Genomic DNA, 57671 nt, shown 5'->3' with positions numbered 1-57671 from the left:
TCCGCGACTCCCACGACTTTGCCCCCGACGAGCTCCGGCAGGTGACGCAGTGCCGTCCAAGGAACCGCCGCGCCGCCGTGTGCCAGGCCCCGCGCGCCCCCGTAACGCGGCAGGCGGGAGCGGCCGTCCCCGGCCCGGCGCCCGTCCCGGGGGAGGGCGCCCGCGTCCGCCGTCGCGGCGCCCGCGGGCAGCGGCGTCTCGCGGTGGCTCCCCGCAGTCCATCCGACTGGGCAGCCCGCGCCCGCGACTGCGCCTGATCAGCCTCTGCCTGACGCTCGTCATGCTGGCGTTCGTCGTCCGGCTGCTCCAGGTGCAGGCGGTCGACGCCGACACGTACTCGGCCAAGGCGGAGAAGAACCGCTATCTCGAGTACACGATCGCCGCCGAGCGCGGTGAGATCACCGACCGCAGCGGCATCGCGCTGGCGACCAGCGTCGACGCGCACGACATCACGGCGGATCCCAAGTTGTTCACCCCCGAGGACAGCAAGGCCCCGGACGCGCCGCAGCAGGCGGCGGCCCTGCTCGCCCCGATCCTCGGCAAGGACGCCACGGAGCTGACGAAGAAGCTCTCGGCCCCCAAGAGCCGCTACACCGTGCTGGCCCGCAGGCAGACCCCGCAGGTCTGGAAACAGATCAAGGACCTCAAGTCCGTGTTCGCCGACAAGGCGGCGAAGGACAAGGCCGACGGCGGCACGGGAGCGAACGTACTCGCCGGAGTCCTCCAGGAGCCCACCACCAGGCGGGTCTACCCGAACGGCGATCTCGCCGCCGGGATACTGGGATTCGTCAACGCCGAGGGCAAGGGCGGCGGCGGTCTGGAAGCCCAGCTGAACGGACAGCTCGAGGGCGAGAACGGCAAGATCCGGTACGCCCAGGCCGGCGGCCGCCCCGTACCGACCGCGGGCACCAAGGAGATTCCGGCCGTCGCGGGCACCGACATCGAGCTGACGATCGACCGCGACATCCAGTGGGCCGCCCAGCGCGCCATCGCCGACCAGGTGAAGAAGTCCAGGGCGGACCGCGGTTACGTGATCGTCCAGAACACGAGGACCGGCGAGGTGCTGGCCATGGCCAACGCCCCCGGCTACGACCCGAACGACCTCTCGCAGGTCAACTCGGCGGCCCTCGGGAACGCGGCGCTCCAGGACGTGTACGAGCCCGGCTCCACCAGCAAGGTCATGTCCATGGCCGCGGTGCTGGAGGAGGAGGCGGCGACACCCGGTACCCATGTCACCGTCCCCAACCGGCTGCACCGGGGGGACCGGCTGTTCAGGGACGACATCGACCACCCCACCTGGTACCTCACGCTCAACGGCGTACTCGCCAAGTCGAGCAACATCGGCACGATCCTGGCCACCGGGCAGCTCGGCAGGACGCAGACCGAGGCCAACAAGGTCCTCCACTCGTACCTGCGCAAGTTCGGCATCGGCAGCACCACGGGACTGGACTACCCGGGCGAGTCGCCCGGCATCCTCGCCAAGCCGCAGGACTGGTCCACCTCGCAGCAGTACACGATCCCGTTCGGCCAGGGCCTCTCGCTCAACGCCATGCAGGCGGCGTCGGTGTACCAGACCATCGCCAACGGCGGGGTCAGGATCGAGCCGACCCTCGTCCGCGGGACCAAGGGCGCGGACGGCCGCTACACCGCGGGAACCGCGCCCGAACGGACCCGGGTGGTCAGCGAGAAGACGGCGAAGAGCCTGGCGAACATGCTCGAGTCGGTGGTCGACGACCGTGAGGGCACCGGGACCAGGGCCCACATCCCGGGCTACCGGGTCGCGGGCAAGACTGGTACGGCCAACCGTGTGGATCCCGTGCGCGGCATCTACAAGGGCTACACGGCGTCCTTCGCGGGCTTCGCCCCCGCCGACGACCCGCAGATCACCGTCTACTGCGCCATCCAGAACCCCACCAAGGGCAGCTACTTCGGCGGCCAGATCTGCGGTCCGATCTACAAGAAGGTCATGGAGTTCGCGCTGAAGACGCTCCAGACCGCACCGTCCGGCAGCGATCCCGCCAGGCTGCCGGTGTCCTTCAAGCCCGGCGAGTGACTCGGAAACGCCTCAGTGACGACCATCACCCCGGATCCCCGGAACCGGAACGAGAAGTACCGCAAACCCGGGCCCTCGCTTCGCGAGAGGCCGGGTCCGCCCGGTACGCTCACCGCCGTGCCCCACGCCGATCAGTTCCAAACCACTCAGAAGGACGCGCCTGTGAACTATCCGGGAGCGCCCCGACCGGACCGGCTCCGGCCGACTTCCCTCGGAGAGCTGGCAGCCCGGCTCGGCGCCGGACCCCAGGAAGCCGGTGAGGTCACCGGTATCACCCACGACTCGCGTGCCGTGCGCCCCGGGGACGTGTACGCGGCTCTGCCCGGCGCCCGCTTCCACGGCGCCGACTTCGCAGCCCAGGCCGCAGGCCTCGGCGCGGCCGCGATCCTCACCGACCCGGCAGGTGCCGAGCGCGCCGCCGCCACCGGAGTCCCGGTCCTGGTCACCGAGGACCCACGCGGCCGGATGGGCGACATCGCCGCCGAGATCTACGGCCGCCCCGGCGTCGGTCTCCTCCAGATCGGCATCACCGGAACATCCGGCAAGACCACCACGGCCTACCTGGTCGAGGGGGGTCTGCGCGGCGCCGGACGCAGTACGGGCCTCATCGGCACGGTCGAGATGCGGATCGGCGACGAGCGCATCAAGTCGGAACGCACCACCCCGGAAGCCACCGACCTCCAGGCGCTGTTCGCCGTCATGCGCGAACGCGGTGTCGACGCGGTCGCCATGGAGGTCTCCAGCCACGCCCTGGTGCTCGGGCGGGTCGACGGCTGTGTCTTCGACGTCGCCGTGTTCAACAACCTCAGCCCGGAGCACATGGAGTTCCACTCCGGGATGGAGGACTACTTCCAGGCCAAGGCGAGGCTGTTCACACCGCAGCGCAGCAAGCTCGGCGTGGTCAACTTCGACGACGAGTACGGCCGCAGGCTGGTCACGGAGGCGACCGTCCCCGTCGTCACCTTCTCCGCCGAGGGCCACCCGGACGCGGACTGGCGCGCCAAGGACGTCGAAGTCGGCCCGCAGAGCAGCACCTTCACCGTGATCGGCCCCAAGGGCGAGCAGATCACCGCGAAGGCCCCGCTGCCCGGCCCGTTCAACGTCGCCAACTCCCTCGCCGCGATCGTCACCCTGGCCGTCGCGGGCGTCGACCCGCAGATCGCCGCCGACGGTGTCGCGGCGGTCCCCGGTGTCCCCGGGCGGCTGGAACGCGTCGACGCCGGACAGCCGTACCTCGCGGTCGTCGACTACGCGCACAAGACCGACGCCGTCGAATCCGTCCTGCGCTCCCTGCAGAAGGTCACCGAGGGCAGGGTGCACATCGTGCTCGGCTGCGGCGGCGACCGGGACACGACGAAACGCGGTCCGATGGGTGCCGCGGCGGCCAGGCTCGCCGACACCGCCGTGCTGACCTCCGACAACCCGCGATCCGAGGACCCCCTCGCCATCCTCGCCGCGATGCTCTCCGGCGCCGCCGAGGTGCCCGTCCACGAGCGCGGCGACGTCCTCGTCGACGCGGACCGCGCCGCCGCCATCGCCGCGGCGGTAGCCCGCGCCGAGCCCGGCGACACCGTCCTGGTGGCCGGAAAGGGACACGAGCAGGGACAGGACATCCACGGAGTGGTACGCCCCTTCGACGACCGCCAGGTCCTGCGCGAGGCCATCGAGCGCTCCCTGGGACACGCGGGCGCCGCACCCACCCACGAGAACAACAGTCAGGGATGACCAAGTGATCGCCCTTTCACTCGCCGAGATCGCCGAAATCGTCGGCGGGCAGCCGCACGACATACCGGATAAGACCCTCACCGTCACCGGCTCCGTCGTCATCGACTCCCGAGAGGTGGAGGAGGGCTCCCTGTTCGCCGCGTTCGCCGGCGAGCGGGTCGACGGGCACGACTACGCGCAGCGCGCCGTCGAGGCGGGCGCGGTAGCCGTGCTCGCCGCCCGCCCCGTCGGTGTCCCGGCGATCGTCGTCGACGACGTCGTGTCGGCGCTGGGCACGCTCGCCCGCGTGGCCGTCGAGCGCCTCGGGACGACCGTCGTGGCGCTCACCGGCTCGGCCGGAAAGACCTCCACCAAGGATCTGATCGCCCAGCTCCTCGAGCGCAAGGCACCCACCGTCTGGACCCTGGGCTCGTTCAACAACGAGATCGGACTGCCGCTCACCGCGCTGCGCTCCACTGCCGAGACCCGTCACCTCGTCCTGGAGATGGGCGCCCGCGGCATCGGCCACATCCGCTATCTCGCCGGCCTCACCCCGCCGAAGATCGGCCTGGTCCTCAACGTGGGAACCGCGCACCTCGGCGAGTTCGGCAGCCGGGAGGCGATCGCCCAGGCCAAGGGCGAGCTCGTGGAGGTCCTCCCCGAGGACGGCGTCGCCGTTCTCAACGCCGACGATCCGCTCGTGCGGGCCATGTCCGCCCGCACAAAAGCGCGGGTGATTCTCTTCGGAGAGGCCCCGGATGCGGACGTACGGGGAGAGAACGTCCGGCTCACGGACGACGGCCGCCCCGCTTTCTCGCTCCACACACCCACCGGGTGCAGCGACGTGACCTTGCGCCTGTACGGTGAGCACCACGTGTCGAACGCGCTCGCCGCGGCCGCCGTCGCCCATGAGTTGGGCATGTCCGTGACTGAGATCGCCGAGGCGCTCTCCGGGGCGGGCACCCTCTCCCGCTGGCGCATGGAGGTCACCGAGCGTCCGGACGGTGTGACGGTCGTCAATGACGCCTACAACGCGAACCCCGAATCCATGAGAGCCGCACTGCGTGCGCTGGCTGCCATGGGCAGAGCCTCACGGGCAGGAGGGGGACGTACGTGGGCGGTGCTCGGTCAGATGGCCGAGCTCGGCGACGCGTCGCTCGCCGAGCACGACGCTGTCGGACGGCTTGCCGTCCGGCTCAACGTCAGCAAGCTCGTCGCTGTCGGAGGAAGAGAAGCCTCCTGGCTGCAACTGGGCGCATATAACGAGGGTTCGTGGGGTGAGGAGTCGGTGCACGTGTCCGACGCACAGGCGGCCGTCGACCTGTTGCGCAGTGAACTGCGCCCGGGAGACGTCGTGCTGGTGAAGGCGTCCCGGTCGGTCGGCCTGGAGAAGGTCGCCCTGGCACTGCTGGAGAACGCGACCGAGGGCGAGGTCTCCGTCCGATGAGGCAGATCCTCTTCGCAGGGGCCATAGGGCTCTTCCTGACCCTGGTCGGCACTCCGCTGCTGATCAAACTCCTGGCCCGCAAGGGCTACGGGCAGTTCATCCGGGACGACGGCCCGCGGTCCCACGGCAGCAAGCAGGGCACGCCCACCATGGGTGGTATCGCCTTCATCCTGGCGACGATCATCGCGTACGTCCTGGCGAAGGTGATCACCGGCGAGGAGATGCGCTTCTCCGGCGTCCTCGTCCTGTTCCTGATGGCGGGAATGGGTCTGGTCGGTTTCCTCGACGACTACATCAAGATCGTCAAGCAGCGTTCGCTGGGTCTGCGGGCCAAGGCGAAGATGGCCGGCCAGCTGATCGTCGGCATCTCCTTCGCGGTGCTCTCCCTCCAGTTCGCGGACATCCGGGGCAACACCCCGGCATCCACGAAGCTCTCGTTCGTCGAGGACTTCGGCTGGTCCATCGGACCGGTGCTGTTCTGCGTCTGGGCCCTGTTCATGATTCTCGCCATGTCCAACGGCGTGAACCTGACGGACGGCCTGGACGGTCTGGCCACCGGCGCCTCGGTGATGGTCTTCGGTGCCTACACCTTCATCGGGCTGTGGCAGTTCCAGGAGTCCTGCGCCAACGCGACCACCCTGACCAACCCCCAGGCGTGTTTCGAGGTGCGCGACCCGCTCGACCTCGCGGTCGTGGCCTCGGCACTGATGGGCGCCTGCTTCGGCTTCCTGTGGTGGAACACCTCGCCCGCGAAGATCTTCATGGGCGACACCGGTTCGCTCGCCCTCGGCGGCGCGCTCGCGGGCCTCGCGATCTGCTCCCGCACCGAGTTCCTGCTCGCCATCCTCGGCGGCCTCTTCGTGATGATCACGATGTCCGTGGTCATCCAGGTCGGCTCGTTCAAGATGACGGGCAAGCGGGTCTTCCGGATGGCACCGCTCCAGCACCACTTCGAACTCAAGGGGTGGTCCGAAGTCCTTGTCGTGGTCCGCTTCTGGATCATCCAGGGCATGTGCGTGATCGTCGGACTCGGCCTCTTCTACGCAGGATGGGCAGCCAAGAAGTGAGCAACGCGGACTGGCAGGGCAAACACGTCACCGTCGCAGGACTCGGCGTCAGCGGTATCCCCGCCGCCCGCGCCCTGCACGAGCGCGGGGCGCTGGTCACCGTCGTCAACGACGGCGACGACGAGCGCTCCCGCGCCCAGGCCGCGGAACTGGAGGCGCTCGGCATCACCGTGCGCCTCGGCGACGGGGCGACCCTGCCCGAGTCCACCGAGCTCATCGTCACGGCCCCCGGCTGGAAGCCCGACAAACCGCTCTTCCTGGCGGCCGCCGAGGCGGACGTCCCCGTCTGGGGCGACGTCGAACTCGCCTGGCGGCTGCGGGGGCCCGATGCCGCACCCTGGCTCGCGGTCACCGGAACCAACGGCAAGACCACGACCGTGCGGATGCTCGCCTCGATCCTGGAGGCGGCCGGGCTGCGTACCGCCGCGGTCGGCAACATCGGCGTCTCGCTCCTGGACGCGGTCCTCGGCGAGGAGACGTACGACGTGCTCGCCGTCGAACTCTCCAGCTACCAGCTGCACTGGTCGCCCTCGCTGCGCGCCCACTCCGCGGCCGTGCTGAACCTGGCCCCGGACCACCTCGACTGGCACGGCTCCATGTCCGGCTACGCCGCCGACAAGGGCCGGATCTACGAGGGCAACAGCGTCGCCTGCGTCTACAACGCACAGGACGGCGCCACCGAGGACCTGGTGCGCGAGGCCGACGTGGAGGAGGGCTGCCGGGCGATCGGCTTCACCCTCGGCACGCCGGGTCCCTCGCAGCTCGGCGTGGTGGACGGCATCCTCGTCGACCGGGCCTTCGTGGCCAACCGCCAGAAGCAGGCGCAGGAGCTCGCCGAGGTCTCCGACGTCAACCCGCCCGCCCCGCACAACATCGCCAACGCCCTGGCCGCCGCGGCCCTCGCCCGCGCCTTCGGCGTGGAGCCCGCCGCGGTACGCGACGGCCTGCGGGCCTTCCGCCCCGACGCCCACCGCATCGAGCACATCGCGGATGTCGACGAGGTCACGTACATCGACGACTCCAAGGCGACCAACACGCACGCCGCGGAAGCCTCGCTCGCCGCCTACGACCCGATCGTCTGGATCGCCGGCGGCCTCGCCAAGGGCGCCACTTTCGACGAGCTCGTGACCGGGGCGGCCGAGCGCCTGAGGGGCGTCGTACTGATGGGTGCCGACCGGGCGCTGATCCGCGAAGCCCTGGCGCGACACGCCCCCGAGGTACCGGTCGTCGACCTCGACCGGACCGACACTGGGGCGATGTCCGAAGCGGTCCGGGAAGCGGCACGTCTCGCCCGGCCGGGCGACACCGTACTGCTGGCACCGGCCTGCGCCTCGATGGACATGTTCGTCAACTACAACAAGCGGGGCGAGGCGTTCGCGGACGCGGTTCGCCAACTCGTCGCCGAGAGCGCCTGACAGGCCCGGCCTCCGCGTCGTACCGTCCCGGAGTCCCGGGTCACGAGCGGCACCGCCGCGGGCCCCGGCGCCCCGGTGACAGCCCCGGGCACGAGCAGCGGAGGGGACAGCGACAATGCCGGCCGACGAGAGCCCAGCCCGGTGCGGAGCGGACCGCTCACGGGTGACCGCCGCGATCAGCCGGGCGTTCAGCCCGCCCCTGCTCGCCCGGCCGGCCGTCGGTGGCCCCGGGCTGCCCTCCGGACCCGCCTCGCCCCCCGGACTCGCGCTGCGCAGCCGGCCCGCTGTCGGCTCCCGGCGGCCCGCCGTGCCCCGCAGCGGCGGCACCGGATCGGGCGCGGGGTCCCGGCCGCCCCGCTTCGCAGGCGTGCGGCGGATGTACGAGCAGGCGAGGCGGGCCTGGGACCGCCCTCTGACCGCGTACTACCTGATCCTCGGCTCCAGCCTGCTGATCACGGTTCTCGGGCTCGTCATGGTCTATTCCGCCTCGATGATCAAGGCTCTCGAGCTCGCCAAACCCGGCACGTACTTCTTCCGCAAGCAGTTCCTCGCCGCCGTCATCGGGGCCGGGCTGCTGCTGATGGCGTCCAGGATGCCCGTCAAACTGCACAGGGCACTGGCCTATCCGCTCCTCATGGGATCCGTCTTCCTGATGGTGCTCGTGCAGGTTCCGGGGATAGGGATGTCGGTCAACGGCAACCAGAACTGGCTCTACCTGGGCGGTCCCTTCCAGCTCCAGCCCAGCGAGTTCGGCAAACTCGCCCTCGTTCTGTGGGGCGCCGACCTGATCGCCCGCAAACAGGACAAACGGCTCCTGACGCAGTGGAAGCACATGCTGGTTCCACTCGTTCCCGTCGCCTTCATGCTGCTCGGCCTGATCATGCTCGGCGGCGACATGGGAACTGCGATCATTCTCACCGCGATCCTGTTCGGCCTGCTCTGGCTGGCGGGTGCTCCGACCCGGCTCTTCGCCGGGGTGCTCGCCTTCGCCGGGCTCATCGGCTTCGTCCTGATCAAGACCAGCCCCAACCGGATGTCACGGCTCGGCTGCATCGGTGCCTCCGAACCGGGTCCCGGCGACTCCTGCTGGCAGGCGGTGCACGGAATCTATGCCCTGGCCTCCGGCGGATGGTTCGGTTCCGGGCTGGGTGCGAGTGTGGAAAAATGGGGTCAACTCCCCGAACCGCACACGGACTTCATCTTCGCCATCACGGGGGAGGAACTGGGTCTGGCGGGGACGCTGTCGGTGCTCGCCCTGTTCGCGGCCCTAGGCTATGCGGGTATCCGCGTGGCCGGACGCACGGAGGACCCCTTCGTGAGGTACGCAGCGGGAGGCGTGACCACCTGGATCACGGCGCAGGCCGTGATCAATATCGGTGCGGTGCTCGGCCTGTTGCCGATCGCCGGTGTCCCGCTGCCGCTGTTCTCCTACGGAGGTTCGGCCCTGCTGCCGACCATGTTCGCTGTCGGGCTGCTGATCGCGTTCGCGCGAGAGGAACCCGCCGCGAAAGCGGCCCTGGCCATGCGGAGGCCCGGGGTGAGATGGAAGACGATGAGACGGCGCGTCACGAAGCGTCCGTCCGGAGAGCGGTGAATTTCGGTGCATGTCGTACTCGCCGGCGGGGGGACCGCCGGCCACATCGAGCCCGCGCTTGCCCTCGCAGACGCCCTGCGCAGGCAGGACCCGACCGTGGGAATCACTGCCCTCGGCACGGAACGCGGACTCGAGACCAGGCTCGTACCCGAGCGGGGGTACGAGCTGGCACTGATCCCTGCTGTGCCGCTGCCGCGCAAGCCCACACCTGAGCTGATCACCGTCCCGGGCCGGCTGCGCGGCACCATCAAGGCCGCCGAGCAGATCCTGGAACGCACCAAGGCGGACTGCGTGGTCGGCTTCGGCGGCTATGTCGCCCTGCCCGGCTACCTGGCCGCCAAGCGGGCAGGGGTGCCGATCGTCGTCCACGAGGCCAACGCCCGGCCGGGCCTGGCCAACAAGATCGGTTCGCGCTACGCGCACGGGGTCGCCGTCTCCACCCCCGACAGCAAGCTGCGTGGTGCCCGCTACATCGGCATCCCGCTGCGGCGCACCATCGCCACCCTCGACCGGGCCCGGGTCCGCCCGGAGGCACGTGCGGCCTTCGGGCTCGACCCCAACCTGCCGACGCTGCTGGTCTCCGGCGGCTCGCAGGGCGCGCGCCACCTCAACGAGGTGGTCCAGCGGGTCGCGCCGCTGCTCCAGCGGTCCGGAATCCAGATCCTGCATGTGGTCGGCCCGAAGAACGAATTGCCGCGCATCGACAACATGCCCGGGATGCCGCCCTACATCCCGGTACCGTACGTGGACCGGATGGACCTCGCGTACGCGGCGGCCGACATGATGCTCTGCCGCGCGGGCGCGATGACCGTCGCCGAACTCACCGCCGTCGGGCTGCCCGCCGCCTACGTCCCGCTGCCCATCGGCAACGGCGAACAGCGGCTCAACGCCCAGCCGGTGGTCAACGCGGGCGGCGGCCTTCTGGTGGACGACGCGGCGCTCACCCCGGAGTGGGTGCAGGGCAACGTCCTTCCGGTGCTGTCGGATCCGCACCGGTTGTACGAGATGTCCCGTGCCGCCGCGGAGTTCGGGCGAAGGGACGCCGACGACCTGCTCGTCGGCATGGTGTACGAGGCGATTGCCGCACGCCGGAAGGCGTGAGGCGGTGCGGACCCGGGGCGCGTGCCCCGGGTCCGGTGAAGGAGCGAGCGTGGCCGGACCGACGACCGCCCAGCGCGGCGCAGCCAAGCGTGCCGACACTCCGGCCCGCCCGCCGCACATCCGCCCCGAGGGGCGGCGGCTGACCGGCCGTACGCGACTGGTCCTGGCCGCAGTTGTCGTGGCGCTGATCGCGGCAGGCGGAATCTGGGTGCTCTACGGCTCGTCCTGGCTGCGGTTGGAGCAGGTGACGACCACCGGTACGGACGTCCTGACGCGGGCCGAGGTGGAGACGGCCGCGGCGGCTCCGGTCGGCGCCCCGTTGGTTTCCGTGGACACCGAAGCCATGGCGGACAGGTTGCGCCAGAAGTTGCCTCGTATCGACTCGGTGGATGTCGTACGGTCATGGCCACACGGCATCGGACTTAAAGTGACCGAACGGAAGCCGGTTCTGTTGGTGAAAAAGGGCGCAAAGTTCATTGAAGTGGACGCGAAAGGCGTGCGCTTCGCCACCGTGGACAAGGCCCCACGGCACGTGCCCTTGCTGGAACTGGAATCCGACCGGTCGCCGAGCCTGCGCCGTTTCGGCAGTGACCGTCTGTTGCGGGAGGCGGTCCGGGTCGCGGGTGACCTTCCGGCGCATCTGGCCGGGGAGACGAAGGCCGTACGGATCGCGTCGTACGACTCCGTCGTCCTGGAGCTGACCCGGGGGCGCACGGTGATGTGGGGCAGCGGCGAAGAAGGGCCCGTGAAGGCGCGAGTCCTCGCCGCACTCATGAAAGCGGCGCCCAAAGCGGGGCACTTCGACGTGAGTGCACCCACCGCCCCGGCGGTATCGAAGAGTTGACGCACATTTGGCCTGGCCAGCACCCTGGTTGGTCAGCGCTACGGGTGATCACATAGGGTGAAAAGAAAAACGGGAGGTTCGGCGTGTTCGTTGAACGTGCGCCACTTGTCGACTTAGTGTCCTGTTCGGAAGAGTCCAAGAAGCAGACACACTGGTAACCCTAAACTTCAACGTTAGGGTTTGGGTCGGCGTTCGGACCGTCCCAATCGGCATCCGTCGTCGCGGCGGGACTACCGCGAAGCGACGACACGTAACTCGAGGCGAGAGGCCTTCGACGTGGCAGCACCGCAGAACTACCTCGCAGTCATCAAGGTCATCGGTGTCGGCGGCGGTGGTGTCAATGCCATCAACCGAATGATCGAGGTCGGTCTCAAGGGCGTCGAGTTCATCGCGATCAACACCGATGCGCAAGCACTGTTGATGAGCGACGCCGACGTCAAGCTCGACGTCGGCCGTGAACTCACCCGTGGCCTCGGCGCCGGGGCGAACCCGGCCGTCGGTCGCAAGGCGGCAGAGGACCACCGTGAGGAGATCGAGGAGGTCCTCAAGGGGGCCGACATGGTCTTCGTCACCGCCGGAGAAGGCGGCGGCACCGGCACCGGCGGCGCACCCGTCGTGGCCAACATCGCCCGCTCGCTGGGCGCCCTGACGATCGGTGTGGTCACCCGCCCGTTCACGTTCGAGGGCCGGCGGCGCGCGAACCAGGCGGAGGACGGCATCGCCGAGCTCCGCGAAGAGGTCGACACCCTCATCGTCATTCCCAACGACCGACTGCTGTCCATCTCGGACCGCCAGGTCAGCGTGCTCGACGCGTTCAAGTCGGCCGACCAGGTACTGCTCTCCGGCGTCCAGGGCATCACCGACCTCATCACCACCCCGGGCCTGATCAACCTCGACTTCGCCGACGTCAAGTCGGTCATGTCCGAGGCCGGATCGGCGCTCATGGGCATCGGATCGGCCCGCGGCGACGACCGTGCGGTGGCCGCCGCGGAGATGGCGATCTCCTCGCCGCTCCTGGAGGCGTCCATCGACGGTGCGCGCGGTGTCCTGCTCTCCATCTCCGGCGGCAGCGACCTCGGTCTCTTCGAGATCAACGAGGCCGCGCAGCTGGTGAGCGAGGCGGCCCACCCGGAGGCGAACATCATCTTCGGCGCGGTCATCGACGACGCGCTGGGCGACGAGGTGCGGGTCACCGTGATCGCCGCGGGCTTCGACGGCGGACAGCCGCCGACCCGTCGCGAGACGGTCCTCGGAGCGGGTGCCGGAAAGCGTGAGGAGTCGGCGCCGCCGGCCAGGGCCACCGAACCGGTGCGCCAGACGGGCGGGCTGGGCTCGGTTCCCTCGCGTGAGGAGACCCAGGCACCGGTCGAGCCGGTTCCGGTGGCGAACGAGAGCTCGCTGCCGGTCTCCCCGCCGCACGTCCCGACGGCCCGTCCGTACCAGGACACCCAGGCCGAAGAGCTGGATGTACCGGACTTCCTGAAGTGATAGGTCCGCACCACGCGCCGAAGACCGCGGTGTCTTCGACGGGCGGCGCCCACTTCGCCTTCACCGACAGGTGGGGCGGAGTGAGCGCCGCTCCGTACGATGAGCTCAACCTCGGCGGTGCGGTCGGCGACGACCCCGCCGCCGTCGGCGCGAACCGCGAACGTGCCGCCCGTTCGCTCGGTCTGGACCCGGCGCAGGTGGTCTGGATGAACCAGGTGCACGGTCGCGAGGTGGCCGTCGTCGACGGGCCCTGGGGCGACAACACCGCGATTCCCGCGGTGGACGCGGTGGTGACGGCCCGGCGCGGACTTCCGCTCGCGGTGCTCACCGCCGACTGCACACCCGTACTGCTCGCCGATCCGGCCGCCGGTGTCATCGCCGCGGTCCACGCGGGCAGGCCGGGTCTGGTCGCGGGTGTCGTGCCGGCCGCCGTCGAGGCGATGGCCGCCCTCGGTGCAGAACCGTCCCGGATCCTCGCCCGCACCGGCCCGGCCGTCTGCGGGCGGTGCTACGAGGTCCCGGCGCAGATGCGCACCGAGGTCGCGCAGGCCGTTCCCGCTTCCTGGTCGGAGACCGGCTGGGGGACGCCGGCGGTGGACGTCACCGCGGGAGTCCACGCCCAGCTCGACGCCCTCGGCGTGAGCGACCGCCACAGTTCGCCGCACTGCACCCTGGAATCCGGCGACCACTTCTCGTACCGCCGCGACCGCATCACCGGGCGGCTCGCCGGATATGTCTGGTTGGACTGATAGGACATGACGGATCGCAGGTCTCAACTCGCGGCAAACCTGGCGCAGGTGGAGGAACGCATTGTTTCCGCCTGCGCCGCGGCAGGGCGCAAGCGGGAGGAGGTGACCCTGATCGTGGTCACCAAGACCTACCCCGCGAGCGATGTGCGGATCCTGCACGAGCTGGGTGTGCGCCAGGTCGCCGAGAACCGTGATCAGGACGCGGCACCGAAAGCTGCCGCTTGTGCGGATCTGTCGCTCACCTGGCACTTTGTCGGGCAGTTGCAGACGAACAAGGTTCGTTCCGTGGCGGGTTATGCCGACGTGGTGCAGTCGGTGGACCGGGTCAAACTGGTCACCGCGCTCTCGGCGGCGGCGGTGAAGGGCGGCCGCGAGCTCGGCTGCCTCATCCAGGTCGCCCTGGACGCGGAGAGCGGCGAACGCGGTGACCGGGGAGGTGTCGCACCCGACGCGGTCGAGGAGTTGGCCGCCGCCGTGGACGCGGCACCGGGGCTCCGGCTGGGAGGTCTGATGACCGTCGCCCCGCTCGCAGGGCCCTACGCGGGCCGCCGGCGGGCCGCGTTCGACCGGCTGATGGAATTCTCATCCCGCCTGCGCGGGAACCATCCGGCTGCGAACATGGTCTCTGCAGGGATGAGTGCGGATCTCGAGGACGCGGTGGCGGCCGGAGCGACACATGTACGCGTCGGTACGGCGGTACTCGGAGTCCGACCCCGGCTCGGGTAACGTCGCGAAGCAAGTCGGACCACAGCAGAAAATATGGTCATTCCCGCTCCGTGCGGGCAGGCCGGAGTGGATCTCGGGCACTTGGTGACACGAATGCCGATCCACCACAGAGCGGAGGACTCGGAGCATGGCCGGCGCGATGCGCAAGATGGCGGTCTACCTCGGCCTCGTGGAGGACGATGGGTACGACGGTCCGGGGTTCGACCCCGACGACGAATTCGAACCCGAACCGGAGCCCGAGCGGGACCGGCGGCGGCACCAGCCCGCGCATCAGGTGGAGCGGGAACGCGACGAACCGGTACGAGTGGTACAGCCGCCCGCGCAACGTGAGCCGGTTCAGCTCCCGGCGGAAAGCGGACGACCCGCCCGAATCGCCCCCGTGGCATCCATCACACCTGACCGCCCGAACATGGAGAAGAACGCACCGGTGATCATGCCCAAGGTCGTGTCCGAGCGGGAGCCCTACCGCATCACCACGCTGCACCCCAGGACCTACAACGAGGCCCGTACCATCGGGGAACACTTCCGCGAGGGCACTCCGGTGATCATGAACCTCACGGAGATGGACGACACGGACGCGAAGCGACTTGTCGACTTTGCCGCGGGTCTCGTCTTCGGACTCCATGGCAGCATTGAAAGGGTGACGCAGAAGGTGTTCCTGTTGTCGCCTGCTAACGTCGATGTCACGGCGGAGGACAAGGCCCGCATCGCAGAGGGCGGGTTCTTCAACCAGAGCTGAGAACACGAACAGGGATCAACCGGTCGTCAGGCCGGTGACCGGCCGGGAGGCCGGAGCTACGAAAGCCAGGGGAGAGGGAAGCGCGGGACATGGGCGTCGCACTGGATGTGGTCTATATCGCGCTGATGTGTTTCCTCATCGTGCTGATCTTCCGGCTGGTCATGGACTATGTGTTCCAGTTCGCACGTTCATGGCACCCAGGCAAGGCGATGGTGGTGGTTCTCGAGGGCACTTACACTGTCACCGATCCACCGCTGAAGCTTCTGAAGCGGTTCATACCACCGTTGCGTCTCGGGGGCGTGGCACTTGACCTGTCCTTCTTCGTTCTGATGATCATCGTCTACATCCTGCTCAGCATCGTGGGCAAGCTTGCGAGCAGCGTGTGAACGATACGGTCTTGCCGACTGCCGACGACTACGTAGAGGTGAAGAAGAGATGCCGCTGACCCCCGAGGACGTGCGGAACAAGCAGTTCACGACCGTCCGCCTCCGAGAAGGCTATGACGAGGACGAGGTCGATGCCTTCCTCGACGAGGTCGAATCGGAACTGACTCGTCTGCTCCGTGAGAACGAGGACCTGCGCGCCAAGCTGGCCGCGGCCACGCGTGCGGCTGCGCAGAACCAGCAGCAGCAGGGTATGCGCAAGCCGCCGGAGCAGCAGGACCGCCCCGGTGCCCCCGTGCCCGCCGCCATATCTGGCCCGCCGGTACAGCAGCAGCAGCCCCCGCAGATGGGTCCGCCCCAGCTGTCCGGCGGAGCTCCGCAGCTGCCTGCCGGTCCCAGTGGCCATGGCCCCCAGGGTGGCCACGGTCCGCAGGGCCAGCACGGCCCCGGCCCGATGCAGGGCGGCCCGATGGGCGGCCCCATGGGTGGCCACCCCCAGCAGCAGCAGATGCAGCAGATGCAGCAGATGCAGCCGCCGCAGATGCAGCAGCAGGGCCCCGGTGGCGACAGTGCCGCCCGTGTCCTCTCCCTTGCTCAGCAGACCGCCGACCAGGCGATCGCGGAGGCCCGTTCCGAGGCCAACAAGATCGTCGGCGAGGCGCGCAGCCGCGCCGAGGGCCTGGAGCGGGACGCACGTGCCAAGGCGGACGCGCTGGAGCGGGACGCGCAGGAGAAGCACCGCGTGGCCATGGGCTCCCTCGAGTCGGCCCGCGCGACCCTCGAGCGCAAGGTCGAGGACCTGCGTGGCTTCGAGCGCGAGTACCGGACCCGTCTGAAGTCGTACCTGGAGAGCCAGCTGCGCCAGCTGGAGACCCAGGCCGACGACTCGCTGGCTCCGCCGCGGACCCCGGCAGCCGCTTCGCTGCCGCCGTCGGCCTCGCTGGCCCCGGCCGGCGCAGGCGCCATGGGTCACACCATGGGTGGCAACCATGGTGGGCACGGCAACCAGCAGATGGGCAACCCGTCCATGGGCGGCCCTTCGTACGGCGGCCAGCAGCAGATGTCGCCCGCGATGACGCAGCCGATGGCTCCGGTCCGCCCGCAGGCGCCGCAGCCGATGCAGCAGGCGCCGTCGCCGATGCGCGGGTTCCTGATCGACGAGGACGACAACTGAGCGGTTCGCGCTCGCTGAGCGCGTAGCCGTCGGCAGGCTGAGGGCCGGGCCCCGGGGATTTCCCTGGGGCCCGGCCCTTTGTCGCGTCCGCTCGCGGGCGGGGCGGGTGGTGGGGCCGCTGCGCGGGGCTTGTCCCCTCCCCGCCCCTCCCCGCCCCTTCCCGTAACCGTGGGCTCCGCCCCCGGACCCCCACCCCTCGATCGCCGGAGGGTCCGGGTGGGCCGGCTGGGGGAGGGGCATACCGGGAGGGCCGGGGGGAGGGAGCCGAACCGGGAGGGTGCGGGCTCGCGGTGGACGGGGTGAACCTTGGGCGGGGGCCGGCCGCCGGGCCTGTGGGAAACGGGAGCGGCCCGCCCATCCAGCTGGATGGGCGGGCCGCCGGGGTGGTGCGGGTCAGTGCTGCGTCTTGCGGAGGCGGAACGTGAGGGCCAGGCCCTCGTCCTCGAACGCGGTGCCGTACGTGGGGTCGGCCTCGCCCTCGGCGTAGTCCAGGGCCAGGACCTCGTCCGCGATCAGCGACGCGTGCTCGGTCAGGGCCTCGACCGTAGCCGGGGACGTGGACGTCCAGCGGACCGCGATCCGGTCCGCCACGTCCAGGCCGCTGTTCTTGCGGGCCTCCTGGATCAGCCTGATCGCGTCACGGGCCAGCCCTGCGCGCCGGAGCTCCGGGGTGATCTCGAGGTCCAGGGCGACCGTGGCACCCGAGTCGGAGGCCACCGACCAGCCCTCGCGCGGCGTCTCGGTGATGATGACCTCGTCGGGGGAGAGGGCGATCCGCTCACCGTCGACCTCGACCGACGCGGTGCCCTCGCGCAGGGCCAGCGAGAGCGCCGCGGCGTCCGTGTCGGCGACGGCCTTGGCCACCGCCTGGACGCCCTTGCCGAACCGCTTGCCCAGGGCGCGGAAGTTCGCCTTCGCCGTCGTGTCGACCAGCGATCCGCCTACCTCGGACAGGGAGGCCAGCGAGGAGACGTTCAGCTCCTCCGTGATCTGGGCGTGCAGCTCGGTCGAGAGGTTCTCGAAGCCCGAGGCCGCGACCAGGGCGCGGGACAGCGGCTGACGGGTCTTGACGCCCGACTCGGCCCGCGTGGCGCGCCCCAGCTCGACCAGGCGACGGACCAGCGCCATCTGCGTGGAGAGCGCCGGGTCGATCGCCGACAGGTCAGCCTCGGGCCAGGTGGAGAGGTGCACCGACTCCGGGGCGTCCGGCGTGACGGGGGCGACCAGGTCCTGCCAGACCCGCTCCGTGATGAACGGGGTCAGCGGGGCCATCAGCCGGGTGACGGTCTCGACGACCTCGTGCAGCGTGCGCAGGGCCGCCTTGTCGCCCTGCCAGAAGCGGCGGCGCGAGCGGCGTACGTACCAGTTGGACAGGTCGTCGACGAACGAGGACAGCAGCTTGCCGGCCCGCTGGGTGTCGTAGCTCTCCAGCGCCTGGGTCATCTGGTCCACCAGGGCGTTCAGCTCGCTCAGCAGCCAGCGGTCCAGGACCGTGCGGCCTTCCGGTGCGGGATCGGCCGCGGACGGCGCCCAGCCCGACGTACGGGCGTACAGGGCCTGGAAGGCGACCGTGTTCCAGTAGGTCAGGAGCGTCTTGCGGACGACCTCCTGGATCGTGCCGTGGCCCACACGCCGTGCCGCCCACGGGGAACCGCCGGCCGCCATGAACCAGCGCACGGCGTCGGCGCCGTGCTGGTCCATGAGCGGGATCGGCTGGAGGATGTTCCCGAGGTGCTTGGACATCTTGCGGCCGTCCTCGGCGAGGATGTGGCCGAGGCAGACCACGTTCTCGTAACTGGACTTGTCGAAGACGAGCGTGCCGACCGCCATCAGTGTGTAGAACCAGCCGCGGGTCTGGTCGATGGCCTCCGAGATGAACTGCGCCGGGTAGCGGCTCTCGAAGATCTCCTTGTTCTTGTACGGGTATCCCCACTGGGCGAACGGCATGGAGCCCGAGTCGTACCAGGCGTCGATGACCTCGGGAACGCGGTACGCCTCAAGCTGGCAGTTCTCCTGCGAGCAGGTGAAGGTGATCTCGTCGATGAACGGACGGTGCGGGTCCAGGTCCGACTGGTCGGCGCCGGTGAGCTCGGAGAGCTCGGCGCGGGAGCCCACACAGGTCAGGTGGTTGTCCTCGCAGCGCCAGATGGGCAGCGGGGTGCCCCAGTAGCGGTTGCGGGACAGGGCCCAGTCGACGTTGTTGTTCAGCCAGTCGCCGAAGCGGCCGGTCTTCACCGAGTCCGGGAACCAGTTGGTCTTCTCGTTCTCCTCGAGAAGCCGGTCCTTGACGGCTGTCGTGCGGATGTACCAGGACGGCTGCGCGTAGTAGAGCAGCGCCGTGTGGCAGCGCCAGCAGTGCGGGTAACTGTGCTCGTACGGGACGTGGCGGAAGAGCTTCCCACGGGCGTCCAGGTCCGCGGTGAGCGCCTCGTCGGCCTTCTTGAAGAAGACGCCGCCGACCAGCGGCAGGTCTTCCTCGAAGGTGCCGTCGGGGCGGACCGGGTTCACGACCGGAAGGCCGTAGGAACGGCAGACGACGAGGTCGTCGGCGCCGAAGGCGGGGGACTGGTGGACCAGACCCGTACCGTCCTCGGTCGTGACGTACTCGGCGTTGACGACGTAATGGGCCTCGGCCGGGAAGTCGACGAGCTGGAACGGGCGCTCGTACGTCCAGCGCTCCATCTCGCGGCCGGTGAAGGACTGGCCCGTGAGCTCCCAGCCCTCTCCGAGGGCCTTCTCGACCAGCGGCCGGGCCACGACGAGCTTCTCGGCGCCGTCCGTCGCGACCACGTAGTCGACGTCGGGGTGCGCGGCCACGGCGGTGTTGGAGACGAGGGTCCAGGGGGTCGTCGTCCAGACCAGGAGGGCGGCCTCACCGGCCAGCGGGCCGCTCGTGAGCGGGAAGCGCACGAAGACCGAGGGGTCGACGACCGTCTCGTAGCCCTGGGCCAGCTCGTGGTCGGAGAGGCCGGTGCCGCAGCGCGGGCACCAGGGGGCGACGCGGTGGTCCTGGACCAGCAGGTCCTTGTTGAAGATCTCCTTCAGGGACCACCACACGGAGTCGACGTACTCCGGGTCCATCGTGCGGTAGGCGTCGTCGAGGTCGACCCAGTAGCCCATGCGGGTCGTGAGCTCGGCGAAGGCGTCGGTGTGGCGGGTCACGGACTCACGGCACTTGGCGTTGAACTCGGCGATGCCGTACGCCTCGATGTCCTTCTTGCCGTTGAAGCCCAGCTCCTTCTCGACCGCGAGCTCCACCGGCAGGCCGTGACAGTCCCAGCCGGCCTTGCGGCCGACGTGGTAGCCCTGCATGGTGCGGAAGCGGGGGAAGACGTCCTTGAAGACGCGGGCCTCGATGTGGTGGGCCCCGGGCATGCCGTTGGCGGTCGGCGGGCCCTCGTAGAAGACCCACTCGGGGCGGCCCTCGGACTGTTCGAGGCTCTTGGTGAAGACCTTGTTGTCACGCCAGAAGTCGAGCACGGCGTGCTCGAGGGCGGGCAGGTCGACCTGGGCGGGTACCTGGCGGTACTGCGGCGATGTCATGTGCGGGCTTCCTCCGGCGGACGTATTCCACTTCCGTCGGAGGGACGAGAACCGGCAGGCTCCCGCGGTACCACCCTCCTTGGCCCCGGGCATGCGCCCGTGGCCCCCTCATTGGGGTAGCGATGCCGGGTCTACTCGCCCTGCGCCCGTGGGTGGAACCCACTGTCCAAGGCTTTCTTCCGGCGGCTCCGGGGTGATCTTCACGACGCGCTCGCCCCCGGGCTCCCACCGTCCCCGGGTCGCTGCGGGCTGCGTACGACGCTACTCGTCCCATCCATGCCTCTCGCTGCGGCCAGTGTACGGGCCCGTACGGGCGACGGCCGACCGGTTTACCGGCGGGGTGCGGTGTGACCCGAATGGCCAGATGGGGCGGAGGGAGTCCTGGCGGGCGCATCGGGAGCGGATTACCGCGCGGGCAGCTGGGCACAACGGTTGCAGGCGCGTCACGACCCGGCATGGGGAGGGGCGAACCGGCGGCGTGCCCCGTTGCCGTGGGGCTGGGGTCGATTTATCGTCCCAGCACGATTCGCGTGCAAGATCACAATATGTGAAGGGGCCGCGGCCATGGTGGCGAAGAAGACCGCCGTAACAGGAACGGCGTCGGCGGGATCCACGGGTCCGGTGGCCGAGGAGACGACCGGGAGGACAGCGAAGAAGGCGGCGGGGAAAGCGGCCAGTAAGGCGGTCGGGAAGGCCGGGGCCAAGAAGGCCGCCGCCGGGACGACCGCCGCGAAGAAGACGGCGGCCCGGCCGCCGGACGAGCAGGAACGGGCCGATCGGGCTCCGGCGCACCACGGGCCGGCGAAGAAGAGCGCAGCCAAGAAGGCTTCGAAGAAGGCCACGGGGGCGGCCCAGGCCGCCGAGCAGACAGGAGCCCACACGGTGGTAGCCAAGAAGAGCGCCGGCCGGACCACGGCGGTAGGAAAGGGCGGTGCCACAGCGGTGCCGCCGGCCCGGGTGGCCGCCGCGACGGCGCCCGGCGAGCTGGCCGTCAGGCCGGGGGAGGACCCCTGGACCCCCGAAGAGGTCGCGGAGGCGAGGACGGAGCTGTCCAGCGAGGTCATCCGGCTGCGCAGCGAGCTGGAGGCATCGGGAGCGGCGCTGGCCGGGCTGATGCGGGACTCCGGCGACGGGGCGGGCGACGACGAGGCGGACACCGGCACGAAGAACATCACGCGCGAGCACGAGCTGTCCCTGGCGGCCAACGCCCAGGAGATGCTGGAACAGACCGAACGTGCCCTCGCCAGGCTCGACGCGGGGACGTACGGACTGTGCGAGATCTGCGGCAACCCGATCGGCAAGGCGCGCATGCAGGCCTTCCCCCGGGCCACGCTCTGCGTCGAGGACAAACAGAAGCAGGAGCGACGCGGCTGACCGAGGCGGGTGTGTCGTACCCTCGTCCTCAGTCAGGCACCTAGGTTGAGGGACTCACGTGGCAGAGGCGGAGCGCATCATCGGTACGCCGGATATCCCTGATGCCGAGGGGGCTGACGGGGCAGAGCCCCAGCAGCCCTCCGAGGGCGCGGCTCAGGCCGGGAGCGACGACACGGGCGGCGGCAGGGGCAGGCGGAAGATCCTCGTGCTCTTCGTCGTGGCCGTGATCGCCTACCTCCTGGACCTGGTCAGCAAGATGATCGTGGTCGCGAAGCTGGAGCACCAGGAGCCCATCGAGATCTTCGGCGACTGGCTGAAGCTCGACGCCATCCGGAACGCGGGTGCCGCTTTCGGGATGGGTGAGGCGTTCACGGTCATCTTCACGGCCATCGCCGCGGTCGTGATCGTGGTGATCGCCAGGCTCGCGCGCAAGCTCTACAGCCTGCCCTGGGCCATCGCCCTCGGGCTGCTGCTCGGAGGAGCGCTCGGCAACCTCACCGACCGCATCTTCCGCGCACCCGGCGTCTTCGAGGGCGCGGTGGTGGACTTCATCGCCCCTGCGCACTTCGCCGTGTTCAACCTCGCCGACTCGGCGATCGTCTGCGGCGGAATCCTGATCGTGATCCTTTCCTTCAAGGGCCTGGACCCCGACGGCACCGTGCACAAGGACTAGTGGGCGCAAGGCATACTCGACAGGTGAGTACGTATCCCGAGGTCCGCACCCTGCCCGTACCCGACGGTCTGGAAGGCGAGCGTGTAGACGCCGCCATCTCCAGGATGTTCGGTTTCTCCCGCACCAAGGCCGCCGAGCTGGCCGCGGCCGGGAAGGTCCAGGTGGACGGTGCGGTGGCCGGGAAGTCCGAGCGTGTGCACGGCGGCGCCTGGCTGGAAGTGGAGATGCCGCAGGCAGCCGCTCCGGTCCAGATCGTTGCCGAGCCCGTCGAGGGCATGGAGATCGTGCACGACGACGACGACATCGTCGTGATCATGAAGCCGGTCGGCGTCGCCGCCCACCCCAGCCCCGGCTGGACCGGCACCACGGTCATCGGCGGCCTCGCCGCGGCCGGCTACCGGATCTCCACCTCGGGTGCCGCCGAGCGCCAGGGCATCGTGCACCGGCTCGACGTCGGCACCTCCGGGCTGATGGTCGTGGCCAAGTCCGAGCGTGCCTACACCCTGCTCAAGGCCCAGTTCCGTGACCGGGTCGTCGAGAAGAAGTACCACGCCCTGGTCCAGGGCCACCCGGACCCGATGAGCGGCACCATCGACGCCCCCATCGGGCGCCACCCGCAGCACGACTACAAGTGGGCCGTCACCGCCGAGGGCAAGCCCTCCGTGACGCACTACGACCTCATCGAGGCCTACCGCGCCGCCAGCCTGCTGGACATCAAGCTGGAGACCGGACGCACCCACCAGATCCGGGTGCACATGTCCGCCCACCGCCACCCCTGCGTCGGCGACCTGACCTACGGAGCCGACCCGACCATGGCCAAGCGCCTCGGTCTGTCCCGCCAGTGGCTGCACGCGGTCCGGCTCGGCTTCGAGCACCCTTCGGACGGCAGCTGGGTCGAGTTCTCCAGCACCTACCCGGACGACCTGCGCCAGGCCCTCGAGACGATCGCGGCGGAGAGCGAGTGAGCACCGCGCCCGCCCCGTACAGCACCCGCAGGGCCGTCGAGGAGAACGATCTCTCGGCCTGCTTCCAGGTGCGCAAGAACGTCTTCGTCGGTGAACAGCAGGTGCCCGAGGAGATCGAGTACGACGCCTACGACGCCGGCGCGGTCCACGTGCTCGCCGTTGCGGCGGACGGCTCCGCGCTCGGTACGGGCAGGCTGCTGCACGGCTCCGCGGCGGAGGGCAAGACCGGCGGCGCCGAAGCCGTCGGCTCCCTGGGCAGGCTGGCCGTGACCCGCGAGGCACGCGGCTTCGGGGTCGGTGCCGCGCTGGTGCGCGCCATCGAGGACGAGGCACGCGCCCTCGGCCTGACCGCCGTCGACCTGCACGCCCAGACCCATGCGCTCGGCTTCTACGAGCGGCTCGGATACGTGGCGTACGGCCCCGAGTTCCCGGACGCCGGAATGCCCCACCGGGCGATGCGCCGCACGCTCTGACCGCGACGCCGCCCGGCAGGCGTGCGGGCGGTCAGCCGCGGCCCGTGCGCGGCGCCTTGCCGGGGCCGGGCACCCGGCCGTCGAGACGGTCCCGGCCGCCTGCGTCCCGCGCACCCGTCAGTTCCGGCCAGTGATCGCCCGGCGGCAGCACCGCGGGCGACGTGACGATGCGCGGCAGCGCGTACGGATGGTGGTCACGCAGCCATCCGACGAGCTGCTCACGCACCGCACAGCGCACCGTCCAGATGTCGTCCGCGTCCTTCGCGGTGACCACGGCCCGTACCTCGATCGTCGACGCGGTGGTGTCCGTGACGGCCAGCGACCAGTCGCGGCCGTCCCAGGCGGCGCACTCGCCGAGGATCTCGCGCAGCCGTTCACGCATCGCGGCGACCGGCGCGGAGTGGTCGAGCTGGAGGAAGACCGTGCCGGTCATCTGGACCCCGCCGCGCGACCAGTTCTCGAACGGCTTGCTGGTGAAGTACGACACCGGCATGGTGATCCGGCGCTCGTCCCAGGTCCGCACGGCGAGGAAGGTCAGGGTGATCTCCTCCACGGTGCCCCACTCGCCGTCCACCACCACGGTGTCGCCGATCCGGACCATGTCGCCGAAAGCGATCTGGAAGCCGGCGAAGAGGTTGCCGAGCGTCGACTGGGCCGCGACACCGGCGACGATGCCGAGGACACCGGCGGAGGCCAGCATCGAGGTGCCGACGGTGCGCATCGCCGGGAAGGTCAGCAGCATCGCCGCGACCGCGACCGTCGCCACCACGGCGGTGACCACACGCTGGATCAGCGTGACCTGGGTCCGCACCCGGCGGACCCGGGCCGGATCGCGGGTGGACGTCGCGTAGCGGGCGTACGAGGACTCCACGGCGGTGGCCGCGACGCGCAGCACCAGCCAGGCCGACGCCGCGATCAGCACCAGGGTCATGGCCTGGCCGATCCCGGCCCGGTGGTCCCGCACCGGGTCGAGGCGTACGTGGACGTAGGAGGCCCGCAGCAGTGCCGTGCAGAGCACCACCTGCAGCGGGGGCCGGCAGCGCCGCAGCAGGCCCCAGACGGGCGTCTCGCTGTGGCGGCTGTCGGCCCGGCGCAGCAGCAGATCGACCAGCCAGCCCACCAGCAGGGTGATCACCAGCGATCCGCCCAGCACGAGCAGCGGTCGCACTACGTTCTCCATTCCCCGGTCCTCCAAGCGTTGGGGCACAGCTGGCACCATGGACGTCATGAACATCATGCTTTTCCACTCGACCTACGGTCTGCGGCCCGCTGTGCACGCGGCTGCAGACCGGCTGCGTGCAGCCGGTCACGAGGTGCGCGTGCCCGATCTCTTCGAGGGGCACACCTACGACACCGTCGAGGAAGGAATGGCCTTCAAGGAACAGGTGGGCAAGGACGAGCTGCTGAAGCGCGCCGTGCTGGCCGCCGCACCCTATTCCGACCAGGGCCTCGTGTACGCGGGCTTCTCCTTCGGGGCGTCGGTGGCGCAGACCCTCGCGCTCGGTGACGCCAAGGCGCGCGGGCTGCTGATGCTCCACGGCACATCGGACATCGCGGAGAACGCCTCGGTGGACGAACTGCCGGTGCAGCTGCACGTCGCGGACCCCGATCCGTTCGAGTCGCACGACTGGCTGAACAGCTGGTACCTCCAGATGCAGCGGACCGGCGCGGACGTCGAGGTCTACCGCTACCCCGGGGCCGGGCACCTGTTCACCGACCCGGAACTGCCCGACTACGACGAGGAGTCGGCCGAGTTGGCCTGGAAGGTCGGGCTCGGGTTCCTCGCCACGCTCCAGGCATGAGGGAGGACCCCGCACCTCGGTGCGGGGCCCCTTGCTTCGCTCCTCGGCCCTGGCGACCCGGACCTCTCGGCCCTGGCGACCCGGACCTCTCGGCCCTGGCGACCCGGACCTCTCGGCCCCGGCGATCCGGACCTGGTCCCTCGACGCGGTCAGCGCACAGGGGCGTCGGCCCGTTCGATCTTCTGGGTCCCGCTGCGGGTGCGGTACGAGCGGACCCAGGACGCGGTCGCGTCCTTCTTCGTCTTGTCCGAGATCGTGTAGTAGTCCATCTGCGACCGTTCGGCCGTCACATCGAGGACGCCGTAGCCGTGCGAGTCCAGGTCGATCCACTTCACATGGCGGTTGGCGGCCTTGACCGCTGCCGCGGCGACCACCGAGACGGTCTGGGGCGCCACCCGGAGGATGTCGTCCAGGTTGTCCGACGTCACCGAGGTCACCACGAACTCGGTGGCCGCCGAGGCCGACAGCGGGTACGTCGCGGCCTTCACGGGGACGTCGTTGGCCCACGCCATGTGGATGTCACCGGTCAGGAAGACCGTATTGGTCACCGACCGGTCCCGCAGATGTGAGATCAGCTCCTTGCGGTCGGCCGTGTAGCCGTCCCACTGGTCGACGTTGACCGCGAGCCCCTCTCCGGGAAGCCCCAGCAACTCCGCGAGCGGTGCCAGCAGATGGGCCGGCAGCGCGCCGAAGGCGACCGGCGAGATCATCACCGAGGTGCCGACCAGCTTCCATGTGGCGTTCGATCCGGCCAGCCCGGCCTTCAGCCAGTCCAGTTGCGCCCGCCCGGTGATGGAGCGCTCCGGGTCGTCGACCGCGCCGTTGCCGATGGACGCCTGCTCGGAACGGAAGCTGCGCAGGTCGAGCAGGTGCAGCTCGGCCAGGCTGCCGAAGCTCAGACGCCGGTAGACGGTGCCCTCGGTGGAGGCGCGGACCGGCATCCACTCGAAGTACGCCTGCTTCGCGGCGGCGACCCGCGCGGCCCAGGCGCCCTCGGCGCCCGGGGTGTGGTTCTCCGCCCCGCCCGACCACGCGTCGTTCGCGAATTCGTGGTCGTCCCAGATCGCGATCACCGGGTGGGCGGCGTGCAGCGACTGGAGATCGGTGTCCGTCTTGTACGTGCCGTGCCTGGTCCGGTAGTCGGAGAGGGTGAGGATCTCGTGGAGCGGGGCGTGGGCGCGTACCACGGTGTCCTGGGTCGGATAACTGCCCGACGCGTACTCGTAGATGTAGTCGCCCAGGTGGAGAACGGCGTCCAGGTCCGCGCGGGCCGCGAGATGCCGGTACGGGGAGAACCAGCCGGCCTCCCAGTTGGCGCAGGACACCACGCCGAAGCGGATCCCCGGGGTGGCCGTGCCCGCGGCGGGAGCCGTGCGGGTGCGGCCGGCGGGGGAGCGGACCGGTTCCCCGCTGCCCGCGGAGAAGCGGTAGTAGTACGTCGTCGCGGGGCGCAGTCCACGGACGTCGGCCTTGACCGTGTGGTCGGAGGCGGCCTTCGAGACGGCCGTGCCCTGCGCGGCTATCCGGGAGAAGGCCTTGTCCTCGGCGATCTCCCAGCGCACCGCCGTATCGGCGCCGCGGCCGGAGCCGGGCACGGCGTCGGCGGTGGGGGTGACACGGGTCCAGAGCAGGATGCCGTCGGGCAGCGGATCGCCCGAGGCCACGCCGTGCAGGAAGGCCGGGGCCTCTGCGGCCCGGGCGCTGGTGGCGGATGCGAGCACGGGGGCGGCGACCGCTGTGGCGGCGGCGGCTCTGACGACCGTGCGGCGGCTGGGTGCGGAAAGATGTCGACTGGTCACGGACGATCACCCTACTGGTGGGTAGAGCGAACAGGCGGGCGAACAAAGGAAGTTCGCCCGCCTGTTGGGTATTAGCCGCCCGGAGTTACGCCCGGGATGCGCTCGGGGCCGCAGGTTCTCCCGCCGGCCCCGGGGTTCGTGGGCCCGTCAGCCCTTCAGCGCCTTGGTGATCGCCGCGTTGAACTCGGCCACCGTCATGGGCGCGTTCTTGCTGCCCTCGGCGGTGACGGTCTTGCCGTCCATCTTCAGCGTGGGCGTGCCCTCCACCCCGCTCTTGTCGAACGCCTTGGACATCTTCATCGCCCAGGCGTCGTACGTACCGTCCTCGACGTCCTTCTGGAACGCGGAGTTGCCCTTCAGCGCGTCCACCGAGTCCGCCACCTCGATCAGGTAGCTGTCCTTGGCGAACTTGTCCTGGCTCTCCTCGGGGTGGTACTTCGCGGAGTACAGCGCGGCCTTGTAGTCCAGGAAGGCCTCGGGGCTCACATCGAGCGCCGCACCCAGCGCACTCAGGGCGTTCTTGGAGCCCTCGCCGTTGTCGGAGTTGTCGATGAAGGTCGCGCCGACGTACTTGACCTTGTACTTGCCGGCTTCGACATCCTTGGCGACCGTCTCGCCGACCGTCTGCTCGAACGTGGCGCAGATCGGGCAGCGCGAGTCCTCGTACAGCTCCAGGGTCTTCTTGGCGGACGACTCGCCGATGACGACGGTCGTGCCGTCGTCGCCCGAGGTGTTCTTCGGCGCGGTCACGTTCTTCGCGTCCGCGGCCGCCTCCCAGCCGGAGGGCTTGTTCAGCTGCATCACGCCGTAGCTGACGCCTCCCGCGATCGCCAGCACGGCGACCACGGAGACGGCGACGACGACCTGCTTGCGGACCTTGTCCTTCTTGGCCTGGCGCTCGCGCTCGACGCGCAGCCGCTCACGGGCGGCGGACTTGTTGGCCTGGCTGTTGCGGTTGCTCATGACTGTTTCTCCGTGTGTACGTGTGAGGTGATCCGGGGTCTGCCGCGTACTCGTGCTCAGGAAAGGGCACAGGCCGGGCGCGGCGGTCCCCTCCGTCCCACGGAGTGAACGAGGAGGCGGGCCGGGAGGTGAGGGCCGGCCCGTCCGCGGGAGTGCGCATCGCGCCGTGCGTGGCGCCGGGCGCTCCCCAGCACGGCGACGGCGGTCAGCAGCGGCCGGAACGCGACCGCGGCCGCCGCGCGCAGCACTCCTGCCAGCGCGGACTCACCGCGCCGCAGCCAGGCAGCGGCCAGCAGGCCCACGGTCACGTGCGCGGCGAGCAGCAGCCACGGCACAGCAGGTCCGGGCGAGGCCAGCAGAGCGGCCGCGCGGTCGCCCGTGCCGGTCACCCCCGCGAGCGGGGTACCGACCGCGGCCACGTCCGCGAGGTGCGAGGAACCCGCGCCCGCCTCGCCGCCGCACAGCACGTCGACGCCCACGGAGCGCAACGGCCCCGCGATCGGGCCGCCCGCCGCCCCGTAACAGAGGTGCTGTCCGGTGGTGAACACGGTGTCGGCGGCCAGCTCCAGCGGAACCAGCAGCCCGGCGATCGCCCCGAAGCTGCGCTCCCGGCCCGCCAGTGCGAACGCCACGGCGAAGACCGCCCCGGCCAGCAGGACGACCGCCGTCAGCGGCAGCGGAACCCGGGAGAGCAACACGTGGGACGCGGAGGAGAGCGTGACGACGAGCGCGGTGAACAACGCCGCGCGTACCGCTCTGATCTGCGTCCCTGATACGTCCATCGCCGGAGAGTGTGTCATGTGAACCCGTAAGCGAGTCCTAAGGACCTACAGGCCGGGGATGCGGCCGTTGCGGAAGAGGTCCACGAAGATCTGATGATCGGCACGGGCGCGTGCGCCGTAGCTGTGCGCGAAGTCGACCAGAAGCTCCGCGAAGCCCTCCTCGTCCGCCGCGATCGCCGCGTCGATCGCACGCTCCGTGGAGAACGGCACCAGCGAGTGCCCGCTCTCGTCGTCCGCCGCCGAGTGCATCGTCGCCGTCGCCCGGCCGAGGTCGGCGACGACCGCCGCGATCTCCTCCGGCTCGTCGATGTCGGACCAGTCCAGATCGACCGCGTACGGCGAGACCTCGGCGACCAGCTGACCCGCCCCGTCCAGCTCCGTCCAGCCCAGCCACGGGTCGGCGTGCGCCTGCAGCGCCCGCTGCGAGATCACCGTGCGGTGCCCCTCGTGCTGGAAGTAGTCCCGCACGGCCGTGTCCGTGATGTGCCGGGAGACCGCCGGGGTCTGCGCCTGCTTGAGGTAGATCACCACATCGTTCTCCAGGGCGTCGCTGTTGCCCTCCAGAAGGATGTTGTACGAGGGCAGGCCCGCCGACCCGATACCGATGCCGCGGCGGCCGACGACGTCCTTGACCCGGTAGGAGTCCGGCCGGGTCAGGCTCGACTCGGGCAGCGTCTCCAGATAGCCGTCGAACGCGGCGAGCACCTTGTAGCGCGTCGCGGCGTCCAGGTCGATCGCACCGCCGCCGGCGGCGAAGCGGCGCTCGAAGTCCCGGATCTCCGTCATCGAGTCCAGCAGTCCGAACCGGGTCAGGGACCGGGCGTCACGCAGCGCGTCGAGCAGCGGGCCCTCGGCGGTGTCCAGAGTGAAGGGCGGCACCTCGTCGTTCTTCGCGCCCGTCGCCAGGGCGTGGATCCGCTCCCGGTAGGCCGTGGCGTAGATCCGGACGAGCTCGGTGATCTGGTCGTCGCCCAGCGCCTTCGCGTACCCGATCAGGGCGACGGAGGCGGCGAAGCGCTTGAGGTCCCAGGTGAAGGGAGCTACGTAGGCCTCATCGAAGTCGTTGACGTTGAACACCAGGCGGCCATTGGCGTCCATGTACGTTCCGAAGTTCTCTGCATGCAGATCGCCGTGTACCCACACCCGGCTCGTGCGCTCGTCGAGGTACGGCCCGCTGCGCTGCTCACGGTCCAGATCGGCGTAGAAAAGCCCGGCCGAGCCGCGGTAGAAAGCGAAGGCCGAGCCCGCCATCTTGCGGAACTTCACCCGGAAAGCAGCGGGATCGGCGGCCAGGAGCTCGCCGAAGGCGGTGTCGAAAACGGCAAGGATCTGCTCCCCGCGCTGCTCGCCGCTGGGCTGCGTGTCCGACATCGCTGGGTGCCTCCTGCTACATGGCGTTCATGACAAATGGGGCGGGTGCTCCCCGCCCTTCCAACGCGCGACCGTACCCCGGAGTGCCCGTCGTCCGTGACCTCCAAGACGTAGACTTCCCCGCTGTCCCCCCAAGCCGTCATCTCCCGCCCGTCGCCCGATCACCACCCCTCATCGAGGCGCTTCGCGCCCCCCTGCTGACCGACCCGGAGGCACAGCGCCGTGACCAAGCCGCCATTCACGCACCTGCACGTCCACACCCAGTACTCGCTGCTGGACGGTGCCGCGCGGCTCAAGGACATGTTCGAGGCGTGCAACGAGATGGGCATGTCGCACATCGCGATGACCGACCACGGCAACCTCCACGGTGCCTACGACTTCTTCCACTCGGCGAAGAAGGCCGGGGTGACGCCCATCATCGGGATCGAGGCCTATGTCGCCCCCGAGTCGCGCAAGCACAAGCGCAAGATCAAGTGGGGCCAGCCGCACCAGAAGCGTGACGACGTGTCCGGCTCCGGTGGTTACACCCACAAGACGATCTGGGCGGCGAACAGCACCGGGCTGCACAACCTCTTCAAGCTGTCCTCGGACGCGTACGCCGAGGGCTGGCTGCAGAAGTGGCCGCGTATGGACAGGGAGACCATCTCCAAGTGGTCCGAGGGCCTGATCGCGTCCACCGGATGCCCCTCCGGCGAGGTGCAGACCCGGCTGCGGCTCGGACAGTTCGACGAGGCGGTCCAGGCGGCCTCCGACTACAAGGACATCTTCGGCGAGGGCAAGTACTTCCTGGAGCTGATGGACCACGGCATCGAGATCGAGCGCCGGGTCCGCGACGGCCTCCTCGAAATCGGCAAGAAGCTGAACATCCCGCCGCTCGTGACGAACGACTCGCACTACACCTACGCCCACGAGGCGACGGCGCACGACGCACTGCTGTGCATCCAGACCGGCAAGAACATCTCCGACCCGGACCGCTTCCGCTTCGACGGCACCGGCTACTACCTGAAGACGACGGACGAGATGTACGCCGTCGACTCCTCGGACGCCTGGCAGCAGGGCTGCGCCAACACCCTGCTGGTCGCGCAGCAGATCGACACCTCGGGCATGTTCGAGAAGCGCGACCTGATGCCGAAGTTCGACATCCCGGAGGGCTTCACCGAGATCACGTGGTTCCAGGAGGAGGTCCGGGTCGGCATGGGCCGCCGCTACCCCGGAGGTGTCCCCGAGGACCGGCAGAAGCAGGCCGAGTACGAGATGGACATCATCATCCAGATGGGGTTCCCGGGGTACTTCCTGGTCGTCGCCGACTTCATCATGTGGGCCAAGAACAACGGCATCGCGGTCGGTCCGGGCCGAGGCTCCGCCGCCGGTTCGATCGTCGCGTACGCCATGGGCATCACCGACCTCGACCCGATCACGCACGGACTGATCTTCGAGCGGTTCCTCAACCCCGAGCGTGTCTCCATGCCCGATGTCGACATCGACTTCGACGAGCGCCGGCGCGTCGAAGTGATCAGGTACGTGACCGAGAAGTACGGCGCCGACAAGGTCGCCATGATCGGCACCTACGGCAAGATCAAGGCCAAGAACGCGATCAAGGACTCCGCCCGCGTCCTCGGCTACCCGTACGCGATGGGCGACCGCCTGACCAAGGCCATGCCCGCCGACGTCCTCGGCAAGGGCATCGACCTCAACGGCATCACCGACCCGAAGCACCCGCGCTACAGCGAGGCGGGCGAGATCCGGGGGATGTACGAGAACGAGCCGGACGTCCAGAAGGTCATCGACACCGCGAAGGGCGTCGAAGGCCTCGTCCGGCAGATGGGTGTGCACGCGGCCGGCGTGATCATGTCCAGCGAGCCCATCGTCGACCACGCCCCGATCTGGGTGCGGCACACCGACGGCGTCACCATCACGCAGTGGGACTACCCGCAGTGCGAGTCGCTCGGCCTGCTCAAGATGGACTTCCTGGGCCTGCGCAACCTGACGATCATGGACGACGCCATCAAGATGGTGAAGGCCAACAAGGGCGTCGACCTGGAGATGCTCGCGCTCCCGCTGGACGACCCCAAGACGTACGAGCTGCTGTGCCGCGGTGACACGCTCGGGGTGTTCCAGTTCGACGGCGGGCCGATGCGTTCGCTGCTGCGCCAGATGCAGCCCGACAACTTCGAGGACATTTCCGCCGTCTCGGCCCTGTACCGGCCCGGCCCGATGGGAATGAACTCCCACACGAACTACGCCGAGCGCAAGAACGCCCGGCAGGAGATCACCCCGATCCACCCGGAGCTGGAGGAGCCCCTCAAGGAGGTCCTCGGGCTCACCTACGGCCTGATCGTCTACCAGGAGCAGGTGCAGAAGGCCGCCCAGATCGTCGCCGGATACTCGCTCGGCGAGGCCGACATCCTGCGCCGCGTGATGGGCAAGAAGAAGGCCGACGAGCTGGCGAAGAACTTCGTCCTCTTCGAGGCCGGCGCCAAGAAGAACGGCTTCTCCGACGCCGCGATCAAGGCCCTGTGGGACGTCCTCGTGCCGTTCGCCGGATACGCGTTCAACAAGGCGCACTCCTCCGCGTACGGCCTGGTCACCTACTGGACCGCGTACCTCAAGGCGAACTACCCCGCCGAGTACATGGCCGCGCTGCTCACCTCGGTCAAGGACGACAAGGACAAGTCCGCGGTCTACCTCAACGAGTGCCGCCGCATGGGCATCAAGGTGCTCCCGCCGAACGTCAACGAGTCCGAGTCGAACTTCGCGGCCCAGGGCGACGAAATGATCCTCTTCGGCCTGACCGCCATCCGTAACGTCGGCCATAACGTCGTCGATTCGATCATCAGGTCCCGCAAGGCGAAGGGGAAGTACTCGACATTCCCCGACTTCCTGGACAAGGTCGAGGCGGTCGTCTGCAACAAGCGCACGGTCGAGTCGCTCATCAAGGCAGGTGCCTTCGACGAGATGGGCCACACCCGCAAGGGTCTGGTCGCCCACCACGAGCCGATGATCGACAACGTGGTGCAGGTCAAGCGCAAGGAGGCCGAGGGGCAGTTCGACCTCTTCGGCGGCATGGGTGAGGCGGAGAGCGACGAGCCGGGCTTCGGCCTCGACGTGGAGTTCTCCGACATCGAGTGGGAGAAGTCCTACCTGCTCGCGCAGGAACGCGAGATGCTCGGCCTCTACGTCTCCGACCACCCGCTCTTCGGCATCGAGCACGTGCTGTCCGACAAGTCCGACGCCGCGATCTCCCAGCTCACCGGCGGTGAGCACGCCGACGGCGCGATCGTCACCATCGGCGGCATCATCTCCGGCCTCCAGCGCAAGATGACCAAGCAGGGCAACGCCTGGGCCATCGCCACCGTCGAGGACCTCGCGGGCTCGATCGACTGCATGTTCTTCCCCGCGACCTACCAGCTGGTCTCCACGCAGCTCGTCGAGGACACCGTCGTCTTCGTCAAGGGGCGCCTCGACAAGCGCGAGGACGTGCCCCGCCTGGTCGCCATGGAGATGCAGGTTCCCGACATCTCGTCGGCCGGGACCAACGCACCGGTCGTGTTGACCATCCCCACCGTCAAGATCACCCCGCCCATGGTCAGCCGGCTCGGCGAGGTCCTGAGCAGCCACCGGGGCGACACCGAGGTACGCATCAGGCTCCAGGGCCCCCGCAAGACCACGGTGCTGCGGCTCGACCGGCACCGGGTCAAGGCCGACCCGGCGCTCTTCGGCGACCTGAAGGTGCTGCTCGGCCCGTCCTGCCTGGCCGGCTGACAGCCCGCCCGGACCTGCGAGAGGGGCGCCCCGCCACTGGCGGGGCGCCCCTCTCGGCCTGTCGGCCCTAAGGAACCGTCAGTTGTGGCCGAAGCGCCGCTGGTGCTTACGGGCAACATCTGAAGGGCTGCCCTGTGACTGCGACTGGGGCTGGGTCTGCGACTCGAACGCCGTCGACTTCGCCTCCTCCGCACCACGCTCCGCGGCGGACGCGCGGTCGTGCTGGCTGCCCTGCTTGCGGTTCTTGTTCTTGGCCATGGTGATGCCTCCTGTGGGGAATCTCGGGGCCAGGACCGATGTCAGACTCACATAACACCCAATAAGCCGCATGTTGGATCATTACCCAGCGTAGTCCGGGCGGTATCATGCGCCGTTTCCCGGATCCGCCACGCCGATGATCGAGTTCCGGACCTTAACCCCAGTACGGTCGGGCAGACTCGAAGGAAACCCTGAGTGAGCGAACCCCGAGCAAGCGGACCGACCCCCCCACGACCGGGCCCGCTGCTCCGTTCCCGAAATCCTGGAAGAGGGTGGAACGCGTGGACCGTTGCGTCGTCCTGGTGGACGCCGGCTACTTGCTGGGCGCAGCCGCGAGTCTGCTGGCCGGAGAGCCCGCCCGTTCCCGCATCACCGTCGACCACGCCGCCCTGATCCAGGGACTGCGCGAGCGCGCAGAGGCCGACACGGAACAGCCCCTGCTCCGGATCTACTGGTTCGACGGCGCCCCCGACCGCGTACCCCAGCCCGAACACCGCCGGCTCCGGGTGATGTCGCGCGTGACCGTTCGGCTGGGGGCCCTCACCCGCAGTGACGGACGGTGGGCGCAGAAGGGCGTCGACGCGGCGATGCACGCCGAGCTCACCGAACTGGCCAGAAACCGCGCCTGCTCCGATGTGGTGCTCGTGACCGGGGACGGCGACCTGCTGCCCGGACTGATGTCCGCCAAGGAACACGGCGTGGCCGTCCACCTCTGGGCCGTCCAGGCCGCCGACGGCGACTACAACCAGTCCGAGGACCTCGTCGCCGAGGCGGACGAACGCCGGGTGCTCGACCGGGCCTGGATCACCAAGGCCGTGCGGGCCAAGGACACGGGCGGTGTGTGCGCGCCGCCGCCCGTCCCCCGCCCCGAGATCGCCGCGATCCTCTCCGCCCCGCTGCCCGAGGCCGCGCTGGCCGCCTCGGCCGAGCGGGCGTCGGAGGCCCAGGCCGCCGCGGCCCGCAACGGCAGCGGCACACCGGAGGGCGAGCCCGCCGCGCATCCTCAGCCCTCCGCCGCCCACAGAGGCGTTCCCACCCCCAAGGACCTGGCCAGCCTGCGTGCCCCGGGCTCGCAGGCGGCGCAGCACCCAGTGCAGCCGGCCGTCCCCAACGCGACCCTGCGCTGGTCGTCCGACAGGGGCTGGGTGGAGCGCGGCGGACCCCTCGGCGAACCCGCGGAGACCGCGTCCCTGCCGACCCTGGCCCAGCTCACCAGCGCCGAGCAGCGCTGGGCGGACCGGGAGGAGGACATCACCACCGTCGGCGGAGACCCCTTCGAGGTCGGCCAGGTCTTCGCCCGGCGTTGGATGGAGCGGCTGCCCGAGACCGTCCACCTGCAGAAGCTCGCCACCATGTACCCGCGCATCCCGCACCGGATCGACGGGGAGCTGCTGCGGTACGCGGCACGGTTCGGGCTGCTCGCACACAAGGACGACCAGATCGACGAGCACGACCGCTACGCCATCCGGGCGGGTTTCTGGCGCGAGATCGATGTGCGGGCCGCCGCGGAGCCTGCCCCCGTCGCGGAGTAGGTGCGGCGGCAGCGACGGGGCCCTGCCCGGCCCCGGGCGCAATACGGGGCATCAGACCCCGTACTCTCGTACCTCGTGAGTACGGGCACAGCACAGGCACAGACCGGGACCGTGTGCGCGGTACGTGATCTGGTCAGGACCTATCCCGCCGTCCGCGGACGACGCGGCCGGGCCGGCACCCCCGAGGTGCGGGCCACCGACGGGATCAGCCTCGATGTCCGGGGCGGCGAGATCTTCGGGCTGCTCGGGCCCAACGGCGCGGGCAAGTCCACGCTCGTGCGCCAGCTCACGGGGCTGATGCGCCCGGACTCCGGCAGTGTCGAGGTGCTGGGGCACGATCTCGTACGCCACCCCGAGCGCGCTTCCCGGCTCATCGGGTACCTCGGGCAGGAGTCCACCGCCCTGGACGAGTTGACGGTGGCCCTGGCTGCCGAGACCACCGGGCGACTGAGAGGCCTGCCGGTGCGGGCGGCGCGGGCGGAGCGCGACGCCGTACTGGAAGAACTGGGCCTCACCGAGCTCGCCGGGCGGCCCCTGCGGAACCTGTCCGGCGGCCAGCGGCGGCTCGCCTGCTTCGCGGCCACCCTGGTCGGGGAGCGCCCCGTCCTGGTCCTCGACGAGCCGACCACGGGCATGGACCCCGTCGCCCGGCGTGCGGTGTGGTCCGCCGTCGACCGGCGCCGTGCCGAGAACGGTGCCACGGTGCTGCTCGTGACCCACAATGTGATCGAGGCCGAGACCGTACTCGACCGGGTCGCCGTCATGGAGCGTGGCAAGGTCATCGCCTGCGACACCCCGGCCGGGCTCAAGGAGCAGGTGGCCGGCGAGGTCCGGGTCGAGCTGGTGTGGCGCGAGAGGGCGCCCCTGGACGTCCCCGAGGTGGCCGCGCTGCGTGGTTCCGCCCAGGAGTCCGGGCGTCGCTGGGTGCTGCGGCTGGGGCCGGACGAGGCACGGGCCGCTGTCGCCGCGGTGACCGGCGGGGAGGCGTTCTCCTCGCTGGACGACTTCACGCTGGCCACACCCAGCCTGGAGGACGTCTATCTGGCGCTGGGCGGGGACGCGGCGAAGGCGGCCGAGGGACTGGTGAAGGCGTGATCGTGAACGTGTCGAAGGGGAGCAGCGCCAGGTGACGAGCATCCTTCCAGCGGAGTCCGCGGAAAAGGTGTCCCGGCCGGCGGCCGGACGGACGGCTGCGGCCATGCCCGCCCGTACCGCCCCGGCACCCCTCGCCCCGCGGGCCCGGCTGCTGCCCGCGCTCGCCGCCGTGTACCGGGCGCAGCTGTCGAGGGCGAGGGTCGCCCGGATTCCGCTGCTGTTCGTGGCGACCTTCCAGTCCATCGGAATCATGGTGCTCATGCGGGGCGTCGTCGACGGCGGCGCCGAGGCGCGAGCCGTGGTCGCGGGGTCCAGCGTGCTGGTCGTGGCCTTCGTCGCCCTGAACCTGCTGGCCCAGTACTTCGGCCGGCTGCGGGCGGACGGCGGCCTCGACCACTACGCCACACTGCCGGTGCCGCCCGCCGCGGTGGTGCTGGGGGCCGCGGGTGCGTACGCCTCGTTCACCGTGCCCGGCACGATCGTCACGGCGGTCACGGGAAGCGTGCTGTTCGGGCTGCCCATGACCCATCTGTGGGTGCTCGTCGCCGTCATTCCTCTGTCGGGCGCGGCGCTCTCGGGGCTCGGCGCCGCGTTGGGGCTGCTGGCGCCGCGTCAGGAACTCGCCACGCTGCTCGGACAGCTGGGCATGTCCGCCGCGCTGCTGCTCGGCGTGCTGCCGGCGGACCGGCTGCCGGGGCCGGTGGGATGGGCCCGCGACCTGCTGCCCTCGACGTACGGGGTCGAGGCGCTGGCCCGGTCCTTCGACACCCACCCGGACTGGGCGGTCGTCGCCCTCGACCTCGGGGTGTGCGCGGTGGTCGGGGTCCTGTCACTGGCCGTGGCGACCTGGGCGTACCGGCGGGCGGCGGTCCGGTAGCTCTGCCGGCGGACCGGTGAGGCGGTGCGTCGGGGGGCCTGGCACGATGGCAGCGTGACCGCACCGTTGACGCCGCCTCACCAGCCCCCGTCCGATGATCCCTGGCAGGCCACGCCGTCGGGATCCCATGCCGCTCCCGGCGGACAGGAGCCCCTGCACGACACCGATCTCGTGGCCGAAGTGCGGCAGGCCGCCGTGGTCACCGGGCTGCTGACGGTGGCCGGCGTGACACTCGGGCTGCTGTGGCTGTGGCTGGCGCCCCGCGTGCCGCTGGTCTCCGACGACACGGCGGTGTTCCTCAAGAACAGCGAGAGCGAGGAGGCCATCGGCGCGGACGGCACGTTCGTTCTGCTGGCGCTCGCGTTCGGCCTCGTGTCGGCCGCCGCCGTCTTCCTCTTCCGCAGGCGCGGAGGGATCGCGCCGGTGGTCTCGCTCGCCCTGGGCGGACTGCTCGGCTCTCTGCTGGCCTGGGGGATCGGCACGTGGTTCGGGCCGACGTCCGACGTGGTCGCCCATGCCAAGGAGGTCGGCAAGGGCGTGACCTTCGACGCGCCGCTGGAGCTGCACGCGATCGGGGCGGGAATGCTTGCCTGGCCGATCGCGGCGATGGCCGTGCACCTGGGTCTGACGGCACTGTTCGGACCGCGGGACCCCGAACCGGAGTGGGAGGCCGGGTACGGGGCGGACCGGCCCGCCGCCGGTCCCGCGTCCGCTCCCGGCCCCGCATCGGGTCCCGCCGGAGGGCAGTGGCCCGACCGCGGCACGACGCAGGGGCCGAAGCAGTCGTAGCGGTGCGGCTCCGGCCGGCGGACGGGCGCAGGAGCTAACCGCGACCGATCGGGGCCAGTACGGCGTTCGTCAGTACCGCCAGGTCGTCCGCCGACAGTTCGACCTCCAGGCCCCGCCGGCCGGCCGACACACAGATCGTGGCGTGTGTCCGGGCCGAGGCGTCGATGACCGTACGCAGCCGCTTGCGCTGGCCCAGTGGAGAGATGCCGCCTCGCACATAGCCCGTCGTGCGTTCGGCCGCCGCCGGGTCCGCCATCGCCGCCCGCTTGCCACCCACCGCCGATGCCAGCGCCTTGAGGTCCAGCGACCCGGCGACGGGGACGACCGCGACGATCAGTTCACCGTCGACATCGGCGACCAGGGTCTTGAACACCCGGTCGGGCGGGACGCCGAGCGCCTCGGCCGCCTCCTCGCCGTACGACGGGGACGCCGGGTCGTGATCGTAGGTGCGCACCGTGAACGCGGTGCCGGCCGCGGTCAGTGCGACCGTGGCCGGGGTACCGCCGGGCTGCTGCTTCTTGGCCTTCTTCGCCACCGGCAGGGTCCTCGGATCAGTTGGGGTGCGTGGGTCCGCGGGTCAGGTCGGTCGCGGGCAGTGACGGCAGATGCCGGATGACCGCGGTCTCCTTGCGCAGGAGCGTCAGCTCCTCGCGCAGCCGGGTCGCGGTGTCGGGAGCCTGGAGCAGCCGCTGCTTCGACGGGATGTCGAGGACGGCCGCGGCGGCCACCAGGTACGAGACGACGGACGGATCGTCGGGCAGGTCCGCCCCGGTCGTCAGGGAACGTTCGTTGGCCCCGGCGAGCCGCTTCTGGTAGCTGCGGAAAGCCCTCAGGACGCCCTCGGCGAGCGCGCCTGCCTCTTCCGCGGCCTTGGTGTCGCCGTCGGCCGCCTCGTCGTCCGGTTCCTCGGTCAGTTCCTCGACCTCGGCCGTCAGATACGGGCCGCTCGCGTCGACGGAGAGCAGTTTGACCCGGGTGGTGCCGGTTGCGAGGACCTCGAAGCTGCCGTCGGCGCGCTCACGGATCTTCGCCGCGTCGGCGATGCAGCCGACCCGGTGGAAGCTCTGGATGGGGTCGGGGCCGAATCCGTCCGCCGGGGCGCGCTCGACGGGGCCGGCCGCAGCGACCGTGTCGGGCATCCCGGTGGCTGTGGGGGCGATCTCGCGGCCGTCGCGGATCGCGACCACGACGAATCGGCGCGGTTCGTCGTCGTCGATCTCGAGCAGCACGCGCATCATGGCGCGATAGCGCTCCTCGAAGACGTTGAGAGGCAGCACGAGGCCGGGGAACAGCACCGCGTTCAGCGGGAACAGGGGGAGGCGAGCGGTGGTCACAACGGTCAAGCCTAATGGCCGCGGAGCCCGCCGTGTCCGGCCCGGCCCCGCACGGGCGTGGAAGAGGGCGCCCGGAGCCGCGCAACCGCTCTCGCGTCGAGGAATCCACTGAGCGCATCGTCGGCCACGGACGCCCACGGGAACGACGTCACATACCGTCCGATGAGCTCGAACTGCTCCAGTGCCTCCTCCCATCGGCCCCGTGCGACCAGCACATGGACGAGGAGATTGCGGACCTCGGCGGTCCACGGATCGCCGGGCGCATAGGCGGCGGACAGGGAGATCGCGAGGTCGGCCGCCGCGTCGATCCGGTCCTCCTGCACGGAGTTCGTCCGCCGCTCGGCCCGCTCGTCGTGCAGGAGCGAGAAGGCGGCCCGTACGGGGAGCGCCTGCACCAGGGAGTCCGGCGCGGCGTCCTCCGCCGCCCGCTCGGCGAAGTCGAAGCACTCGCGGTGCGATCCGTACCAGGCGGCGGAGAGGTACTGGAGCGCGGCGACATGGCAGCCGTAGTGGTGCGCCGAGCGCCGTACCGCCTGCTCCCACAGCGATTCGAAGACGGTGTGGGTGGCGTGCGTGCCACGGGCGTGGTCGAGGGCGAGCCGCCACGGCACCGGGTCGCGGGGATCGGCCTCGGCCGCCGCCGTGATCTGCGGGGCCACCTCCCGCAGCAGCTCGGCGTGGGCGGGGGACTCCCAGGCACGGCGGACGGCCAGTTCGGCCTTGACGAGCAGGGCGTCCGGGTCACGCGGTGCGGCGGCCAGCCAGTCGGTGAGCCAGCCGTCGCGGTTGCGGGCGAAGGTCACCAGGCGGGCGAGGCAGCGGTCACGGATCTCCCACTCGGCGGCGTCCCGAGTGGTGGCGAGGAGCTTGGCCGCGGGTTCGAACTCTCCCAGGGCTGCGGCCACCAGAGCGGGCGACAGTCGCTCGTCCGGGGCGTCGAGCAGCACGGCGTCGTCCGCGGGCAGCCCGGCCGACAGCCCGGGGCTGCGTCGGAGCGTGCACGCGGAAGTCAGCATCGCGCGGAGGGAAGCCATGGTGCAGACCATTGAAAAGCCCTGGTCGGGACGGCGCCAGAGGGCCACTGTGAAGCTTCTGTAGCGAGTGGAAGGTTGCCCTGGAAGGGGTCAAGAAAAGGCAAAGGAAACGGCTGTGACCGGCCTGATTTCGACTGTCCTGTTGCGAAGCGCCGACCGTGCGGCCGTGGCTCGACAGGCCTTTCGATCACTGCGCCCGCCGGAGATCCGGGCCGGACCGGAGGACGCCCCAGGTCAGCCGCGGCGCAGCATCCGGGAAGCGCCCGCCGCCACCGTCGTGGCCAGAATCCACCCCAGCATGACGAGGGCCGCCGCAGCCCACTGCCAGCCGTCCTCCAACCGCCAGTAACCGTCCTGTCCGAGATTGATCACCGGCACCAGCAGATCCAGTGCGTACAGCGGGGCGTTCCACTGCGGATGCTCCTCCGCCTTGATCGCCGCCGGGTGGTGCTGCGAGAAGGCCACCGCGCCGGCCGCCCACAGCACCGCCATCCACACCGCGGCCCGCCCCGGCCGGTAGCCGTACGCCACCGTCCAGTCCTGCAGGTAGCCCCAGAGCCTGGCCGCGGGCGGCAGCGTCTCGCGCCGGCGCCGCTGCTTGGCGAGCAGCACCTCGCGGGCGTCCGCGTCCTCGCCGCAGTTGCGGAGCACCGTGGCGAGGCGCTCGTACGGCTCCGGTACGTACTCCGGCGTCGCGGCCTGCACCCACTCCAGGCGCCGCGAGAGCGGGAAGTGGCCGTAGGGGACGAGGTTCTCGTAGACGAAACCGCCCATCGCCAGCCCACCGGGGCCGGGCCAGCTGGTCGACAGGTCGATCAGTGTGACGACCCTCGCCCCGTTCAGCACGACCCGGCCCTCCTGCGGGCGCTCCGCGTTGAACCGCAGCTCCGGCGTGACGATCCGGCGCAGCGACAGCTCCTCGTGCGGGGCCAGTACGAAGCGGGCCTTGTGCAGGTCGACGGCGTCCCCGAAACGCCCGTCGTCGAGCCGTACGGCACCCCGGCACTCGAAGACCTGCGCGCGGGTCCCACGCGCCGGGGTGATGCCCCGGACGATGCCGAACGGGGGAGTGGTGCCCTGGTTCCCGGTGTCGACGCTCACCCATGCCTCGGTCATGTACAGCGTGCGCTCCACGCTCAACTGCGGGGCGTTCAGTGCCCGCCGCCCGTCCGTCGCGCGCAGCCGGCTGCCCCGCAGGCTCAGCGAACCGCCGACCTTGGCCCCGCGCAGGCTCAGCTCACCACGCGTCTCGATCATCTCCGCCTGGAGGTCCTGGGCCACCGACATCCCGTCGCCCACGAAGGCGCGGCCGCGCCGGTCGGGGCCGACGCTGATCTGGCTGATCAGCAGATCCGTACCGATCTGGGCGTCGGTCAGCCGGATGCCGCGGTCGACCTGGCAGCGCGGCAGATGCAGGTCGCCCTCCGTGTGCAGCCGGGCGGCGTCCAGTCTCGGCACCGCGCAGCCCACCATGCGCAGCGTCGTGAAATGGCACTCGGGCAGCACGACCTCCTGCTCGAAGCGGCAGCCCGTCAGCTCCACGTAGGGAGCGACCCGGCCGCCCGCCAGGTCCAGCTTCCCGGTGATGCGCACGCCCCGGAGCTTCAGCGCGGCCACCCGCCCCGGCCGCGCGGGCGGCCCGCTGAGCAGCAGCCGCGCCACCGTCCGGGCGCCGACACTCCGCTCCGGCCCCCAGATGTGCGGTGCGAACGGATCGTCGCGCAGCGCGTCGTGGGAGCGCAGATCGTAGGTGGTGCCGTTCCGGAAGGACTGCCACATGCCCAGCTCCGCCGCGCTGAGTCCGTCCGGGATGTCGCCGTCGTGCGGCTCGGTCACTGCCATACCTCCGCCTGCGCGGCTCGTCCCGCGCTTCGTACAACCGTTCTTCCCTCTGTGTGACGACGTGAACGCTAGTAGTCAGCTGTGACAGCCGGGACATGTATCAGCCAGTGATACGGAGGACCGGACGCCGGAACCGGTCTGAGAGAATTGCGGGGTGATCTCTCGAATCGATCTGCGCGGTACCGCCCTCCCCGAGGGCGGCGCCCTGCGCGACCTGCTGCCCCGTGCCGAGTTCGACGTGGAAGCCGCCCTGGAGACGGTGCGGCCCATCTGCGAGGACGTACGCCATCGTGGCTCCGCGGCAGTGATCGAGTGGGGGGAGAAACTCGACGGCGTGCGCCTCGACTCGATCCGGGTCCCCGCGGCCACGATCACCGGGGCGCTGGAGCAGCTCGACCCCGCCGTACGGGCCGCGCTCGAGGAGTCGATCCGCCGCGCCCGCCTCGTCCACCGCGAGCAGCGTCGCACCACGCACACCACCCAGGTCGTCCCCGGCGGCACCGTCACCGAGAAGTGGGTGCCCGTCGACCGCGTCGGGCTGTACGTGCCCGGCGGCCGCTCGGTCTACCCCTCGTCCGTCGTCATGAACGTGGTACCGGCCCAGGAGGCCGGCGTCGAGGGCATCGCCGTCGCCTCCCCGCCGCAGAAGGAGTTCGGCGGGCTGCCGCACCCCACGATCCTCGCCGCCTGCGCCCTCCTCGGAGTCGACGAGGTGTACGCCGCCGGCGGCTCCCAGGCCGTCGCGATGTTCGCGTACGGCACCGAGGACTGCCTGCCCGTCGACCTCGTCACCGGCCCCGGCAACATCTACGTCGCCGCCGCCAAGCGCCTCCTCAAGGGCCGCATCGGCATCGACGCCGAGGCCGGACCCACCGAGATCGCGATCCTCGCCGACGCGAGCGCCGACCCCGTGCACGTCGCCGCCGACCTGATCAGCCAGGCCGAGCACGACCCGATGGCCGCCGCGGTGCTCGTCACCGACTCCGAGGAGCTGGCCGCCGCCACCGAGGCCGAACTGCGGCCGCAGGTCGCCGCGACCAAGCACGTCTCGGACCGGATCGAACCCGCGCTGGCCGGCCGGCAGTCCGCGATCGTCCTGGTCAACGACCTGGACGACGGCCTCAAGGTCGTCAACGCGTACGCCGCCGAGCACCTGGAGATCCAGACGGAGAACGCCGCCGCCGTCGCCGAACGGGTCCGCAACGCAGGAGCCGTCTTCGTCGGCCCCTACTCGCCCGTCTCCCTCGGTGACTACTGCGCCGGCTCCAACCACGTCCTGCCCACCGGTGGCTGCGCCTGCCACTCCTCGGGCCTGTCCGTGCAGTCCTTCCTGCGCGGCATCCACATCGTCGACTACACCCGTGACGCGCTCGCCGAGGTCACCCACCACGTCGTGACGCTCGCCGAGGCGGAGGACCTCCCCGCCCACGGCGCCGCGCTCAAGGCCAGGTTCGGCTGGAAGGTTCCGCAGCAGTGAGCAACGACAGCACCACGCACAACGCCTGGGACGACCTCCCGATCCGCGACGAGCTGCGCGGCCAGTCCCCGTACGGCGCGCCCCAGCTCGACGTACCGGTCCGGCTGAACACCAACGAGAACCCCTATCCGCTCCCCGACGCGCTCGTCGACCGCATCGCCGAGCGCGTCCGCGAAGCCGCCCGCGACCTCAACCGCTACCCCGACCGCGACGCCGTGGAGCTCCGCACCGAGCTGGCCCGCTACCTCACCCGCACCGCCGGGCACGCAGTCGGTCACACCAACGTCTGGGCGGCCAACGGCTCCAACGAGGTGCTCCAGCAGCTGCTGCAGACCTTCGGCGGCCCCGGGCGCACCGCGATCGGCTTCGAACCCTCGTACTCGATGCACGCCCTCATCGCACGCGGCACCGGCACCGGCTGGATCTCCGGGCCGCGCAACGAGGACTTCACGATCGACGTGGAGGCCGCGAAGAAGGCCGTCGCCGAGCACCGCCCCGAGGTGGTCTTCATCACCTCGCCCAACAACCCCACCGGCACCGCCGTCGACGCGGACACCGTCCTCGCGCTGTACGACGCAGCCCAGGCCGCCCGGCCGTCGATGGTCGTCGTCGACGAGGCGTACGGCGAATTCAGCCACCACCCCTCGCTGCTCCCCCTGATCGAGGGCCGCCCGAACCTGGTGCTCTCGCGCACGATGTCCAAGGCGTTCGGCGCCGCGGGCCTGCGCCTCGGCTACCTCGCCGCCGATCCGGCCGTCGTCGACGCCGTCCAGCTGGTGCGCCTGCCGTACCACCTGTCCTCCGTCACCCAGGCCACCGCACTCGCCGCCCTGGAGCACACCGATACGCTGCTCGGGTACGTCGCGCAGCTCAAGCGTGAGCGCGACCGGCTGGTCGACGGCCTGCGGGCGCTCGGCTTCGCCGTCACCGACTCGGACGCCAACTTCGTCCAGTTCGGCCGCTTCGCCGACAGCCACACCGCCTGGCAGCAGATCCTCGACCGGGGCGTCCTGGTCCGGGACAACGGCGTACCGGGGTGGCTGCGGGTCTCCGCGGGAACCCCGGAAGAGAACGACGCGTTCCTCGATGCGGTGCGCGAACTGAAGAAGGAGCACGACGCATGAGCCGCGTAGGCAGGGTGGAGCGGACCACCAAGGAGACCTCCGTGCTCGTCGAGATCAACCTCGACGGCACCGGCAAGGTCGATGTCGCGACCGGGGTCGGCTTCTACGACCACATGCTCGACCAGCTCGGCCGCCACGGCCTCTTCGACCTCACGGTCAAGACCGAGGGCGACCTGCACATCGACTCGCACCACACGATCGAGGACACCGCCCTCGCACTCGGCGCCGCCTTCAAGCAGGCGCTCGGCGACAAGGTCGGCATCTACCGCTTCGGCAACTGCACCGTCCCGCTGGACGAGTCGCTCGCCCAGGTCACCGTCGACCTCTCCGGCCGCCCGTACCTGGTGCACACCGAGCCCGAGAAGATGGCGCCGATGATCGGCGAGTACGACACGACGATGACCCGGCACATCCTGGAGTCCTTCGTCGCGCAGGCGCAGATCGCCCTGCACGTCCACGTCCCGTACGGCCGCAACGCCCACCACATCGTGGAGTGCCAGTTCAAGGCGCTCGCGCGCGCCCTGCGCTACGCCAGCGAGCACGACCCGCGCGCAGCCGGGATCCTCCCGTCCACGAAGGGCGCCCTGTGACCGGCCTCAACACCGTGCTGATCGTCGTCGGCCTCTTCCTGGCCGGCGGCGTCTACTCCTTCTGGAAGCAGAGGATGCCCAAGGGCGTCGTCGTGCTTCTCGGGATCGGATCCGTGATGTGCCTGGTCGCAGGTGTCATGCGGATCCAGGGAATCTGGGACTGAGGGCAGGACTGTGAGCGAAAGCAAGAAGGTCGTCGTCTTCGACTACGGCTTCGGCAACGTGCGTTCCGCCGAGCGGGCCCTCGCCCACGTCGGCGCGGACGTGGAGATCACCCGCGACTTCGACCGCGCGATGAACGCCGACGGGCTGCTCGTGCCCGGCGTGGGCGCCTTCTCGGCCTGCATGGACGGGCTGAAGCGGGCGCGCGGCGAATGGATCATCGGCCGCAGGCTGTCCGGCGGACGTCCCGTCATGGGCATCTGTGTCGGCATGCAGATCCTGTTCGAGCGCGGCATCGAGCACGGGGTGGAGACCGAGGGCCTCGACGAGTGGCCCGGCACCGTCGGACCCCTCAAGGCCGACGTCGTCCCGCACATGGGCTGGAACACCGTCGAATCCCCCGAGGGCTCCCAGCTCTTCGCCGGACTCGACCCCGAGTCCCGCTACTACTTCGTGCACTCCTACGCCGCGCACGACTGGTCCCTCGAAGTCACCAACGCCAAGATCCGTGCACCCAAGGTCACTTGGGCGACACACGGAGAGCGGTTCGTGGCGGCCGTGGAGAACGGCGCGCTGTGGGCCACCCAGTTCCACCCCGAGAAGTCCGGCGATGCCGGCGCCCAGCTGCTGACCAACTGGATCGAGACGCTGTAATGCCGAAGCTTGAACTGCTCCCCGCCGTCGACGTCCGCGACGGCCAGGCCGTCCGCCTCGTCCACGGCGAGTCCGGCTCAGAGACCTCCTACGGCTCCCCGCTGGAAGCCGCCCTCGCCTGGCAGAGCTCCGGCGCCGAGTGGCTGCACCTCGTCGACCTGGACGCCGCCTTCGGCACCGGCGACAACCGCGCGCTGATCGCCGAAGTGGCCGGCGCCATGGACATCAAGGTCGAGCTCTCCGGCGGCATCCGCGACGACGCCTCGCTCGCCGCGGCCCTCGCCACCGGCTGTCGCAGGGTCAACCTCGGCACCGCCGCCCTGGAGACCCCGGAGTGGGTCGCCAAGGTCATCGCCGAGCACGGCGACCAGATCGCGGTCGGCCTCGACGTCCGCGGTACGACGCTGCGCGGCCGCGGCTGGACGCGCGACGGCGGCGACCTCTACGAGACGCTCGCCCGCCTCGACTCCGAGGGCTGTGCCCGCTACGTGGTCACCGACATCGCCAAGGACGGCACCCTGCAGGGCCCCAACCTGGAGCTCCTGAGGAACGTCTGTGCCGCCACCGACAAGCCCGTCGTCGCCTCCGGCGGCGTCTCCTCGCTGGAGGACCTGCGGGCGATCTCCCTGCTCGTCCCGGAAGGCGTCGAGGGCGCGATCGTCGGCAAGGCGCTGTACGCGAAGGCGTTCACCCTCGAGGAGGCACTGGAGGCGGTCTCCGTATGACGGACTCCGTACGCCGCTTCTCCTCCGGCGCCCCCTGGGAGGAGAAGTTCGGCTACTCCCGCGCGGTGGCGCTTCCGGGCGGCCTCGTCCTGGTCTCCGGCTGCACCTCGGTGGTGGGCGGCACGATCTCGGCCGGCAGTCCGTACGAGCAGGCCGTCGCCTCCTTCGAGGTCGCCCTCGACGCGCTGAAGCAGGCGGGCCTCGGACGCGAGGACGTCGTCCGCACCCGGATGTACGTCACGCACGCCAGGGACGTCGACGAGGTGGGCCGCGCCCACAAGGAGCTGTTCGACGACGTGCGCCCCGCCGCCTCCATGGTCATCGTGGCCGGCCTCGTCGACCCCAGCCTCGTCGTCGAGGTCGAGGTCGAGGCCTTCCGGGCAGGTGAGCGATGACGCTCTCCGTACGGGTCATCCCGTGCCTGGACGTCGACAACGGCCGCGTCGTCAAGGGCGTCAACTTCCAGAACCTGCGCGACGCCGGCGACCCCGTCGAGATGGCCAAGCTGTACGACGCCGAGGGCGCCGACGAGCTGACCTTCCTCGACATCACCGCTTCCAGCGGCGACCGGGAGACGACGTACGACGTGGTGCGCCGCACCGCCGAGCAGGTCTTCATCCCGCTCACGGTCGGCGGCGGTGTCCGCACCCCCGACGACGTGGACAAGCTGCTGCGTGCCGGGGCCGACAAGGTCGGGGTCAACACCGCGGCCATCGCCCGCCCGGAGCTCATCCGGGAGATCGCGGAACGCTTCGGGCGCCAGGTGCTCGTCCTCTCCGTCGACGCCCGGCGCACCCCCGAGGGCACCTTCGAGGTGACGACGCACGGCGGCCGCAGGGGCACCGGCATCGACGCCGTCGAGTGGGCCCACCGGGCCGCCGAGCTCGGCGCGGGCGAGATCCTGCTCAACTCGATGGACGCCGACGGTACGAAGGACGGCTACGACACCGAGATGATCAAGGCGGTGCGGGCGCACGTCACCGTCCCCGTCATCGCCTCCGGTGGTGCGGGCCAACTGTCGGACTTCCCGCCGGCCATCGAAGCGGGCGCCGACGCGGTCCTGGCCGCCTCCGTCTTCCACTTCGGTGACCTGCGGATCTCCGAGGTCAAGGGTGCTCTCCGGGAGGCCGGACACCCGGTCCGCTGACCGGGGGCAGAGAAAGGGCCGGTCGCGAAGACCGGCGATCTCACCGATGTGTGCGCACGGGGTGCACCGCGAGTGTGGCGACCGCCAACGAATGACGGCGGTACCCACGCGGTGCACCCCGAAGGCCCGGGACGACAGGGTCCGAAGGCTGCCGCGTTGTGGCTCCGCCACAACCGAGAGGACCCCCCTCGTGCAGCACCTCCCCTCCGGCGACATCTCCCCGCGCCGCCACCGGATGTCGAAGAGCCGCTCCCGCACCATCAAGTTCGGCGTCGCCGCCGCTGCCGCCACGGCCGGTCTGGTCACCGCGCTCATCCCCGGCGGTGCGCAGGCCGCGGCCAATCCGTACGAGCGCGGTCCGGCACCGAGCAACTCGAGTATCGAGGCGAGCCGTGGGTCGTACGCGACCTCCCAGACGTCCGTGTCCTCGCTGAGTGTCCGGGGCTTCGGCGGCGGGACGATCTACTACCCGACGTCGACCTCGGACGGCACGTTCGGCGCGGTCGTGATCTCGCCCGGTTTCACCGCGTACCAGTCGAGCATCGCCTGGCTGGGAACGCGCCTGGCCTCGCAGGGCTTCGTGGTCTTCACCATCGACACCAACACGACGTCGGACCAGCCGGCCAGCCGTGGTGACCAGCTGCTCGCCGCGCTGGACTACCTCACCGAGGACAGTTCGGTCCGCACCCGTGTCGACGCCTCCAGGCTCGGTGTGATGGGCCATTCCATGGGTGGTGGCGGGACTCTGGAGGCGGCGAAGGACCGTCCGTCGCTCCAGGCGGCGATTCCGCTGACCGGCTGGAACACCGACAAGTCCTGGCCCGAGGTGAAGACCCCGACCCTGGTCATCGGTGCGGACGGCGACACGATCGCCCCGGTCGGCACGCACTCGGAGCCGTTCTACAACTCGCTGCCGAGCTCGCTGGACAAGGCGTACCTGGAGCTTCGGGGAGCGACTCACTTCACGCCGAACTCGTCGAACACGACGATCGCGAAGTACAGCATCTCGTGGCTGAAGCGCTTCATCGACAATGACACCCGCTACGAGCAGTTCCTCTGCCCGCTGCCGTCGACCAGCCTGACGATCGCGGAGTACAAGGGCAACTGCCCGCACACCTCCTGACCCACGGGACCAGGGGCCGGGTCGCATCACGCGACCCGGCCCTTCGTGCTGCACGGGCCCGCCCGCCCGGAGATCCGCCGTCCCGAATGGCCGCCGAACGCCCGGCCGTCCGCCCGTCAGGAAGGGCTGCCGGCCGCCCGGCCGAACGCCCGTCGCGAAGACCGGTGATATCGCCGATGTGTGCGCAGGGCCCGCACCACGAAAGTGGCGGACGTCAGCACATGACGGCGCTACCCACGCGGTGCACCCCCGAGGGCCCCAGGACGAAGGGCCGTCGGCTGTCGCGGTGGTTCCGCCACAACCGAGAGGATCCCCAGTGCAGCAGCACCTCCCCTCCGGCGACATCTCCCCGCGCCGCCACCGGATGTCGAAGAGCCGCTCCCGCACCGTCAGGCTCGGCCTGGCCGCCGCTGCCGCCACGGCCGGTCTGGTCACCGCGCTCATCCCCGGCGGTGCGCAGGCCGCGGCCAATCCGTACGAGCGCGGTCCGGCACCGAGCAACTCGAGTATCGAAGCACTCCGCGGCTCGTACGCGACGTCCCAGACCTCCGTCTCCTCACTGAGTGCCAGAGGCTTCGGCGGCGGGACGATCTACTACCCGACGTCGACCTCGGACGGCACGTTCGGCGCAGTCGTGATCTCGCCCGGCTTCACCGCCTACGAGTCGAGCATCGCCTGGCTGGGAACGCGCCTGGCCTCGCAGGGCTTCGTCGTCTTCACCATCGACACCAACACCACCCTGGACCAGCCGGCCAGCCGTGGTGACCAGCTGCTCGCCGCACTGGACTACCTCACCGAGGACAGCTCGGTCCGCACCCGTGTCGACGCCTCCAGGCTCGGTGTGATGGGCCACTCCATGGGCGGTGGCGGCACCCTGGAGGCCGCGAAGGACCGTCCGTCGCTCCAGGCGGCGATTCCGCTGACCGGCTGGAACACCGACAAGTCCTGGCCCGAGGTGAAGACCCCGACCCTGGTCATCGGCGCGGACGGCGACACGATCGCCCCGGTCGGCACGCACTCGAAGCCGTTCTACAACTCGCTGCCGAGCTCGCTGGACAAGGCGTACCTGGAGCTTCGGGGAGCCTCTCACTTCACCCCGAACTCGTCGAACACGACGATCGCGAAGTACAGCATCTCGTGGCTGAAGCGCTTCATCGACAATGACACCCGCTACGAGCAGTTCCTCTGCCCGCTGCCGTCGACCAGCCTGGCGATCGCCGAATACAAGGGCAACTGCCCACACACCTCGTAGCCGACGGGGGGACGACGGGGCCGGGCCGCGCGTACCGCGGTCCGGCCCTCGTCGTGCCGCCTCAGTCCTCGGCCAGGAACCGGGCGATGGACCCGGCGAAGCCCGCATCCCGCACGACGGTCAGATGGTCGCCGGGCAGCACGGTCAGCTCCGCCCCGTCGATTGCTTCGGCCAGCACCCCGGGCCGTATCGCGAGCGGATCGCTCTCCCCGGCCAGAACGAGCGTGGGGACCTTGATCCGGTCCAGCGGCAGCGCGCCCCGGTGCACCGAACGGATCTGCGCCGCCAGCGCGAACCGGTCCGAGCCCGACACGTCGGCCAGCACCCGGAAGCCCCGTGTCCGCTCCGGGGCATCCGCCGCGTCCTCGGCAGTGAGCGCCGCGGACACCAGTTCCGGAGGCATCGCCCGGGTGTCCAGTCCGCCGACCTCCACCGCGCCCGCACCGATACCGCCGACCACGAGGCGGCTGATCCGCGTGTCGTCGGCCGCCGCGAGCAGCGCCACCACCGCGCCCATGGAATAGCCCGCGACATGCACCCGTTCCGCGCCGGTACGGTCGATCAGCAGGCGCACATCACGGGCCATCAGCGACTCGCCGTAGTACGTGTCGCCGTGCGGCTTGTCCGAGTCGCCGTGACCGCGCGCGTCCAGGGCGTACACCCGGCGGCCCTGCGCGACCAGTGCCTCGACGACCCCGGGGCCCTCCCAGTTCAGCCGGGCATGGGCGGCGAAGCCGTGCAGGAGCACCACCGGGGGCAGTGCGCCGGCCGGGCCCCGGGACCAGGACCAGTACCGAAGGGTCAGACCGTCGTGTGTACGGAATTCATCAGTCATGCACCGACGTTACGGGCGGGTGCCGCACACCGGCCCGGGACTGTGCCCCAGCACAGCCCGCACCGCGTTCTGTTGGGAGCCCGCACCGCTCCGGGCCGCCCCGGGCGGGGGAGCGGACGCGAACCTTCCGACGCTGTTTACGCGGAAGTAACGTGAGAGCGTGACCCTAACGACGACCGTGCACAGTCCGCTCCGGCTGTACGGCCGCAGCGGTGAACTCGCCATCCTGGACACCCTCTTGGGGCGGCTGCAGGCAGGGGACGGCGGAGCGCTCGTGCTCACCTCGCCCCCCGGCCTCGGCCGCACCGCCCTCCTGCGCCGGGCCGCAGCCGACTACTTCGCGCGACGTGAAGGGCCCGTGCTGTACGCCTCCGCCGCCGCCGCCGAGGAACGGCTGCCCTACAGCGGGCTGCACGCCCTGCTCTGCTCCGCGCAGGGCCCCCTGCCCGTCTCCCCCGACCGCGTCCTGCGCACCGGGATCACCCCCGGCGGCCTGCTCGGCCTGCTGCGCGGCCTCGGCGCCGAACGGCCGCTGCTGGTCTGCGTGGACGACGCCCACGCCTGGGACCCCGACTCGCGGGCCGCGCTCGGCTTCGCAGCCCGCAGACTCGGCACGGGCAGCCGGGTCGCCGTGGTGATCGGCGCCGCCGACGAGACCACCTTCGCCGGACTGCCCGCCCTGCGCCTCGGCCCGCTCGACGACGACGCGGCGGCCGCACTCCTGGACCGGCTCACCGACGCCACGGGCGACGTCGACCCCGTCGTCCGCAGCGAACTGTTGCGGGAAGCCGCCGGGAACCCCCGGCTGCTCGCCGGCCTCGTCGGCCGCCTGACCGCCGACCAGCTGGCCGGGCGCACCGCGCTGCCCTACCCGCTGCCCGGTGGCGAGAGCGTCCTCGACGCGCACGCCGCCCATCTCGACGGACTCGACCCGGACACCCACACCCTCCTCCTGCTGGCCGCGGCCGCGGAGGAACACGAACCCGACGGGGCAGGCGCGGACGCCGCCCTGCTGCTGCGCGCCGGAGCCCGCGCCGGACTGGTCCCCGCCCACCTGGACCGTGTCCTGTTCGCACCCGCGGGCAGCGCCGGGGCACTCCAACGGGCGGGCAGCCGCGTGTACTTCAGTCACCCGCTGCTGCGCCGTGCGGTCCTGCACAGGGCGCCGACGGCCCGGCGCCGGGCCGTGCACGAACTGCTCGCCACCCTGCTCACCGGGCCCGGTTCACCCCCGCTGCCCGCACTCGTCCAGCGGGCCTGCGCCGCACCCGGGCCCGACACCGCTCTCGCCGGGCAGCTGGTGGCGGCGGCCGTCGCCCCCCGCCCGCACGCCGAACGGTCGGCCGCTCTCGCACGCGCCGCCGCGCTCTCCACCGACGACACACAGCGCGGCGCGCGTTTCGCGGCCGCCGCCGAACAGGCCCGGCTCGCAGGCGACACCGGTCGGGCCCGCGCCATGCTGGCGCGCGTCGGCGCCCACCCCGCCGGGGGCGTCGCCCCCTTCGTGCGCGGCATGCTCGCCCTGCGCGACGGCCCGGCGGCCGATGCCCGCGAGGCGCTCCTGAACGCGGCGACACTGCTCGCGCCGCACGATCCCCGCCGCACCCTGGACGCGCTGTTCGGCGCCGCGGAGGCCGCCTGGGCCATGGGGGATGCCATCGCCTATCTGGACGCCATGAACCGCGTCCCCGTCACCCCCGCAGACCGGGCCACGGTCCAGTACCGCGCCGGGATGTGTGCCGTACTCGGCGGTCGCACCGTCGCGGGCCACGCCCTGCTGCGGTGCTGCCTGGACCGGTCCGACCGTGCCGAGGAACCCGACGAGCTGATGAGGGCCGCGGTCTCGGCCCTGGTGCTGGGCGAGGTCGACGCGGCCTGCCGGACGGGAGCCCGTGCGCTCGCCGCCGTACGCACCCGTGGGCCCGAGGCCCTGCTGCCGCACGCCCTGGAGAACCTCGCGTACGCCGAACTGCGGGCAGGACGGCACGCCAGGGCCCGCGCCCACGCGCTGGAGGGCCTGCATGCCGCCCGGCGCACGGGACAGCCGAACGCGGCCACGCATCTGCACGCCGTACTGGCGCTCGCCGCCTCGGTGGAAGGGCCCGCGGAGGCGTGCGCGGCCCATGCCGACGCCGCACTGGCCGGCGCCGGTCCGCACGGCCTGACCCAGGCGGCGACCCTCGCCACCTGGGCGGTGGCCCGCGCGGACCTCGCTGCCGGACGGCCCGGCGAGGCGGCTGCCCGGCTCGGACCCCTGGTCCGGCCCGGACCGCGGATGGGGCACTTCGCCGTCCGGATGCTCGCCATCCCGTGCTACATCGAGGCGGTGGCCCTCTCCGGCCGTGCCGACGACGGCACGGACGGCCTGGCCGAGGCCGTCGAGGAGTTCGCGCTGTGGACCTCCCGGACCACCGACCCGCAGGCCCCCGCCCAACTGGCGCGCTGCCGGGCCCTCCTGGCACCGCAGGAGGAGGCCGCCGCGTGGTACGAGGAGGCGCTGGCCCACCACGACCGTGCGGGCGGCGACTTCGAGCGCGCCCGCACCCAGCTGCTCCACGGCCAGCTGCTGCGGCGCCGGCGTCGCACCCGTGAGGCCCGCGGACCGCTGCGCGACGCCCTGGTCGCTTTCGAACGCTGCTCGGCCCGCGCCTGGGCCGACCGGGCGGGCGGGGAGCTGCGGGCGGCCGGGGAGGCGGTGGACGTGCCCGACCAGGGCGGGGCCGGGCCGCTCGCCGGACTGACCCCGCAGCAGCAGCGGATCGCCCGCTGTGTGGCGGAGGGTGCCACGAACCGCGAGGTGGCGGTGCGGCTCTCGGTGAGCCCGCGGACGGTCGACCACCACCTGCGCAACGTGTTCGCGGCGCTGGGTGTCAGGTCCAGGACCGAGCTCGCCAGGCTCCTGGACCGCTGAGGACCGTCCCGCCGCAGGTCCGGGGTGTGCCGCGGGCCGGGCGGGACGTGCCGGTGCCGTCCGTGTTACGGCGAGGTTGCAGGACCGTGATGAGAAGAACGACGCAAACCTCTAGGTACCGACCGGGCGGTATGCCATTCTGCGGGCGTCAGGATCATTCGGTGTGCGCCCGCCCAATGGCGGGCCGGGCACGCACCGGGCCGGCGTTTCCGCAGCCGGCCGATTCCCGGTGGAGGCCGCCATGCCACAGGTCGTACGTTCACGGATCAGGGCGCTGCACGGGCCGCCCCCCGTAGCACCGCTGCCGCACCGCTTCCGTTCCCTGGCCGACCGTGAGGCCATCGCCGTACTCCACAGGGCCGCCCAGGTGCTCCTGGAGGCGCTGCCCGAGCTCACGGACCGGCTCGTCGAGCAGCTGCGGGAACAGGAGCCCGCCTACCGCACGGCCATCGAGAGCGACCCTGCCGAGATCTGGCAGGAGGTCCACCACTCACTGCGGCACAACGTCGCCTCCCTGATCCAGCCCCGGGAGTTCCGCGAGGCGGCCCACCGCACCTCCCGTTGGATCGGCGAGACCCGGGCCGAACAGGGCGTACCCCTCGACGCCGTCCTGCACGCCTTCCGGATGGGCGGGGCGATGGTCTGGCAGGACCTCGTCGACGAGACGGCGCGGCGCCATCCCGAGGACATCCGGCTGCTCGTCCATGTCGCGGCGGACGTCTGGAACTTCGTGGACGAGCACTGCGGTGTGGTCGCCGAGGCGTACCGGCAGGCCGAACGGCGCCTCACCTGGCGCCGCGAGAACCAGCAGCGGCTGATGACGTCGGCCCTGCTGGACGGCACCGCCCGGATAGCCGACCTGCCGGACGCCGCGGCCGTACTGGGGCTGCCGGTGCACGGGCGGTACGCGGTGCTCGCGGTCGCCACCGCGCGCCGCGCCCCGCACGGTACGTCCCAGCCGCCGCTGACCCTCCCCGAGGGGACGCCGGTCCTCTGGCACGCGGGCGCCGACGCCGAACTCGCGATCCTGCCGCTGGGCGCCGGGCCGGTGGCGGCCGAGCCGGCCGCCCCGCGCGAGGGGGACGCGGACACCGCCGGCACCGGCGGCGGGACGGCCGATGCCCCCGGCCCGGACGAACTCGCCTTTGTGGCAGCAGAACTGACGGCTCCGCCCGGTACCCGGATCGGGATCAGCTCCGTGGTGGACGGGCTGGCGTCGGTCGGTGACGCGCGGCGCCTTGCCGAGACCGCGCTACGGGCCTGCCCGGCGTCCGGCGGCACCGTCCTGCTGGACGAGCACCTGCCGACCGCCCTGGTCGTCTCCTCGCCCGCCCTCGGCACCGCGCTCGCCGGCCGGGTACTCGGGCCGCTCGACCGGCTCGACCCCGCGGACCGGGACGTGCTCATCGAGACGCTGACCGCATGGCTCGACTCGGACGGTTCGGCGCAGCGGGCGGGGGCCCGGCTGTACTGCCACCGCAACACGGTCCTGAACCGGCTGAGGCGCTTCGAACAGCTGACGGGCCGCTGTCTCACACGGCCCTCCGACGCGGTCGAGGTATCCCTGGCGCTGGCGGCGCGGCGGCTGCTGGGCGGCTGAGACGGGCCTGGGACGGGCCCGAGAGGGTCGGGGGCGCCGCACGGGGCCCCCGCCCCCCACCTTGTGCGGAAGCACAGATCCGCCCCGCGAGGGCTGTACGGGCGCCGCGCCCCGAACCCGGCACCTGTTCCGCACCCGCCGCACCTGGTGCCCTGGTGCGCATGCCATCAGTTGCCCCCTTCAAGGCCCTTCCGGCGGAGCCACAGCGGTGAGCGGCGTCGACGCCCGGTCCCTGGCCGTGGTCATCTTCCTCGCGTTCGTCGCCGTGTCCCTGCTGCTCTGCGGTCTCGCCGCAGCGGACCAGGACGACCCCGAGCACTTCTACGCGGGCGGCGGAGCCTCGCTCGGCCCCGTCGGCGGAGGGCTCGCCATCGCCGGGGACTACGTCAGCGCCGCCACGCTGCTCTCCACCACCGGATCCGTCGCGCTCGCCGGCTTCGACGGTGTGCTCTTCGCCCTGGCGACCGTCGCCTCGCTGGTCCTCGTCATGCGGGTCCTCGCCGAACGCCTGCGCCGCAAGGGCGTGTTCACCCTCGGCGACTTCCTCGCCGACCAGCTCGGCGACGGCTCCGTACGCCGGGCCCTGGGCGTCGCCACCCTCGTCGTACTCGCCCCGCTCCTCCTGGTGCAGCTGACCACCGCCGGACACGTCATGACCGCGATGTTCGGACTCCCCGAAGGAGCGCTCACCGGCTGCACGGTCGCCAGCGGTGCGCTGATGGTGTGCTACTCCGCCTTCGGCGGCATGCGCGGCACCGGCTACATCCAGATCCTCAAGGTCGCCGTCGTGCTGGCCGCCGTCACCCTGCTCGCCGGGCTGGTGCTCGCCCGCTTCGGCTGGTCACCCTTCGCGCTCTTCGACGCGGCCCGGGAAGGCAGCAAGGCAGGCGGCGCCTACGCGCGCCCAGGACTCCAGTTCGGCCACGGCTTCGCCGGCAGCCTCGACCTGATCGGCTTTCAGTTCACCCTCGTACTCGGCGCGGCCTGCATGCCGCACATCATGATGCGGCTGCACCCGCTGCGCGACGCCTGGACCGCGCGCCGCGCAGGTGTGTGGGCCGTGGCCCCGGTCGCCGTCCTGTGCACCGGGATCGTCGTCGTCGGGCTCGGGGCCTCCGCCCTGCTGGGCCGGGACGCCCTGCGCGCCGCCGACCCGGCCGGAGGCACCGCCCTGCTGATGGTGACCGGAGTGCTGGACCCGGGCGCCAGCGGGCCGCGCGACAGCCCGCTGTTCGCCCTCGTCGCCTGCGCCGCCTTCGCCACCACCCTGGCCGCCGTGGCCGGCATCACCCTGGCCGCCGCCTCGACCCTCGCCCGCG

At 70.9% G+C, this 57671-nt stretch carries 50 protein-coding genes (2 of these 50 running past the window's edge); 38 read left to right on the top strand and 12 right to left on the bottom strand.

All coding sequences use genetic code 11. The annotated features are described in order from the left end of the window. The 15 genes from ABZS61_RS15870 to ABZS61_RS15800 all read left to right on the top strand — a co-directional run. Nucleotides 1-45, top strand: partial view of a cell division protein FtsL gene (locus ABZS61_RS15870; RefSeq protein ID WP_356420249.1) — the 3' end only. Its footprint begins 501 nt before the window's first position; 45 of the gene's 546 nt are visible here — the last part of the coding sequence; its start codon lies beyond the left edge, outside the window; it ends in the stop codon at nucleotides 43-45. Between the two features lie 4 nt (nucleotides 46-49). After that, complete coding sequence (locus tag ABZS61_RS15865; RefSeq protein ID WP_356420246.1) at nucleotides 50-2053, top strand: penicillin-binding protein 2; 2004 nt, start codon at nucleotides 50-52, stop codon at nucleotides 2051-2053. Between the two features lie 162 nt (nucleotides 2054-2215). Next, nucleotides 2216-3778 (top strand): UDP-N-acetylmuramoyl-L-alanyl-D-glutamate--2,6-diaminopimelate ligase, encoded by a 1563-nt coding sequence (locus ABZS61_RS15860; protein WP_356420243.1) that lies wholly within the window; start codon nucleotides 2216-2218, stop codon nucleotides 3776-3778. A gap of 4 nt (nucleotides 3779-3782) precedes the next feature. Further along, entirely contained in the window at nucleotides 3783-5204 is a 1422-nt protein-coding gene (gene murF, locus ABZS61_RS15855) for a UDP-N-acetylmuramoyl-tripeptide--D-alanyl-D-alanine ligase (protein ID WP_356420240.1), read from the top strand. After that, complete coding sequence (gene mraY / locus ABZS61_RS15850) at nucleotides 5201-6271, top strand: phospho-N-acetylmuramoyl-pentapeptide-transferase (protein ID WP_356420237.1); 1071 nt, start codon at nucleotides 5201-5203, stop codon at nucleotides 6269-6271. Before murF ends, mraY begins: the two co-directional genes overlap by 4 nt. Next, nucleotides 6253-7686, top strand: a complete 1434-nt coding sequence (gene murD, locus ABZS61_RS15845; protein WP_356420234.1) for a UDP-N-acetylmuramoyl-L-alanine--D-glutamate ligase — start codon at nucleotides 6253-6255, stop codon at nucleotides 7684-7686. The genes mraY and murD overlap by 19 nt, the downstream gene beginning before the upstream one ends. 115 nt (nucleotides 7687-7801) lie before the next feature. Further along, on the top strand, nucleotides 7802-9280 hold the full coding sequence (gene ftsW / locus ABZS61_RS15840; protein ID WP_356420231.1) for a putative lipid II flippase FtsW: 1479 nt from the start codon (nucleotides 7802-7804) through the stop codon (nucleotides 9278-9280). 6 nt (nucleotides 9281-9286) lie between these two features. Beyond that, nucleotides 9287-10381 carry an undecaprenyldiphospho-muramoylpentapeptide beta-N-acetylglucosaminyltransferase gene (gene murG, locus ABZS61_RS15835; protein WP_356420228.1) on the top strand — a complete coding sequence of 365 codons (1095 nt, stop codon included), beginning with the start codon at nucleotides 9287-9289 and terminating at the stop codon, nucleotides 10379-10381. A 49-nt stretch (nucleotides 10382-10430) separates the two neighbouring features. After that, entirely contained in the window at nucleotides 10431-11225 is a 795-nt protein-coding gene (locus tag ABZS61_RS15830) for an FtsQ-type POTRA domain-containing protein (RefSeq protein ID WP_356420225.1), read from the top strand. Between the two features lie 276 nt (nucleotides 11226-11501). Then, a complete protein-coding gene (ftsZ, locus tag ABZS61_RS15825; RefSeq protein WP_356420222.1) occupies nucleotides 11502-12713 on the top strand; it encodes a cell division protein FtsZ in 1212 nt (403 codons plus the stop codon). A gap of 29 nt (nucleotides 12714-12742) precedes the next feature. Continuing rightward, nucleotides 12743-13462: a peptidoglycan editing factor PgeF gene (gene pgeF / locus ABZS61_RS15820; protein ID WP_356420219.1), complete on the top strand. Its 720-nt coding sequence runs from the start codon at nucleotides 12743-12745 to the stop codon at nucleotides 13460-13462. 6 nt (nucleotides 13463-13468) lie between these two features. Then, nucleotides 13469-14188 carry a YggS family pyridoxal phosphate-dependent enzyme gene (locus ABZS61_RS15815; RefSeq protein ID WP_356420216.1) on the top strand — a complete coding sequence of 240 codons (720 nt, stop codon included), beginning with the start codon at nucleotides 13469-13471 and terminating at the stop codon, nucleotides 14186-14188. A 127-nt stretch (nucleotides 14189-14315) separates the two neighbouring features. After that, on the top strand, nucleotides 14316-14927 hold the full coding sequence (sepF, locus tag ABZS61_RS15810; protein WP_056784116.1) for a cell division protein SepF: 612 nt from the start codon (nucleotides 14316-14318) through the stop codon (nucleotides 14925-14927). 89 nt (nucleotides 14928-15016) lie between these two features. Beyond that, on the top strand, nucleotides 15017-15313 hold the full coding sequence (locus ABZS61_RS15805; RefSeq protein WP_329212022.1) for a YggT family protein: 297 nt from the start codon (nucleotides 15017-15019) through the stop codon (nucleotides 15311-15313). A 49-nt stretch (nucleotides 15314-15362) separates the two neighbouring features. Then, nucleotides 15363-16484, top strand: coding sequence for a DivIVA domain-containing protein (locus tag ABZS61_RS15800; RefSeq protein ID WP_356420211.1), 1122 nt, complete (start codon nucleotides 15363-15365; stop codon nucleotides 16482-16484). Between the two features lie 393 nt (nucleotides 16485-16877). Here the strand turns inward: ABZS61_RS15800 and ileS are convergent, their stop codons facing one another. Then, nucleotides 16878-20027: an isoleucine--tRNA ligase gene (gene ileS, locus ABZS61_RS15795; protein ID WP_356420208.1), complete on the bottom strand. Its 3150-nt coding sequence runs from the start codon at nucleotides 20025-20027 to the stop codon at nucleotides 16878-16880. A 564-nt stretch (nucleotides 20028-20591) separates the two neighbouring features. On the opposite strand from ileS, the gene ABZS61_RS15790 reads away from it, so the two are divergent. The 4 genes from ABZS61_RS15790 to ABZS61_RS15775 are packed head-to-tail and all read left to right on the top strand — an operon-like array spanning nucleotide 20592 to nucleotide 23512. Continuing rightward, nucleotides 20592-21401: a TraR/DksA family transcriptional regulator gene (locus ABZS61_RS15790; protein ID WP_356420205.1), complete on the top strand. Its 810-nt coding sequence runs from the start codon at nucleotides 20592-20594 to the stop codon at nucleotides 21399-21401. A 58-nt stretch (nucleotides 21402-21459) separates the two neighbouring features. Then, nucleotides 21460-22074, top strand: coding sequence for a signal peptidase II (gene lspA / locus ABZS61_RS15785; RefSeq protein ID WP_356420202.1), 615 nt, complete (start codon nucleotides 21460-21462; stop codon nucleotides 22072-22074). Nucleotides 22075-22097: 23 nt separating this feature from the next. Continuing rightward, nucleotides 22098-23039 carry an RluA family pseudouridine synthase gene (locus ABZS61_RS15780; protein WP_356420199.1) on the top strand — a complete coding sequence of 314 codons (942 nt, stop codon included), beginning with the start codon at nucleotides 22098-22100 and terminating at the stop codon, nucleotides 23037-23039. Continuing rightward, complete coding sequence (locus ABZS61_RS15775; protein ID WP_356420196.1) at nucleotides 23036-23512, top strand: GNAT family N-acetyltransferase; 477 nt, start codon at nucleotides 23036-23038, stop codon at nucleotides 23510-23512. Before ABZS61_RS15780 ends, ABZS61_RS15775 begins: the two co-directional genes overlap by 4 nt. Before the next feature lie 31 nt (nucleotides 23513-23543). On the opposite strand, the gene ABZS61_RS15770 is transcribed toward ABZS61_RS15775, so the two are convergent. After that, the gene (locus ABZS61_RS15770) at nucleotides 23544-24692 is read right to left on the bottom strand and encodes a mechanosensitive ion channel domain-containing protein (RefSeq protein ID WP_356420193.1); all 1149 of its coding nucleotides are present in this window, start codon (nucleotides 24690-24692) and stop codon (nucleotides 23544-23546) included. 37 nt (nucleotides 24693-24729) lie between these two features. Here ABZS61_RS15770 and ABZS61_RS15765 point away from each other — a divergent pair, with 37 nt between their 5' ends. Then, nucleotides 24730-25314, top strand: a complete 585-nt coding sequence (locus ABZS61_RS15765; protein ID WP_356420190.1) for a dienelactone hydrolase family protein — start codon at nucleotides 24730-24732, stop codon at nucleotides 25312-25314. A gap of 149 nt (nucleotides 25315-25463) precedes the next feature. On the opposite strand, the gene ABZS61_RS15760 is transcribed toward ABZS61_RS15765, so the two are convergent. The 4 genes from ABZS61_RS15760 to ABZS61_RS15745 form a co-directional block, all read right to left on the bottom strand. Continuing rightward, nucleotides 25464-27113, bottom strand: coding sequence for an alkaline phosphatase D family protein (locus ABZS61_RS15760; protein WP_356420187.1), 1650 nt, complete (start codon nucleotides 27111-27113; stop codon nucleotides 25464-25466). A gap of 147 nt (nucleotides 27114-27260) precedes the next feature. Continuing rightward, nucleotides 27261-28076, bottom strand: coding sequence for a DsbA family protein (locus ABZS61_RS15755; protein WP_356420184.1), 816 nt, complete (start codon nucleotides 28074-28076; stop codon nucleotides 27261-27263). Nucleotides 28077-28132: 56 nt separating this feature from the next. Then, nucleotides 28133-28858 (bottom strand): hypothetical protein, encoded by a 726-nt coding sequence (locus tag ABZS61_RS15750; RefSeq protein ID WP_356420181.1) that lies wholly within the window; start codon nucleotides 28856-28858, stop codon nucleotides 28133-28135. 45 nt (nucleotides 28859-28903) lie between these two features. Next, a complete protein-coding gene (locus ABZS61_RS15745; protein WP_356420176.1) occupies nucleotides 28904-30229 on the bottom strand; it encodes a DUF2252 domain-containing protein in 1326 nt (441 codons plus the stop codon). A gap of 222 nt (nucleotides 30230-30451) precedes the next feature. Here ABZS61_RS15745 and dnaE point away from each other — a divergent pair, with 222 nt between their 5' ends. Beyond that, nucleotides 30452-33991: a DNA polymerase III subunit alpha gene (gene dnaE, locus ABZS61_RS15740; protein WP_356420173.1), complete on the top strand. Its 3540-nt coding sequence runs from the start codon at nucleotides 30452-30454 to the stop codon at nucleotides 33989-33991. Nucleotides 33992-34069: 78 nt separating this feature from the next. Here dnaE and ABZS61_RS15735 read toward each other — a convergent pair whose 3' ends face one another. Then, on the bottom strand, nucleotides 34070-34249 hold the full coding sequence (locus tag ABZS61_RS15735; protein ID WP_356420170.1) for a hypothetical protein: 180 nt from the start codon (nucleotides 34247-34249) through the stop codon (nucleotides 34070-34072). Nucleotides 34250-34521: 272 nt separating this feature from the next. Here ABZS61_RS15735 and ABZS61_RS15730 point away from each other — a divergent pair, with 272 nt between their 5' ends. The 4 genes from ABZS61_RS15730 to ABZS61_RS15715 all read left to right on the top strand — a co-directional run bounded on the left by ABZS61_RS15730 (nucleotide 34522) and on the right by ABZS61_RS15715 (nucleotide 38542). Next, nucleotides 34522-35781: an NYN domain-containing protein gene (locus tag ABZS61_RS15730; protein ID WP_356420167.1), complete on the top strand. Its 1260-nt coding sequence runs from the start codon at nucleotides 34522-34524 to the stop codon at nucleotides 35779-35781. A 111-nt stretch (nucleotides 35782-35892) separates the two neighbouring features. Next, entirely contained in the window at nucleotides 35893-36876 is a 984-nt protein-coding gene (locus ABZS61_RS15725; protein ID WP_356420297.1) for an ABC transporter ATP-binding protein, read from the top strand. A 31-nt stretch (nucleotides 36877-36907) separates the two neighbouring features. After that, nucleotides 36908-37753, top strand: coding sequence for an ABC transporter permease (locus tag ABZS61_RS15720; protein ID WP_356420164.1), 846 nt, complete (start codon nucleotides 36908-36910; stop codon nucleotides 37751-37753). A gap of 54 nt (nucleotides 37754-37807) precedes the next feature. Next, nucleotides 37808-38542, top strand: a complete 735-nt coding sequence (locus ABZS61_RS15715) for an ABC transporter permease (protein ID WP_356420161.1) — start codon at nucleotides 37808-37810, stop codon at nucleotides 38540-38542. A 34-nt stretch (nucleotides 38543-38576) separates the two neighbouring features. Here the strand turns inward: ABZS61_RS15715 and ybaK are convergent, their stop codons facing one another. From ybaK to ABZS61_RS15695, 4 genes are all read right to left on the bottom strand, one after another. Next, nucleotides 38577-39077 carry a Cys-tRNA(Pro) deacylase gene (gene ybaK / locus ABZS61_RS15710; protein ID WP_356420158.1) on the bottom strand — a complete coding sequence of 167 codons (501 nt, stop codon included), beginning with the start codon at nucleotides 39075-39077 and terminating at the stop codon, nucleotides 38577-38579. A 16-nt stretch (nucleotides 39078-39093) separates the two neighbouring features. Beyond that, complete coding sequence (locus ABZS61_RS15705) at nucleotides 39094-39876, bottom strand: LON peptidase substrate-binding domain-containing protein (RefSeq protein WP_356420155.1); 783 nt, start codon at nucleotides 39874-39876, stop codon at nucleotides 39094-39096. Nucleotides 39877-39887: 11 nt separating this feature from the next. Next, nucleotides 39888-40922 (bottom strand): hypothetical protein, encoded by a 1035-nt coding sequence (locus tag ABZS61_RS15700; RefSeq protein ID WP_356420152.1) that lies wholly within the window; start codon nucleotides 40920-40922, stop codon nucleotides 39888-39890. 222 nt (nucleotides 40923-41144) lie between these two features. Further along, nucleotides 41145-42746: an oxidoreductase gene (locus ABZS61_RS15695; protein WP_356420294.1), complete on the bottom strand. Its 1602-nt coding sequence runs from the start codon at nucleotides 42744-42746 to the stop codon at nucleotides 41145-41147. Between the two features lie 160 nt (nucleotides 42747-42906). Between ABZS61_RS15695 and hisD the strand changes: the two genes are divergently transcribed. The 10 genes from hisD (at nucleotide 42907) to ABZS61_RS15645 (ending at nucleotide 51006) form a co-directional block, all read left to right on the top strand. Then, nucleotides 42907-44229 (top strand): histidinol dehydrogenase, encoded by a 1323-nt coding sequence (gene hisD, locus ABZS61_RS15690; RefSeq protein ID WP_356420149.1) that lies wholly within the window; start codon nucleotides 42907-42909, stop codon nucleotides 44227-44229. After that, nucleotides 44226-45353: a histidinol-phosphate transaminase gene (locus ABZS61_RS15685; protein WP_356420146.1), complete on the top strand. Its 1128-nt coding sequence runs from the start codon at nucleotides 44226-44228 to the stop codon at nucleotides 45351-45353. The genes hisD and ABZS61_RS15685 overlap by 4 nt, the downstream gene beginning before the upstream one ends. Further along, nucleotides 45350-45943, top strand: coding sequence for an imidazoleglycerol-phosphate dehydratase HisB (gene hisB, locus ABZS61_RS15680; protein WP_031098999.1), 594 nt, complete (start codon nucleotides 45350-45352; stop codon nucleotides 45941-45943). Before ABZS61_RS15685 ends, hisB begins: the two co-directional genes overlap by 4 nt. After that, a complete protein-coding gene (locus ABZS61_RS15675) occupies nucleotides 45940-46107 on the top strand; it encodes a hypothetical protein (RefSeq protein WP_356420142.1) in 168 nt (55 codons plus the stop codon). The genes hisB and ABZS61_RS15675 overlap by 4 nt, the downstream gene beginning before the upstream one ends. A gap of 10 nt (nucleotides 46108-46117) precedes the next feature. Continuing rightward, nucleotides 46118-46759 carry an imidazole glycerol phosphate synthase subunit HisH gene (gene hisH / locus ABZS61_RS15670; protein ID WP_351170820.1) on the top strand — a complete coding sequence of 214 codons (642 nt, stop codon included), beginning with the start codon at nucleotides 46118-46120 and terminating at the stop codon, nucleotides 46757-46759. Then, complete coding sequence (gene priA, locus ABZS61_RS15665) at nucleotides 46759-47484, top strand: bifunctional 1-(5-phosphoribosyl)-5-((5-phosphoribosylamino)methylideneamino)imidazole-4-carboxamide isomerase/phosphoribosylanthranilate isomerase PriA (RefSeq protein ID WP_356420137.1); 726 nt, start codon at nucleotides 46759-46761, stop codon at nucleotides 47482-47484. The genes hisH and priA overlap by 1 nt, the downstream gene beginning before the upstream one ends. Then, nucleotides 47481-47879 carry a RidA family protein gene (locus tag ABZS61_RS15660; protein WP_356420134.1) on the top strand — a complete coding sequence of 133 codons (399 nt, stop codon included), beginning with the start codon at nucleotides 47481-47483 and terminating at the stop codon, nucleotides 47877-47879. The genes priA and ABZS61_RS15660 overlap by 4 nt, the downstream gene beginning before the upstream one ends. After that, nucleotides 47876-48631: an imidazole glycerol phosphate synthase subunit HisF gene (gene hisF / locus ABZS61_RS15655; RefSeq protein WP_356420131.1), complete on the top strand. Its 756-nt coding sequence runs from the start codon at nucleotides 47876-47878 to the stop codon at nucleotides 48629-48631. The genes ABZS61_RS15660 and hisF overlap by 4 nt, the downstream gene beginning before the upstream one ends. A 235-nt stretch (nucleotides 48632-48866) precedes the next feature. After that, nucleotides 48867-49754: an alpha/beta hydrolase gene (locus ABZS61_RS15650; protein WP_356420291.1), complete on the top strand. Its 888-nt coding sequence runs from the start codon at nucleotides 48867-48869 to the stop codon at nucleotides 49752-49754. A gap of 316 nt (nucleotides 49755-50070) precedes the next feature. Further along, nucleotides 50071-51006 (top strand): dienelactone hydrolase family protein, encoded by a 936-nt coding sequence (locus ABZS61_RS15645; protein WP_356420128.1) that lies wholly within the window; start codon nucleotides 50071-50073, stop codon nucleotides 51004-51006. A gap of 61 nt (nucleotides 51007-51067) precedes the next feature. On the opposite strand, the gene ABZS61_RS15640 is transcribed toward ABZS61_RS15645, so the two are convergent. Next, nucleotides 51068-51841, bottom strand: coding sequence for an alpha/beta fold hydrolase (locus ABZS61_RS15640; protein WP_356420125.1), 774 nt, complete (start codon nucleotides 51839-51841; stop codon nucleotides 51068-51070). 160 nt (nucleotides 51842-52001) lie between these two features. Between ABZS61_RS15640 and ABZS61_RS15635 the strand changes: the two genes are divergently transcribed. From ABZS61_RS15635 to ABZS61_RS15625, 3 genes are all read left to right on the top strand, one after another. Further along, on the top strand, nucleotides 52002-54752 hold the full coding sequence (locus ABZS61_RS15635) for a LuxR family transcriptional regulator (protein WP_356420122.1): 2751 nt from the start codon (nucleotides 52002-52004) through the stop codon (nucleotides 54750-54752). A 241-nt stretch (nucleotides 54753-54993) separates the two neighbouring features. Further along, complete coding sequence (locus tag ABZS61_RS15630; protein ID WP_356420119.1) at nucleotides 54994-56352, top strand: helix-turn-helix domain-containing protein; 1359 nt, start codon at nucleotides 54994-54996, stop codon at nucleotides 56350-56352. 208 nt (nucleotides 56353-56560) lie between these two features. Beyond that, nucleotides 56561-57671, top strand: partial view of a cation acetate symporter gene (locus ABZS61_RS15625; RefSeq protein WP_356420116.1) — the 5' portion only. Its footprint extends 485 nt past the window's final position; only the first 1111 of its 1596 coding nucleotides appear in the window; it begins with the start codon at nucleotides 56561-56563; the stop codon falls past the right edge of the window.

It is taken from the genome of Streptomyces sp. NPDC005566 (genome assembly GCF_040605575.1).
In the GTDB taxonomy this organism is placed as follows: Bacteria; Actinomycetota; Actinomycetes; order Streptomycetales; family Streptomycetaceae; genus Streptomyces.
The sequence above is the reverse complement of the archived record's forward strand: the minus strand, read 5'-3'. Positions and strand labels throughout refer to the sequence as shown.

Excerpts from the sequence above, each read along its gene's own strand:
- mraY (WP_356420237.1), top strand. The coding sequence starts at position 5,201 with ATGAGGCAGATCCTCTTCGCAGGGGCCATAGGGCTCTTCCTGACCCTG.
- ABZS61_RS15650 (WP_356420291.1), top strand. The coding sequence starts at position 48,867 with ATGTCGAAGAGCCGCTCCCGCACCATCAAGTTCGGCGTCGCCGCCGCT.
- ABZS61_RS15815 (WP_356420216.1), top strand. The coding sequence starts at position 13,469 with ATGACGGATCGCAGGTCTCAACTCGCGGCAAACCTGGCGCAGGTGGAG.
- ABZS61_RS15660 (WP_356420134.1), top strand. The coding sequence starts at position 47,481 with ATGACGGACTCCGTACGCCGCTTCTCCTCCGGCGCCCCCTGGGAGGAG.
- ABZS61_RS15770 (WP_356420193.1), bottom strand. The coding sequence starts at position 24,692 with ATGGAGAACGTAGTGCGACCGCTGCTCGTGCTGGGCGGATCGCTGGTG.
- ftsW (WP_356420231.1), top strand. The coding sequence starts at position 7,802 with ATGCCGGCCGACGAGAGCCCAGCCCGGTGCGGAGCGGACCGCTCACGG.
- ABZS61_RS15630 (WP_356420119.1), top strand. The coding sequence starts at position 54,994 with ATGCCACAGGTCGTACGTTCACGGATCAGGGCGCTGCACGGGCCGCCC.
- ABZS61_RS15700 (WP_356420152.1), bottom strand. The coding sequence starts at position 40,922 with ATGGTCTGCACCATGGCTTCCCTCCGCGCGATGCTGACTTCCGCGTGC.
- ABZS61_RS15790 (WP_356420205.1), top strand. The coding sequence starts at position 20,592 with ATGGTGGCGAAGAAGACCGCCGTAACAGGAACGGCGTCGGCGGGATCC.
- hisB (WP_031098999.1), top strand. The coding sequence starts at position 45,350 with ATGAGCCGCGTAGGCAGGGTGGAGCGGACCACCAAGGAGACCTCCGTG.
- ileS (WP_356420208.1), bottom strand. The coding sequence starts at position 20,027 with ATGACATCGCCGCAGTACCGCCAGGTACCCGCCCAGGTCGACCTGCCC.
- murD (WP_356420234.1), top strand. The coding sequence starts at position 6,253 with ATGGGCAGCCAAGAAGTGAGCAACGCGGACTGGCAGGGCAAACACGTC.
- ABZS61_RS15735 (WP_356420170.1), bottom strand. The coding sequence starts at position 34,249 with ATGGCCAAGAACAAGAACCGCAAGCAGGGCAGCCAGCACGACCGCGCG.
- ABZS61_RS15745 (WP_356420176.1), bottom strand. The coding sequence starts at position 30,229 with ATGTCGGACACGCAGCCCAGCGGCGAGCAGCGCGGGGAGCAGATCCTT.
- ABZS61_RS15750 (WP_356420181.1), bottom strand. The coding sequence starts at position 28,858 with ATGGACGTATCAGGGACGCAGATCAGAGCGGTACGCGCGGCGTTGTTC.
- ABZS61_RS15755 (WP_356420184.1), bottom strand. The coding sequence starts at position 28,076 with ATGAGCAACCGCAACAGCCAGGCCAACAAGTCCGCCGCCCGTGAGCGG.
- ABZS61_RS15800 (WP_356420211.1), top strand. The coding sequence starts at position 15,363 with ATGCCGCTGACCCCCGAGGACGTGCGGAACAAGCAGTTCACGACCGTC.
- ABZS61_RS15765 (WP_356420190.1), top strand. The coding sequence starts at position 24,730 with ATGGACGTCATGAACATCATGCTTTTCCACTCGACCTACGGTCTGCGG.
- sepF (WP_056784116.1), top strand. The coding sequence starts at position 14,316 with ATGGCCGGCGCGATGCGCAAGATGGCGGTCTACCTCGGCCTCGTGGAG.
- ABZS61_RS15640 (WP_356420125.1), bottom strand. The coding sequence starts at position 51,841 with ATGACTGATGAATTCCGTACACACGACGGTCTGACCCTTCGGTACTGG.
- ABZS61_RS15805 (WP_329212022.1), top strand. The coding sequence starts at position 15,017 with ATGGGCGTCGCACTGGATGTGGTCTATATCGCGCTGATGTGTTTCCTC.
- priA (WP_356420137.1), top strand. The coding sequence starts at position 46,759 with ATGCCGAAGCTTGAACTGCTCCCCGCCGTCGACGTCCGCGACGGCCAG.
- hisF (WP_356420131.1), top strand. The coding sequence starts at position 47,876 with ATGACGCTCTCCGTACGGGTCATCCCGTGCCTGGACGTCGACAACGGC.